Here is a 57,671-nt window from a genome sequence, read left to right as displayed (position 1 = left end):
GGCTGATCGCCGCGGCCGAGGCCAAGCGCCAGCCAGGCCAGGCGCTGATCGCCATCAGCCACGCGCACATGGCCGGCGGTTCGGTCTCGGAAGACTCCGAGCGCAGCCTGATCATCGGCAACGCCGAAGCCCTGCCCGCCAGCCTGTTCGGCCCGAGCATCAGCTACGTCGCCCTGGGCCATTTGCACAAACCCCAGAAGGTCAATGGCGAGGAGCGCATTCGCTACAGCGGCTCGCCCATCCCCTTGTCGTTTTCCGAAATCAACTATCAGCACCAGATCCTCGACATCCGCCTGGACGGCGAGACCCTGGTCAGCGTCGAGCCGCGCCTGATTCCTCGGGCGGTCAACCTGCAACGCCTGGGCCCGGCGCCCCTGGTCGAGGTGCTGACTCAACTCGCTCAGTTGCCCGACATCGACCTGCTGGCCGAAACCCAGCGTCAGCCGTGGCTGGAAGTGCGGGTGTGCCTGGACGAACCCCAACCCGATTTGCGCCAGCAAGTGGAAAGCGCCCTGCAAGGCAAGGCCGTGCGCCTAGTGCGGATCGCCGCCGAATACGCCGGCCAGGGCTCGCGGGAAGGCCGCGACGACGGCGCCGAGTTGATCGAGCTGGACCAGCTCAGCCCCCAGGAGCTGTTCAGCCGCGCCTGGCGCGACAGCTACGGCAGCGAGGTCGACGAACAGACCCTCAAGGACTTCGCCCTGTTGTTGCAGGACGTGCAACTGGAAGGTGAACAGCCATGAAAATCCTCGCCATCCGCCTGAAAAACCTGGCCTCCCTGGCCGGCCCCTGCGAGATCGACTTCACCGCCGAGCCCCTGGCCAGCGCCGGCCTGTTCGCCATCACCGGGCCCACCGGCGCGGGCAAAAGCACCCTGCTCGACGCCCTGTGCCTGGCGCTGTTCGGCGCGGTGCCGCGGCTGAATAACATCGCCAAGGAAAACAAGGTTCCCGAGGTCGACAGCGATATCTCCACCGGCGACCCGCGCACCCTGCTGCGCCGTGGCACCGGCAGCGGCTTCGCCGAAGTGGATTTTGTCGGCATTGACGGGCGCCGCTACCGCGCCCGCTGGGAAGCCAACCGCGCCCGCGACAAGGCCACGGGCAAGCTGCAAGCCAGCCGCCAGAGCCTGCTGGACCTGGACAGCGAACAACTGCTGAGCAACCAGAGCAAAAGCGAATACAAGCAGCTGATCGAGGCCAAGCTGGGCCTCAACTTCGAGCAATTCACCCGCGCCGTAATGCTGGCGCAAAGCGAATTCAGCGCCTTCCTCAAGGCCGACGACAAAGAGCGCAGCGAGCTGCTGGAAAAGCTCACCAACACGGCGATCTACAGCCACCTGGGGCGCCGCGCCTACAGCAAGAGCAAGGAGGCCGAAGAGGTCCATAAGGAACTCAAGGCCCAGGCCAGCGGCATCGTGCCCCTGGAACCCGAGGCCCGGGCCGAACTGGATCAACGCTTCAACGACGCCCAGCAACAGCTCAAGACCCAGCAGGCCCAGCTCAAGCAGCTGGAGCAGCAGCACACCTGGCTCAAGGAGTTACGCCAGTGGCAGGACGCTCGCGAGGCGGCGGCGGAACAACTGCAACAGGCCCAAGCCGACGGCGACGCCCTGGCCCCTGAGCGCGGCCGCCTGGTGCTGCTGGAACAGTTGGCGCCACAGCGTCACCAGTTTGCCCGGGAGGCCGAGCTCAGGCAGTCGCTGCCGCCGCTGGCGCAGCAGATCCAGCAACAGCTGCAACAGCAGAGCGACCTGGAGCAACGCCAGCAACAGCAGCAACAGGCCCTGCTCGACGCCAGCAGTGCCCTGAGCCAGGCCCAGGCCCGACACAGCGACAGCGCCCCGCTCTTGCGGCAAGCCTTCGCCGAACAGCACAACCTGACCCGCCTGAGCCAAGCCCTGAGCCAGGCCAGCGAGCAACAACAGCAGGCCGAACAGGCGAGCCGCGACGGTCAACAGGCGATTCAAACCCTGCTCGAACACCAGCACCGAGTGGCCGATGGCCTGGCGCAGATCGCCCTGCAACTGCAACACAGCGCCGACCTCGCACCCCTGAGCGAAGCCTGGAACGCTTACCGGGAACGCTTGCAGCAACTGATGCTGATCGGCAATCGCCTGAACCAGGGCCAGACCGAATTGCCCGGCCTGGAACAGGCCGCCAACAACGCCGCCGCCCTCCTGGCGCAACAACGCAGCCAGCTGCAATTGCTCTACAGCGAAGCCGGCGCAGAACCCGAAGCGGTGGCCGAGCAGATCCAGATTCTCGGCAGCCTGCTGCAAGACAATCGCAAGCACCTGCGCGCCATCGAAGCACTCAGCCGCCTGTGGAGCCAGCAGCAAGCCCTGGACCTGCGCAGCGAAGAATTGCAACAGCGCCACCTCGCCGCCCTGCAAGAACGTGAGCGACTGACCCGCGAAGGCTCGGAAGCCAAGGCCGAGCTGACCGTCGCCGAACAGACCCTGAGCGTCACCCGCGAGCTGCTGGAACGCCAACGCCTGGCACGCAGCGCCAGCGTCGAGCAATTGCGCGAGCAGTTGCAGGACGGTCAGCCCTGCCCCGTGTGCGGCAGCGCCGAGCACCCTTATCATCAGCCCGAAGCCTTGCTGCAAAGCCTCGGGCGCCACGATGAACAGGAACAGGCGGCGGCGCAGAAAGCCGTCGACCAGTTGCATGAAAAGGTCATCGACCTGCGCGGCCAGTTCAGTGGCTTGATCGCCCAGCAAAAAGACCTCAAGCAGCAACAGGAACAACTGCAGGCACAGCAGCAGGCCCTGAGCCCGCTGCTGGATGAACACAGCCTCAGCGCCGCATTGCTGACCCAGGACGCCGCCAAGCGCGAGGCCTGGCTGGAGCAGCAAACCAGCCAGTTGAACCAGAGCATCGAGCAGGATGAGCAGCGGCAAAACGCCTTGCTCACCCTGCAACAGGACGCGGCGCGTTTGCAGCAACAACTGCGCGCGGCCGAAACCGCCAACCAGCAGGCCAGCCAGCAACTGGAGCACCAGCAACGGCAGTTGGACGCCGATCGCCAGCGTCTGGACGAAGAGCTCGCAAGCTTCAGCCAACTGCTGCCGGCCGCCGTGCTTGAGGGGTTACGCAGTGAGCCCGCTGCCACCTTTATGCAGCTCGACCAGCAGGTGCTGCAGCGCCGCGAACAACTGGAACAGCAGCACGAGCAACAGCAAGAACAGCAGCAACGCCAGCTGACCCTGGACAAGGAGCAGCACAGCCAGCTCAATCGCCAGCAACAGCTGGAGGCCGCGCAACAGCAGCTGGCCAGCCTGAGCGAGCAGCAACAGGCCAGCCAGCAGGCCCTGGCCGACTTGCTGGGTACACACCTCAGCGCCGAAGCGTGGCAGCACCAACTGGAGCAGGACGTTGAACAGGCGCGCCAGGCCGAGGCCGCGCTGGGCCAGGAACTGCAGGCACTGGGCAACCAGTTGATTAGCCTGAGCGCCGAACTCAAGGCCCAGCAGGAACGCGTGCAGGCCATGGACAGCGAACAACAGGCCCTGGGCGCCAAGATCGCCGAATGGCGCTTGCAGCATCCACAACTGGACGACCAGGGGCTGGCGCAACTGCTGGAGTACGACGAGCCCCGGGTCAGCCAATTGCGCCAGCAACTGCAAAACAACGAGAAAGCCATCGAGCAGGCCCAGGTGCGGCTGCAGGAACGCCAGGCGCACCTTGAACAGCACCAGGCCCAGCATAACGGCGACCTCGATGCCGCCGTGCTGGTGACCGCCCTCGAAGAAATCCAGCAACAGTGCAGCGCCAGCGAACAACTGAGCGCCGAACTGCGGGCGCAACAGGCCGACGACCAGCGCCGCCAGGACGCCAACCAGGCCCTGGGCCAGCGCATCAGCGACGCCTACAACGAGTGGCAACGCTGGGCACGCCTGAGCGCCCTGATCGGCTCGGCCGAAGGTGACAAGTTCCGCAAGATCGCCCAGGCCTACAACCTCGACCTGCTGGTGCACCACGCCAATGCCCAGTTGCGCCAACTGGTGCGGCGCTACCGCCTCAAGCGTGGCGGCAGCATGCTCGGCCTGCTGGTGCTGGACACCGAGATGGGTGACGAACTGCGCTCGGTGCACTCGCTGTCCGGTGGCGAAACCTTCCTGGTGTCCCTGGCCCTGGCCTTGGGGCTGGCGTCCATGGCGTCCAGCACGCTGAAGATCGAGTCGCTGTTTATCGACGAAGGTTTCGGCAGCCTTGACCCCGAGTCCCTGCAACTGGCCATGGACGCCCTGGATGGTTTGCAGGCCCAGGGGCGCAAGGTGGCGGTGATTTCCCACGTGCAAGACATGCACGAACGGATTCCGGTGCAGATCCAGGTCCGCCGCCAAGGCAACGGCCTGAGCACCCTGGAGGTGAAATGAGCGGCGCCCTGCTCTACTCCTTCCGCCGCTGCCCCTACGCCATGCGCGCACGCATGGCCCTGCGTTATGCCGGGGTGGCGCTGGAGATTGTCGAGGTCAGCCTCAAGGCTAAACCGGCAGAGATGCTCGCGCTGTCGAGCAAGGGCACGGTGCCGGTGCTCAGCGTGGACGGCCGGGTGATTGACGAAAGCCTGGAGATCATGGAATGGGCGCTGGGGTGCAACGACCCAGAGGATTGGCAACTGCGGGCCGACCCTGTGGCCCGGGAGACCATGGCGGCGCTGATCAGCGATAACGACCAGGTGTTCAAGCTGTACCTGAATCGCTACAAGTACGCCGAACGTTACCCCGAGCAGCCCATGACCTATTACCGCGATCAGGGCGAGGTGTTTCTGCGCCGCCTCGACCAGTTGCTGCAACAGCGGCCCTACTTGCTGGCCGATCACCTGAGTTTGGCCGACGTGGCCCTGGCGCCCTTTGTGCGACAGTTCGCCCATGTTGACCGGGCGTGGTTTGCGACCACGCCTTACACCGCCCTGCAGGATTGGCTGGAACGCTTTCTGGCCTCAGCACTGTTTGTCGGCATCATGGCCAAGCCCGCCGCCGAACCCAGTGTCAGCCCCTGACAGCGTCCGTTCAGGCCCCGGCGACATCGCCGTGTGGGCTGGGGGCGGCCAATGGGCCTGCGCTGCCATGCTCCGGAGCGCTGGCCGGGTAAGCCGCCTGCACCGGGGCTTCGGGCCACGAGGCGGCGCCCAGGCTTAGCAGCAGCACCACGGCCAAATAAATGGCAATGGCCAGATAGGCGCCGCGTCGAGCGCTGTGAAGAATCGAGTGAGCCATGGGGACCTCCGTGGACTGGCTGGCAAGGTCCACAGCTTCACGCAAAAAAGCGACGATAAACAGTCGCTTTTTCCCATAACCCTCATTATTTGGATTGATACCTGCTTCAGGCTTGCTGTGAGCTCAGTCCAACGGACGGCTCACGCGCCCATCTGAAGGCCTTTCATTCCTGCTGAAGGCTCCTCATTCCAGCTGAAGGCTCTGCCAACGCTCATGGGCGCGTCCGGCTCGCCTTCCGCCGGCTCGGCCGCAGAAAGAATCGGGGTGGAATATAAAAACAGGAGTACCACTGCCAGACGTATCACCATGCTGTCTATCCTCGCCGCGAACGTGTCAATAAAACCGCGTCAAATTTAAACATATGGCTATGCGCCATCACCATGGTTTTTTACGTGTCTCGTGGCACGTGTCGCAAAGACGTGATGCAGGCGCGACATCACTGCTGCCTCTTGGGGTGAACTTCACCGAGGGCAGCAATGACTTCGCGCCTGCATACGTGCTGTGTGTGGGGGATATAGCAAAGGCTCAGTGCTGGATTTTGTGGTCCAGCGCAGCGTAGAAGTTGGCGCTTTGTTGCAGGTATTTCTGGGTGTAGCTGTTGATGGAAGATTTCTTCTGGCTGATCTCGACACTGGCGCTGGCAGGCAGGACGACAGAGGCGGAAATGGCGGAAGCGGCGATTACGGAAAACAGATTGAAGTTCATGGCGTTAACCCTCGTTGCGGTTGGCTGGTTTGGCTGTGTGGGCCGTGGAGCCAAGTTACGCCCGAGGGTGTGCGCGTAGAAATTCATTGCAGGCGTAGCGAATATCAGCGTCATTGATAGAAGGAGTCAGGCCCCGGATAACGGGGCCTGCGGTCTATTGACGCACCAGGAACTTGATATCGCTGGGGGCATCGAAGTCGAGTTTTTGCACGGTCTTGCCCAGGAATCCGGTCTTGGCGTCGCGTTCGATCACCACGATCTGGTTACTTTTCTGGTTGCCGATCAGCACGTACTTGTTGCTTGGGTCGAGGGTGAATTCCCGAGGGTGATCGCCTTCGACAGAGCGGCGCTGAATCTCCTTGAGCTGGCCGTTGGCCGGGTCGATGGCGAACACTAGCAACTGGTTGGCGGTGCCGCGGTTGCTGACGTACAGGTACTGCCCGTCCTTGGACGCGTGCAGGGCCCCAGCCGCCTTCTTCTCTTTGCCACCGCTGGCGGCCAGGTCGAGGATCTGCTGCTGGGTCAGCTTGCCGTCCTGGTAGTCGAAGACCACCACTTGGGCGCTCATCTCCAAGGTCAGGTAGGCGTGCTTGCCGTCAGCACTGAACAGCAAGTGGCGCGGCCCGCTGCCCTTGGGCAGTTCGACAAAGGCCGGCTCGGCGGCGCTCAACGGCTGCTCGGCGTTGGCCTTGGGGTCGTAGCGATAGGCAAACACCTTGTCGGCACCCAGGTCGCTGGCAAACACAAAGCGCCCATCCGGGGACGGCACCGTGGAATGCACATGGGCCGAGAGCTGGCGCTCAGGGTTGATGCCGCTGGCTGGGTGGCTGCTGATCTGCACCACCGGCGACAGTTTGCCGTCCGCGCTCACCGGTACCACGGCCAGGCTGCCGGCAGGGTCGGCGGCCACGCCGTAGTTGCTGACGAACAGGTAGCGGCCATCGAGGCTGAGGCTGGAATGGGTCGGCTCGTTGCCCAGGCTCTGCACCTGGTTGATCGGCGCCAACTGGCGGGTCTTGGCGGCGATGCTGAAGCTGCTCACCCGACCAACCGTGTCGGCCTGGCCCGGGCCGTTTTCATTCACCGCGAACAGGTACTTCTGATCCTTGGACAAGGTCAACCAGGACGGGTTGGCGCTCTTCACCACTTGCAGCGGCTTGGCGGCGATCATCCCGGTCTGGCTGTTGAACTGCAGGCGGTACAAGCCCTGGCTCTGGCCTTGGGTGTAGGACCCCACCAGCAGCTCTTGGGTGGTCACCGGTGCGGCGGCCTGGACCGACATGGCGCCGACGCTGCCGGCCATCAGCAGGGGCCAGAAGTTACGCATCTTCATCGGTCGGCTCCTCGTCGTTGCGGGCGCTGAAGGCGCTCATGCACACCAGGCGGTGCTCGCCAGAGTCGCCGCTGATGGTCCAGCTTTGCAGGGTGTCGTCGAAGGTCGCGGCCTGGACCTGGGCCAGGCTGAAGGTCCAGCGCTTGGCGGCGCGGCCGTCCATACACTCGATCAGCAGTTGCTGCTCATCGAGGCTGAAATCGAAAGCGTGCAGCCCGTCGATTTCCAGCATGTCGCAGGACTCGAGGGCAGTGAGCAAGTGGGTAGCGGCAGTCATAGCGATCAATCATCACAGGGGAAAGGCGCCATGATAGCTGATTGCAGGAGGGGATCAGGGCCAGCATGCGGAAGGATTGTTCCCGCGCCGCGCGGGAACAATCTTCATCAACGGCAGGCTTAGTGGGCGAACAGCGAGTTGCCCTTCTGCCCAGCCAGTTTCTCCGGTTTGATCAGGAAGCGCGCCAGGGCCGGCAGCAGCCACAGGGCCCCGAACATGTTCCACAACAGCATGAAGGTCAGCATCAGGCCCATGTCGGCCTGGAACTTGATGGCCGAGAAAATCCAGGTGCAGACGCCAATCGCCAGGCACAGACCGGTGAACAGCACCGCCTTGCCGGTAGAACGCAAGGTCTGGTAGTAGGCCTCTTGCAACGGCAGCCCGGCCCGCAGGAAGCTTTCCAGGCGGCTGTAGATGTAGATGCCGTAGTCCACGCCGATGCCCACCCCCAGGGCCACCACCGGCAAGGTCGCGACCTTGACGCCAATCCCCATGAAGGCCATCAGGGCGTTGCCCAGCACCGAGGTCAGCACCAGCGGCAGGACGATGCACAGGGTCGCCGCCCAGGAGCGGAAGGTGATCATGCACATGCCGGCCACGCAGATGTAGACCAGGATCAGGATGGTCAGCTCCGACTCCTTGATCACTTCGTTGGTGGCCGCCTCGATCCCGGCGTTACCGGCGGCGAGGATGAATTCCAGGCCATCGCGGTTATGCTCGTTGGCGAACTCCTGCACGGCATGCACCGCCCGGTCCAGGGTTGCCGCCTTGTGGTCGTTGAGGAACACCAGCACCGGCGCCAGGGAGCAGTTGTTGTTGTACAGGCCGTCGGCCCGGGCGATGGAGTTGTTGAGCACGTCAGGGTTGCGCGACAGGGTTTCCCATTTCAGGTTGCCCTCGTTCATGCCCTTGATCATCTGCTTGGACACAGTCACCAGGGAGATCGCCGACTGCACGCCCTCGGTGTTTTGCATCTTCCACATCAACTCGTCGATGGGCGCCATGGCTTCATAGCGCGAACAGCCTTCGGAGGCAGTCTTGACCATCACCACCAGCACGTCGGAACTGGTGGAGTAATTGCTGATGATGAAGTTGTTGTCCTTGTTGTAGCGCGAGTCGGGGCGCAGCTCCGGGGCACCTTGGTCGAGGTCGCCGATCTTCAGGTTCTGGCTGTACCAAAGGCCGCCACCGAAGGCCACCAGGGCAAGGGCAATGGAAATCGGGGCGACTTTCGGGCTGGCGAAGTTGGACAGCAGCCGCCAGAAACGGTGTTCGCGGTTAGCGTCCTTCTTGCTGCGTTCGATGGCGCGCTTGCTGATGCCGACATAGGAAATCGCCACCGGCAGCAGGATCAGGTTGGTGAACACGATCACCGCCACCCCGATGGAGGCGCCGATGGCCAGCTCGCGGATCACCCCGATGTCGATGATCAGCAAGGTGATAAAGCCCACGGCGTCGGCGAGGATGGCGATCATGCCCGGCAGGAACAACTGGCGGAAGGTGCGCCGCGCCGCGGTCAAGGCGTTGTCGGCCTCGCTGGACTGCAAGGCGATGCCGTTGATCTTCTGCACCCCGTGGGAAATGCCGATGGCGAAGATCAGGAACGGCACCAGCATGGAGTACGGGTCCAGGCCGAAACCGAAGGCGTGCATCAGGCCCAGTTGCCAGACCACCGCCACCAGGGTGGTGATCAACACAGCGATGGTGCTGCGGATGCACCAGGTGAACCAATAGAGCAGCACCAGGGTGATGATGAAGGCCACGCCGAAGAACATCACCACCATGATCAGGCCGTCGATCAGGTCACCGACTTTCTTGGCGAAGCCGACAATGTGGATTTTCACATTGGGGTTCTGCGCCTCGAACTTGTCGCGGATCTTGTCTTCCAGTTCATGGGAGAACTTCTGGTAGTCCAGGGCCAGCAATTTGCCCTGGTCCTTGGGGTCCGGGTAGGACTCCAGCAGTGGGATGTCGACAATGCTCGACTTGAAGTCGTTGGCCACCAGGCGCCCGACCTGGCCGGACTTGAGCACGTTGTTGCGCAACTGGTCGAGGCTATCGGCCGAGCCGTTGTAGCTCTGGGGGATCACTTCGCCGCCGGCAAAGCCTTCCTCGGTCACCTCGGTCCAGCGCACGCTGGGGCTCCACAGGGACTTGAGGCCCGAGCGGTCGACGCCGGAGATGTAGAACACCTCGTCGTTAATCTGCCGCAGAGTCTCCATGTACTCCTTGGTGAAGATGTCGCCGTCCTTGGCTTCCACCGAGATGCGCACGGTGTTACCCAGGTTGGCCAGGTCGTTGCGATGCTCCATCATTTTTTCAATGAAGGGGTGCTTCAGCGGGATCATTTTCTCGAAGCTGGTGGACGGCCGGATCAACGTGGCCTGCCAGAACAGGAAAATGCTCACCAGCAGGCAGATCAGGATCACTGCCGGGCGGTTGTTGAAAATCAGGCGCTCGAGAAACGTCGCCTTGTCTTGGTGATGACTGCTCATGGATGTCCCCGCCTTCTTATTATGTGCCCGGCCTATTTGCCCAGGTCAGCGCCTGTCGGTGCCGTGGCGCGTACGCCGCCCTGCCCCACCAGAACCAGATTGCCGTTGCCGGCCGCCGTCACCGCCGATAAGGAGATGCGATCGGGACGGTTGAATACGCTGAAGGTCAGGCCTTGGTCGTGGCTTTGCACCACGCTGCCGCCGTTGCCGACGATCACCAGGGTGCCGTCGTCCAGCAACGTCGCACCGGACAGGCCGAATTCCAGGGCGCCACGGGTGGCCTTGAGTTCCACCGGCTCCCAGCTGTCACCAAAATCCGTGGAGCGATACAGGTTGCCGCGCAATCCGTAAGCCAGCAGCGTGGCCGGCTCGCCGGTGCCGATCACCCCGAACAACGAGCCTTCATACGGGCCTTCGAGGCGTTCCCAGGTCTGCCCCCAATCGGCGGAGCGGAACATGCTGCCCTGCTCACCGACGATAAATAGGCCGGAATCCTTCACCGCCGCAATGGCGTTGAGGTGGTACTGGTCTTCGTTGTCCAGGCGGTCGCTGACGTCTTCCCAGGCCTGGCCGCCGTCCGTGGTTTCCAGCAAGGCACCGTAGGCCCCGACGGCAAAACCGTGGCTGGCGTCCTTGAAGTACACGTCGAGCAAGGGGGCTTCGCGCTTGAGGTCTTCGAATTGCTTGGTCCAGGTCAGGCCGCCGTCGGTGCTGGCGAGGATCTGTGCATCGTGGCCCACAGCCCAGCCGTGGGTCTCATCGACGAAGTAGACGGCGGTGAGCAACTGCCGGGTCGGCACCTTGGCCTGGGTCCAGGTGCTGCCCTGGTCATCGGAATAGAGAATGTGCCCACGATCGCCGACGGCCACCAGGCGCTTGCCGGCATGGACCACATCGAGCATCAGGCTTTTCGCGGCCTTGGCCGACTCAGTGGAATAGACAGTGTCCGCTGCGCTGGCAGCGGCCTGGACGGAAGCCGAACACATGACCACGCCCACCAGCGAGAGCGCTGTAGCCAGCAACGCAAGTTTGCGCAAGGCCGGCGGGCGGCAAACAACCACACCCATGACAGGCTCACTCATAGACCTTTCCCCCATTATTATTGTTCGTTCATCCAAGCTGTCGGGGCGCTGTGGAAGGCGCTCCGAAACGTCGGCTGATATCGGTTAACTGTCCTGAAACCTGCAATCTAGAGCCACTTCGGATGCGTGGCTATCCTATCGGGCTTTCGAAAGGTCTGACAATCGACACCACGTTATCTTTTGTTAACCCGGGGTAAAGCGCGGCCACCTGAATACACGGGCATTCGGCGGCCTGATGAACAAAGCCCACCCTGGCTTACCGACGATGACGCGCTTGAGCGTAGCGCAAGACTCGAGGACGTCATCGCTGGCAAGCCAGCTCCTACAAGGTGGGATGTGTTTTTGTGTAGGAGCCCGGCTTGCCGACGATGACGGTCTTGGAATGAGCGCAAGACTTGAGGACGCCATCGCTGGCAAGCCAGCTCCTACAACGGGATGGGGTGTGTGCTTTTGTAGGAGCCCGGCTTGCCGGCGATGGCGGTCTTGGGATGAGCGCAAGGCTTGAGGACGCTATCGCTGGCAAGCCAGCTCCTACAACGGGATGGGGGGTGCGTTTTGTTGTAGGAGCCCGGCTTGCCGGCGATGGCGGTCTTGGGATGAGTGCAGGGCTTGAAGACGCTATCGCTGGCCCGCCAGCGCCTACAAGGAGCTGGCGGGCGAACGATGGGTTTAGGCGAGGCTTTTGCTGACGACTTCGTAGACGTCGCTGGACAGCTCGCCGGAAGCGCGGATGCGTTCCAGCTCACCTTTCATCAGCGCCTGGCGGGCGCTGTCGTATTTGCGCCAGCGGGTCAGCGGCGCCAGTTGCCGTGAGGCAATCTGCGGGTTGAAGGCGTTGAGCTGGATCACCAGGTCCGCGAGGAAACGGTAACCCGAACCGTCGGCGGCGTGGAAGTTGATCAGGTTCTGCCCGGCAAAGGCACCGATCAGCGCCCGCACCTTGTTCGGGTTCTTGAGGTTGAACGCTGGGTGCTGCATCAGCGCCTTGACCCGCTCCAGGGCGCCCGGCAAGCCGCTGCCGGCCTGGACGCTGAACCACTGATCCATGACCAGGGCGTTGTCCTTGAAGTTCTCGGCAAACACCGCCAGGGCCTGGGCCTTCTCGGCTTCGAACGGCGAGTTGACCAGCACCGCCAGGGCTGTCAGGCGCTCGGTCATGTTGTCGGCGCTGTCGAACTGCTCGATGGTTGCCGCCAGCACCGCCGGTTGCTCGCTGAGCATCAGGTACGACAGCGCAATGTTCTGCAGCGCACGGCGGGCGAAGTGCTCGGACTCGGCCACATAAGCAGTGATTTTCGACACCTCGCGGTTGGCCTGGTAACGGGCCCATAGCGGCTCGAACAGTTGCTCGGCCAATTGCCGGCGGGCGAACTCACGGGCACCGTGAATGGCATCGACGTCCGCCACTTCACTGATTTCCGTGAGGTAGGCTTCACCCGGCAGGGAGAGCATTTCCGCGACCATGGCCTGGTCCAGGCTGTCGTCGGCCAGCACGCTGCGCAGCGCGGTGACCAGGCGCGCATCCATCACCAGGGCCTCGCCCTTCTGGTATTGGCCGATCAGTTCCTGCAACACCTGCACCGACAATTGCTGGCCGGCTTCCCAACGGTTGAAGCCGTCGCTGTCGTGCTGCATGAGGAACATCAGTTGGTCGCGGTTGTAGGGGAAGCTCAGCTTCACCGGCGCCGAGAAACCGCGCAGCAGCGAAGGCAGCGGCTGTTCGGCGATGTCGACAAAGGTGAAGGTCTGCTCGGCTTCGGTCACCGAGATCACCCGGGATGTGCCCTGGGCAGCGCTTTCACCCGACAGGCGCAGGGCAATGCCCTGCCCTTGCGAATCCAGCAGGCCCAGTTCCACCGGAATCACAAACGGCCGTTTCTCGACCTTGTCCGGAGTGTCCGGGCAGCTCTGGCGGAAGGTCAGGCTGTAGGTCTTGGCCGCGGCGTCATAGGCCTCGCTGACCGCCAGGCGTGGGGTGCCGGCCTGGCTGTACCAGCGCTTGAACTGGGTCAGGTCGACGCCGTTGGCGTCTTCCATGGCCTTGACGAAATCGTCGCAGGTCACGGCCTGGCCGTCGTGGCGTTCAAAGTACAGGTCGCTGCCCTTGCGGAAGCCTTCGGCGCCCACCAGGGTGCGGATCATGCCCACCACTTCCGAACCCTTTTCGTACACGGTCAGGGTGTAGAAGTTGGAAATCTCGATAAAGCTTTCCGGGCGCACGGCATGGGCCATGGGGCCGGCATCTTCGGCGAACTGGTGGGTGCGCAGATAGGCCACGTCCTGGATGCGCTTGACCGTGGCCGAGTTCATGTCCGAGGAGAAGCCGGCGTCGCGGAACACCGTGAAGCCTTCCTTGAGCGATAGCTGGAACCAGTCGCGGCAGGTCACGCGGTTGCCCGACCAGTTGTGGAAGTATTCGTGGGCCACGATGGCCTCGACCCGCTGGTGTGCGGCGTCGGTGGCGGTTTCGGCCCGGGCCAGCACGGCGCTGGAGTTGAAGATATTGAGGCCCTTGTTCTCCATGGCGCCCATGTTGAAGTCGTTGACCGCAACAATCATGAAGATGTCCAGGTCGTACTCACGGCCGTAGGTTTCTTCGTCCCAGCGCATGGATTTCTTCAGGCTGTTCATGGCGTGCTGGCATTTGTCGATGTTTTCCGGCTCGACGTAGATGCGCAGCGCCACGTCGCGCTGGTTCATGGTGGTGAAGCTGTCCTCGACGCACCACAGGTCGCCGGCTACCAGGGCGAACAGGTAGGCCGGTTTCATGAACGGGTCTTCCCAGGTCGCCCAGTGCCGACCGTCTTCGCCGGGGCCGCTGGCAATCGGGTTGCCGTTGGACAGCAGCACCGGGTAGCGGTGCTGCTCGGCCACCACGGTGGTGGTGAACTTACTCATCACGTCCGGGCGGTCGAGGTAGTAGGTGATCTTGCGGAAGCCTTCGGCCTCGCACTGGGTGCAGAACATCCCGCTGGATTTGTACAGGCCTTCCAGGGCGGTGTTGCTTTCCGGGTGGATGCGCACGCTGGTGTCGACAGTGAAGCTCTGTGCCTTCGGCTGCAGGGTCAGGTGGCTGTCGTCGAGCTGGTAATCGGCGGCGCTCAGCTCGCGATCCCCCAGGCTCACCGACAAAAGTTCCAACTGCTGGCCGTCCAGCACCAGCGGCGGCAGGCCGGCACCGCGCGCCGGGTTGCGACGCATCACCAGTTGCGCGTGGACCAGGCTATGGTCCTCGAACAACTCGAAGGTCAGGTGGGTTTCGTCGATCAGGTACTCAGGCGCCTGATAGTCCTTCAGGTAGATCATCTGCGGTTGTGCGGTGCCCATGCTGGAGTCCTTCTACTGATGCACGGCGAGCTGGTAGGCCGTGTATTTACGAATGTTGATCACGCCACTGTCGAAGATCAGGTACTGGCCCTTGATCCCCAGCAGCGTGCCTTCGGCAATCGGGTTCTTGTCCAGGTTGAAGCTGACGATCTTGGCCGGGTACTGGCGCACCGGGTAACGAATCTCCAGGGGCTCGATGTCACGCACCGGCTGGATCGCTTGCAGGCCGAAACGCTCCTGCAGGGCCAGCAGGCCCTCGGCGCAGGACTCGAACAACTGCTCGCGCACCTGGGCCAGATCCACCGCCACCGCGTCGCCCTTGAGCAAGGCGCGCCAGTTGGTCTTGTCGGCCACCTGGGAACGGAACAGGTCTTCGACGAAGCCCGATTGCTGGCGGGTCGCCACGCGCATGATCGGCAGCGCCTGGCTGGCGCCCTGGTCCAGCCAGCGGGTAGGCAGTTGGGTGGCGCGGGTGATGCCGACCTTGATCCCCGAGGAGTTGGCCAGGTAGACCACGTGGTCGGTCATGCAGAACTGCTCGCCCCACGACGGCTCGCGGCAGGTGCCGGCGTCGTAGTGGCAGCGTTCCGGGCTCATGATGCAGATATCGCACTGGGCCAGCTTGGTCATGCACGGGTAGCAGTAGCCCTGGCTGAAGCTGGTCTTGGTCTTGCGCCCACAATGGGAGCAGTGGATCGCCCCCAGGTATTCCAGGCGTATCTGGGTGCCGATCAATGGATTGACCGGCACTTCGGTGTCGCCCAGGCGAAAAGCGTACTGAACGTCCGACCCGTCAAGGCGAGCCGACATTTTGCTGATGGAGCCACGGCCAATCTCGATCAATGGATGGCATCCGACTTGAACAGAATGTTCGGCACCGGGGCCGACTTCGAGGCGCACTCTTGCGGGCCCATGTAGCCGGTCCGTTCTTCCTCGGGCAGGTTCTGCAGCTCCCAGGCGATCATCGCCTGCAGGGACAGCTCACGCTGCTCGGCGGTGAGTTTGCGGCCATCGGACCATTTGCCGATCTCTACCGCCAGTTTCAGGCTCTGGTAGATCTCGGGGGTGATGTTTTCGATCATTTCGACAAAAGACGACATACAACTCTCCAGCGTATTAGAGGGCCAGTTTACGGCGGCTATAGAGGCCGCCCAACAAACCTGTGAAGCATCCGACGAGCAACCCGCCGACGTGGGCGGCGTTGGCGATTTCACCGAAGCCGATCATCGAGATCAGCCCCGACATACAGATCAGCAGCCACACCAGCATCATCACCAGCACGCCACGGGGCAGCCGATAGACCGGGTTGGGCGACAACCATTGATAGATCCAGCAATGCCCGAGCAGGCCGTACAAGACCCCGGACAAGCCGCCGAACAGGGTCGGGCCGCTGAACAGGTACTGGGCGTAGTTGGACACCAGGCTGAACAGCAGGGTCAGGCCCAGCAGGTTGATGCTGCCCTGGCGCAACTCGATGCGCCGCCCCAGTTCCCAGTACCACATGCCGTTCATGGCGATGTGCAGGAAACCGAAGTGGATCAGCATCGGCGTCACCAGGCGCCACCACTGCCCCGCCGCCAGGCTGTCTTCCAGGGGGACGAAGCGGATGTACTCGCCCACCACATGGAAGTCGAGGAAGGTCAGCCAGCGCAGGGTTTCAAGGTTTTCGCCCAGCCAGGTCACGACGCAGACGATCAGGCTCAGCACCAGCACCAACGCGGTCATCGGGCTGCGGCGCAACTGCTCGACAAACCCCGCACGGGCCTCGGGCGGTTGCGCCGGGATGTCCAGTTGCTGCTCGGGGTCGCCCGCCGGGAACTGCGCATACAGCGAACGCACCTGCTCGCTGATGTCGCCAGGCACCCAGAGCACCTGTTCGCCGGCTTCTTCGCTGACCCGATGGGGCACCTGCATGCGTTGCAGCAGCTTGACGAAACCGCTCAGGTCCACCGCCAGGGGCAGGCGTAATACCGCTACCGCGCTCATTGCACAGCCTCCGGCCGCTCGACATCGACCCAGACGAATTTATGCGGATCCAGGCGGGTTTCCTGGTCCAGGCGATAGGCCACCAACTTGCCGTAAAGCACGGCGCTGTAGTCCAGGCAGGCCAGGTTGGGGCGGATCGGCGCCGGCTTGCCGCTGCGCCAGTAATGGCCGACAAATAGCAACGGCTCGTCGCTGCCATAGCGCAGCAGGTTGTTTTTCTCGGCCACCGACAGCGGCGTGCGGGCCACCGGCTCCGGCAGCGCGTCAGGCTGGAAGACGATATCGCCGTAGGTTTGCGGGTCGTCTTCCCAGAACTTGGTGCGGAAGAAGGAACGGATCAGGCCGTCGCCGCTGGTCATGGTCTGACCATGGGGCAAGCGCATGTCGGTGCCGCGCAACAGGCGGTCGAAGGCGGTGCTGGCGAAGCTCTCGGGCAAGGCCGAGGCCTTGAGGAACGCCTCGTCGATGCAACCATTGGGGTACTGGGCGCGCAATGGCGCGATCAGCCCGGCATCCCAGCAGGCATGCACCACCCGGAAGCGCCCGGCGTCGACGAACAGCGGCAGGTCGTAGAACCAGGCCAGAAAGTCGTGCCAGTCCCCCGGGTGCTGTTCGAACTGGGCCAGGGTTTCCTTGAGCAGGCGGGCGTGGCGCGGGGTGTGCTCGCGCACGAACTGCCGGCCACTGCCGGGCGGCGCCGGAGTGCTCCAGCCCAGGGCGTTGAACTCGTGGTTGCCCATGATGCACAGGGCCTGACCGGCCTCGACCATGTCGTGGACGATGTGCAGGGCCTCGCGAATGCGCGGGCCGCGGTCGATGATATCGCCGAGGAACACCGCCATGCGCGACGGGTGCCGCCAGACGCCGCCCTGTTTGTGGTAACCGAGCCGGTCCAGCAAGTGCTCAAGGGTCTGGGCGCAACCGTGCACGTCACCGATCAGGTCGTAGCTACGCGCGGGATCGAGCATCAGTCGCCTCCACCGCCCAGCCGGCTGCCCCAGCCCAGCTTGGTCCGACAGACCTCGTAGTAGTTGTGGTCCAGGGGGTGGATCAGGCGCAGCTTCTGCGCCTTCTTGCTCACCGTGATGGTGTCGCCGGGGGCGCAGGTAAAGTGGTTCTGCCCGTCACAGGAGACTTGCGGATAGATCTGCATATCTTTGGACACGACGATTTTCAGCTCACTGTTGCCATCGACCACAATCGGCCTTCCGGACAAGGTATGGGGGTACATCGGCACAATCACAATGGCATCGAGCTTGGGATGCATGATCGGCCCGCCGGCGGACAGCGCGTAAGCCGTGGAACCGGTGGGCGTGGCGACGATCAGGCCGTCGGCCTTCTGGCTGCAGACGAACTGACCGTCGATGTAGATTTCGAACTCGATCATCCGCGTCGACTTGCCCGGGTGCAGCACCACATCGTTCAGCGCATCGCCCTGGCCGATGGCCTCGGCGTGGCGACGAACTTCGGCCTGCAGCAGGAAGCGGTTTTCCACCAGGTAGTGACCGTCGAGCACTTCGGCGACCTTGACTTCCAGTTCGTCGGGGCGGATGTCGGTAAGAAAGCCCAGGCTGCCACGGTTGATGCCCAGCACCGGGATATTGTGCCGGGCCAGGGCCCGGGCGGCGCCCAACAGGCTGCCGTCGCCGCCGACCACAATCACCATGTCGCAGACTTCACCGAGCAGTTTGCGCGACGAGGTCTGCAGGCCGTGGCCCGGCAAGACTTCGGCGATGGTGTCCTCGAGGATCACATGCAGGTGGCGGGCGAGGAGAAACTTTTTCAGTCGGCGCACTGTGTCCAGCACCTGGGAACTGCCCAGGCGACCGATAATGCCGATATTACGAAATTGCTCCATGGGGCTCCTGCGGGGTTCTGGCACAAACAAAGGGGGGATTATGGGCGAAACCCGGCGTTAGACAAAATCCTTTCAGCCACGGGCCAAGGAGCTATGCTCGCAGCATGATCCTGTTCCCCGAATTGCTCGACCTCCCCCGCCAGTTGCGCCACCCCGAAGTGCGCGACCTGGCCTGGGTCATCCTCGCGCCGCCCATGCTCGAACAGACACCCTGGCCCCAGCGCCACCCCCTGGCCGGCAGCGATTGGGTGCAGGCCCCGCAACTGCTGGGCCACTGGTTGCGCCAACTGGATCACGACAGCCGCGCCCTGCAACACTGGCTGGCCCTGGCCACCACCCGACGCCTGGGCCTCTATTACGAACGCCTGTGGCAATTCGCCGTGCGCCACGCCCCCGGCGTCGAATTGCTCGCCGCCAACCTGCCGATCCGCCGCGACGGGCACACCCTGGGCGAACTGGACATGCTGCTGCGCGACCGCGACGGCGTGCATCACCTGGAACTGGCGATCAAGCTGTACCTTGGGCCGCAGCAGGGCAACGGCGCCGACAGTGCCCAGTGGCTGGGCCCCGGCTGCCATGACCGCCTGGACCGCAAGCTGGACCACCTGCACCAACACCAATTGCCGATCTCGGCCCGCCCGGAAAGCCGCGACGCCCTGGCGGCCCTGGGCATCGAGGCATTCAATGCCCACCTGTGGCTGGGCGGCTACCTGCTCTACCCCTGGCCCGGCCACGCCCAACCGCCCTTGGGCGCGCACCCGCAACACTTGCACGGTGGCTGGCTGCACCAACACGCCTGGCCGGCGTTTTTTGCCCAGAGCCGCCCCGGCCGCTGGCAACCCCTGCCCCGCCACGCCTGGCTGGCGCCGGCTCACTACCCCGAAGAACAGACCTGGACTCCCACCCAGTTGGAACAATGGCTGGCCGAGCTGGACCCTCACGCACCGGCGCAGTTGATGGTCCGCCTGACGGAGAAAGCCTGCGGCCATTGGGAGGAAGCCGAACGGCTGTTCCTGGTGGCCGACCTGTGGCCGAACCTGCCGGGCAGCGGTTGAGGCCGCCCCGCCGCCGTTGCCCGGCAACCCAAGCCCGGCCAATGGCTACAAGGGACTAACCTCTGGCCCCGACCATTCGTCCTACTATTACCGTTAACATCAAACAGCCATCACCACCCTGTACTAGGATACGAGCGACCTCTCGTCGAACCGGTTGGGTTCGAAGGGCCAGACCACTGTTTTATAATCCAGCGCTATAAAGGCATGACGCCGCTCGCTGCACTCATGGATGACACGATGAATTCACACCTGCTTTTTCCGCAGATCGGCAAGGTCATTGCCAGCACCGGTAGCCGCAGCTTCCCGCGTATGCTCCACGAACTGATCCGCACCCAACTGGCGGTGGACGCCCTGCAGATCCGGCAACTGCAGGTGGCGTGCGAAGCGCACTTGCAGAAACGCAGCCGCAGCGCCGCCAACGACGCCATCGACGCCCTGGAACTCACCTGGCCCGGCGAGGTGCTGTACGACCAGGGTTCCCAGCAGCCGGCCACCGCCCGCCCAGCCCATGCGCCCGAACAGGCCCGGGTGGATGCCAACAGGGCGCAGATGCACCTGAGCAGCCGCCGTGACGGCTACCGTTACGTGATTTCGCTGTACCGCGCCCAGCCCTGCGCCAGCTTCAACCCCCAGGAAAACACCTTCCTCCTAGACTTCTCGTCACTGCTGTTGCCCATGGTCGAACAGCACATCAGCGCCCTGCAGCCAACCAGTGCCGCCGCCAAGGAGCCCTCGCCCGAGACGCCTATAGCCCAGGGCCTGGAGAGCCTGCACCAGCGCTTTGTCGAACGCCTGGAACAGTGCGCCCTGACCCTGTCGAACCGCGAACTGGAAGTCTGTGTCGGCCTGCTGGCCGGGCGCACCGTGCCGGAACTCGCCGAGCAGCTCCGGCTCAAGGCCAACACCGTGGAAAGCTACCTCAAGCGCGCAGCGATCAAGCTGGGCATCAGTGGCCGCCACTCGCTGCTGCGCTGGATGTACGGCAGCGACGATGCCACGGCCCCCTGCTCCCTCCTCGGCCTTGTCTAGACCGGCGCCATACCTGCCAACCTGACGCGCCACCCTGGCACGACAGCACCCGGGTGGCGCCCGGTGATCAGTCCCGGGCCAGGGCCTCGATCGGGTCCAGACGCGCCGCATTGCGCGCCGGGACAAAACCGAAAACGATGCCGATCAGGGTCGAGCAGGCAAAGGCGGTGACGATCGAGCCCAGGGAAAACACCATCTGCCACTCTTTGACGAACAGTGAAAACAGGTAGCCGATGGCGAACGACAGGCCGATGCCGATCGCCCCGCCAATCAGGCAGACCATCACCGCCTCCACCAGGAACTGCTGGCGAATGTCCGACTGGCGCGCACCCACCGCCATGCGAATACCGATTTCCCGGGTCCGTTCGGTCACCGACACCAGCATGATGTTCATCACCCCAATCCCCCCCACCAGCAGCGAAATCAGGGCAATCAGCGACAACAGCAAGGCCAGGGAGCGGCTGGTCTTATCCACGGTTTTCATGATGCTGTCGAGGTTGTTGGTGAAGAAGTCCTTGGTGCCATGGCGCTGCAACATCACCTGGGTCACGTTGTCCTCCACCACCTTGCTCGGCTGGCCGTCCTTGATCCGCACGCTGATGCTGTCCAGGTGGCGCTGGCCCAGCAGGCGCCCGGCCGCCGTCTCGTAAGGCACCCAGACGCTCAAGGTATTGCCGGCCGAGAAGATGTTCTTGCTCTCGGCCGTGACCCCGATCACCGTGCACGGCAGCGACCCCACCAGGATCACCTGGCCCAACGGGTCGACCCCGGCGCCGAACAGGCGCTGGCGGGTGTTGTGGTCGATCACCACCACCTGGGCCTGGCGCCGTGCATCGCTTTCGCTGAAGGCAATCCCCGCCTGCATTTTCAGCCCGCGAACCTGGAAGTACTTGTCGCTGACGCCGTTGACCGTGGCGTTGACGTCCACGTTGCGGTAGCGCAGCAAAAGGTTGCGCCCCACCACCGGGGTCGCGCTGTCGACGTAGTACAGCTGGTTGAGGGCCGTCGCGTCGGCGGGCATCAGGGTCTCGATGGCCGCGCCCGGCTGTCGCCGAAACTGGCCCCGGGAAACACGTCGATGGTGTTGCTGCCGATCGCCTGGATGTCCTTGAGCACGTAGCGCTTGGCCCCCTCGCCGATGGCCACGATGGACACCACCGAGGTGATGCCGATGATGATCCCGAGCATGGTCAGCAAGGTGCGCATGCGGTGGGACACCAGGGCCACCCAGGCCATGCCGAAGGCTTCCTTGAACAGCCCGAGGCTGGCCACCAGGCGCCGCGCCCCGGCCGGTTCAACCCGCACCGGCTCCTCGATACTGGCCGCGGCCCCGTCCCGTGGGTTGGCCCGGTCGCTGATGATCTGGCCGTCACGCACCTCGATGATGCGCTCGGCATTCGCCGCCACCTTGGGGTCGTGGGTCACGATGATCACCGTGTGCCCGGCGGCGTGCAGTTCCAGCAGGATGTTCATCACCTCCTTGCCGCTGGCGGTGTCGAGGGCGCCCGTGGGTTCGTCGGCCAGGATCACCTCGCCGCCGTTCATCAGCGCCCGGGCGATACTCACCCGCTGCTGCTGGCCGCCGGACAATTGGTTGGGCCGATGCTCCAGGTGCCCCGCCAGCCCCAGGCGCCCGAGCAACGCACTGGCCCGGCTGTGGCGCCGGCTTTCCGCGGTGCCGGCATAAATCGCCGGCATTTCGACGTTGTGCATGGCACTCAGGTGCGGCAACAGGTGGTAGCGCTGGAAGATAAAACCGAAGTAGTCGCGCCGCAGCTCCGCCAGCTCCTGGTTGTCCAGGTCGCGGGTTTCCCGGCCGTTGACTCGGTAGCTGCCGGCGGTGGCGTAATCCAGGCAGCCGAGGATGTTCATCAGGGTGGACTTGCCCGAGCCCGAGGCGCCGGTGATGGCCACCATCTCCCCGGCCTGGATCGTCAGGTCGATCTCGTTGAGGGCGATATAGGCCTTGTCGCCGGCCATGAAACTGCGGGTGATGCCTTTGAGTTCCAACAATGGCTGGGTCATGGTCAGGCTCCCACCACAGCGGACACCGGATCGCCGATCACCACCGTGTCACCCTCCACCAGCCCGTCCTTGATCTCGACCTTGACGTTGTTGTTGATCCCGGCCTGCACACTGCGTTGCTGGGCATGGCCCTTGGCGTCCAGTACCCGCACCGGGAAGCTGCCGTCGGCATTGCGCGGGCCCAGGGCCGCCACCGGCACCATCAGCACCGCCTCGGCGGTGTCGAGCACAATGCGCACCTGGGCGGTCATGGCGATGCGCAGCCGGTGGTCCGGGTTGGGCACGTCGAACAGCGCGTTATAGAACACCGCGCTGCTCTGTTTCGACGTGCCGGCCGCTTGGGTGTCGAGGAAGTTCTGCGGTGCCGGTTCAGTGCCGCGCAGCTTGCCGTAGTAGCGTCGGTCTTCGCCGAGGATGGTGAAATACACCGCCTGCCCCGGGGTGATGTGGATCACATCGGCCTCCGAGACCTGGGCCTTGACGGTCATGGTGTCCAGGTCCGCCAGCTTGAGCAGCACCGGCGCCAGTTGCTGGGCGATCACGGTCTGGCCTTCCTGGGTGACGATGCCCACCACGTCGCCGTCGATGGGCGCGACGATCCGGGTGTAGGCCAGGTTGACCTTGGCCGTGTCGATCTGGATATGCGCACTCTTGATTTGCGCATCGAGGGACAGCAGGTTGGCCCGCTGCACCTCATAGTTGGACTCGGCGGTCTCGAAGTCCTGCCGGGAAATCGACGCATCGGACTGCAAGTCCTGGTAGCGCTCGTAAATCGACTTGGTCTGTTTGAGTTGGGCCGCCGTGGCCCGCCGCTGGGCCTGAAGGTTTTCCTCGTCGACCTGGGCCTGGCGCAAGGTGTTCTGCAGCACCAGGGGGTCGATTTCCGCCAGCCACTGGCCCTTCTTCACCTTGTCCCCGAGCTTGACCTTGAGCGACTTCAATTGCCCCGAGACCTGGGCCCCAACGTCCACTTGCTTGATGCCTTCCAGCAGCCCGGTGGCCAGCACGGCGTTTTCGATATCGCCGCGCTCGACCTTGGCCACCAGGTACTGCGGCGCCTCGGCCGGCGCCTGCACCGTGTAGACCACCAGCCCGACCGCCAGCAGCAGCGCCAGCCCCAGGCCTGCCTTGCGAAATTTCGACTTTTCCATAAATGCCCACACATGTATTGAGAGCGGACCCGGCCGCAGCCGGACCCTTGTGTAAGGAGCACCCTATTGCCGTCATGAGTGATGCTCCCGATCGATAAAACCGCGTTCAGTGCCTTTCCGCACAGCGCCTTACGACACCCCCTCGCCCACCGCCAGGGCCAGCCCTTCGTGCCACCAGGCCGCAAGGCTGAAGACGTCGGGTGCCTTGAGGATGCTGAAGTGGTTGCCGGGGCCATGCCACACCTGCAACGGGTCGGCGAACTGGCGCCAGCCATGGAGCATCGCCTCTTGCTCGCGCAGGTTGCCGGCGGCGTCCAGGGTCGGGTCTTCGGCCAGCACCAGGCGCACCGGCCCGCGGTACAACTGGCGTGGCTGATAGACCGTGCGCAACGCCGCGCCAAAGGTGCGCACCGTGCCGTAGATCGCCTCGGGGGTTGAGCGCGGCGACAACTGGCCGACCCGCACCATGCCCCCATGCAGCAAGCGCAGCTGGCTCACATCGTCGGCCGCGGCAAAGGCCACGGGGTCGATCCCCAGGGACTTGCCCGAGGCCAGTTGCAAGGCCTCGATCAAGCGTTCCATGACCGCCGTTGCCGTGTAGGGCCTGGCCACGCCACCGTTGCCCCCCGGCGCCTCGCTGTCGATCAGGGTCAGGGACGCCACCTGGCGCCCCCGGGCCTGCAGGCTCGCCGCCAAGGCATAGGCCACCCAGCCGCCAAAGGAATGGCCGACCAGGTGCACCGGCCCCTCCGGGCACACCTGCTGCAACGCCGACAAGGCATGCTCGGCGGCGCTTTCCACTTGGCTGTGGGGCGGCCATTGCCCGTCCAGGCCCCGGGGTTGCAAGCCGAACAGCGGCCAGTCAGGCCCCAGGGCATCGGTCAGGCCGATAAACCCGGTGACGCTGTCACCGGCCCCCGGCACACAGAAAATCGGGGTCTGCCCGGCACGCCCGGTCTGGATGTTCAACAACGGCTGGTGCGGCGCCATGGGTTCGGGCGCTGCAGCGGCCATGGCCGACGCAATGGCCTGGCCAAGGGCCTGGACGTGGGGCGCCTGCATCATGCTCAGGTGGTCCCCCGGCACATTCACAATCTGCAAGCGCGCGCCCAATACCTCGGCCCAGCCGAGGGACTCGCTGCGCCGCGCCAGTTCGGTGGGCCGCTCCTCGGCACAGAACAGGTGCACCGGCAACCCAATCGGATGCAGGGTGTAGTGGGCCATGGCGTGCCCGTGGGCCACTTCCCGTCCGAGGAAGCGTTCCAGGTCGCCGGCCGGCGTCTCCAGCAACGACGGGTTGAGCACCTGGCGTTCACGGCAGGCCTGGAGCAGCCCGGCAAAGTCGTGCAGCTCCAGCTCCTGTTCCAACTGGCGAACCCCGGCCAGGGCCGCCTCGCCGTCACGGCCCTGGAGCGTCCAGTAGCTCTCGCATTGCAGCAGCAAATGGCGCTTCTTGGCGTGAGGACCATTCCAGCGCGCCTTGCCCTGGTCGGTCAGGCGCGGCATGTAGCTGTCGATCAGGCCGAGGAACTGCACCACCTGGTCCTGCCCCTGCAATTGCAGGGCGATTTCATAGGCCAGCACCCCGCCAAACGACCACCCGGCGAGGCGGTACGGGCCCTCGGGCTGGACCGAGCGCATCAACCGCACCAAGCGTGCGGCCAGGCCTTCCATGGTCTGCAATTGCCCATGCTGCAAGGCCATCCCCGGCAAGCCGTAGATCGGGAAGTCCCCCGGGATATGCCGGCCCAGCACCGGAAAGTACAGGTCCATGCCGCTGAACTCGTGCACCAGGAACAACGGCGGCTGGCGGCCAGTGCCGCGCACTTCGATCAGGCTCTGCTGGTCCTCCAATGGCTGGGTGCGCTGGCCCAGCAAGGTCGCCAGCGACTCGATGCTGGCGTGCTGGAACAGCTCGGCCAGGGTCACTTTCAACCCGTCCTGCTGCATGCGATTCAGCAGGCGAATGGCCAACAGCGAGTGCCCGCCCAGCTCGAAAAAGCTGTCGTGGCGACCCACCTGTTCCACCTGCAAGACTTCGGCCCAGATCCGCGCCAGGGTCTGTTCCAGGGCCGTGGCCGGCGCCTCGTAGACGCGCCCGGCCAAGGCCTGCAGCTCCGGCGCCGGCAAGGCCTTACGGTCCAGCTTGCCGTTGGCGGTCAGCGGCAGGCGTTCGAGGCACACATAGGCCGCGGGCACCATGTAGTCCGGCAACTGGCTTTGCAGCTCAGCACGCAAGCGCTCGCTGTCCGGCGCCTCGGCCGTGGCCTGGCGGGTGTAGTACGCCACCAGGCGCTTGTCCCCCGGGCCGATCTCGCGCACCAGCACCGCAGCATCGCGCACTCCCGGGCACGCGGCCAGGCAGGTTTCGATTTCCCCCAGCTCAATGCGGAAACCGCGCAGTTTCACCTGGTCGTCGGTGCGGCCGATGCAGTCCAGTTGCCCCTCGCCCAACCAGCGACCCAGGTCGCCAGTGCGGTACATCAGGCGCCCCGGTTCCTCATCGAAGGGGTCGTGGACAAACTTCTCGGCAGTCAGCTCAGGGCGGTTCAGGTAGCCCAGGGCCACGCCTTCGCCGCCGATGTAGATCTCGCCCACGGCACCCACCGGCACCGGTTGCTGGCGCCGGTCCAACACGTAAATCCGCGTATTGCCAATCGGCCCGCCCACCACCACGCTCTCGGCGTCCGCCGCCAGCGTCCGGATTTCACCGGTGGTGGCAAAGGTGGTGGTTTCGGTCGGGCCGTAGCAATGCACCAGACGCAGCGCCGGGGCCTGTTCCAACAAGCGGCGGAACGCCCCCGGGTCGGCCCGTTCACCACCGCACAACAGCAGGCGCAAGCCCTTGAGGGCCTCGGGAATCAGCTGCACGTACTGGTTGAACAGCGAGGTGGTGAGAAACAGCACGGTCGCCCCCGAGTCCAACAGGGCCCGGCCAAACACCTCGGGTTCAAGCAAGGTGTGGTGGTCGATCACCAGCACTTGGCCGCCGTTGAGCAAGGCGCCCCAGACATCCATGGTGCTGGCGTCGAACGCCGGGTTGGAAACAAACGCCAGGCGGTCCTGGGGGTTGAAATCGGCGTAGCCGTTGTTGCGCACCAGCCGCACGATGGCCCGGTGCGGCACCAACACGCCTTTGGGGGTCCCGGTGGAACCGGAGGTGTACATGATGTAGGCCGCGGTTTCGGACGACTGCGGCAGTTGCGGATCATGGCTCGGCCCGGCATCCAGGCCAGCGTGCATCAGGCTCGACTGCGCCAGGTCCAGGCGCGGCACCGGGTGCTCCAGCGTCGGCTCGCCCTGGGTCAGCAACAGCACCGCCTGGCAATCGTCGAGCATAAAGCCCAGGCGCTCAGCCGGGGCGTTGATGTCCAGCGGCACATAGACCGCCGCGCACTTGCTGATCGCCAGTTGGCCGAGCAACAGCTCGAAGGAGCGCGGCAACAGCAACGCCACGTTGTCCCCCGGCTGCACACCCAGGTCGAGCAGGTGGTGCGCCAGTCGGTTGGCCCGCTGGTTGAGCTCGGCGTAACTCAGGGACTCGCTGCCGTGCACCGCCGCCACGGCTTGCGGGCGCAACTGCGCCTGGGCCTCAAACAGCCGGTGCACGGTCTGCTCCCGGGGGAAGTCGCGCGTGCTGGCGTTGAATTGCACCAACAGTTGCCGGCGCTCAGCCGTCGAGAGGATCGACAGGTGGCTGATGGCCCGCTCCGGCGCCTGCTCCAGGGCCTGCACCAGGTTCTCCAGCGCCGCGTGCATGTAGTCCGCCACCCGTTGCGCGCCGATGCCGCAGCCGGCCATCACGCTGAGCATGAAGTCATGGCCCAGGTCGTCCACGCTCAGGGTCAGCAGGTAGTTGCTGCGTTCCTCGGCCTTGAGTAAATGCATGCCCTGCCAGGCACCACTGGCCTCGGTCGAAGGCGCGCTACCGACGGCGCTGTGACGGTAGTTGAGCAAGGCGCTGAACAGCGGCGTCGGCGGTGCCACCCCGCTGCAGCGCTGGGCCAGGGCCAACGGCGCGTGCTCGTGGGCCAGCAGGCGGGCCAGCCGCGCATGGGTGGCCAGCAACGCGGTACGCACCCCTTGATCGCCGAGGTCGACCCGCAGCGGCAAGGTATTGATAAACACCCCCAGGGCCCGTTCGGCGCCCTCGCCGCCTTGCATCCGGCCAAACAGCACGGTGCCGAACACCGCATGGTCCTGGCCCGACACGGCACCCAATACCTGGGCCCAGGCCAAGTGCACCAGGCTCGCGGCACTCACCCCCAACTGCCGGGCCTGGGTGCGCAAGCGCTGGTTCAACGGTTCGCCCAACGCCTGCTGGGCCTCTTCGATGTCCCGACCGTCGCCCTGGACCTGGGCCAGGCCGAACGGCAGGGTCGGCTCGTCGATGTCGCCGAGCATCTCGCCAAAGAACGCCTCGTGTTCCTGCTCGCCCATTCCCAGGCGGGTCTGGGCCACGTAGTTACGGTAAGGCACTGCCGCGGCCAACTGGTCGGCCCGGTCCAGCAGGCAGGCCTGGACCTCCTGCTGCAACACCTCCAGGCCGACATGGTCCATGACCAGGTGATGGAACAGCAGCAAGGCCACCACCCGCTGCTGGGCCTTGTCCCAGGCGTGGTACAGGCGAATCAGCGGCGCCTGGGCCAGGTCCAGGCGGAAATGCCGGGGGTCGAAACGGGTCAGCAACTGCTCCAGCACATCGCCGCCACTGGCTCGCACCTGCACCGCTTCAACGTGCAGCGTGGCCTGGCGCAGCACCACTTGCACCGGTTCTTCGAGCCCGTCCCAGAACACCGCAGTGCGCAGAATGTCGTTGCGCTCGACCACCGCCTGCAAGGCTTGGGTAAAGGCCTCCAGGCGTTCAGGGCTGGCGAAGGCAAACTGCGCTTGCAGCAGGTAAGGGTCGCCCTGGGTGGACAGAATGTGGTGATAGAGGATCCCCGCCTGCAACGGCGCCAGGGGGTAGATGTCCTGCACGTTGCGCACGCCGCCGGGCACCTGGGCAACGACCTGGTCGATCGCGCCTTGCTCCAGGTCCAGCAGCGGCAAGCATTGCGGGGTAATGCGCGGGCAATCGCGGTCGATCAGGTTGGCCGGCACGTCAACCTCCTGGCCCTCGCCCACCGCAGCGGCCAGGGCCGCCAGGGTCGGTTGGCCGAACAGCACCCGCACATCCGCCGCCAGCCCGGCCCGACGCATGCGCCCGATCAGGTTGATCGCCAGCAGCGAGTGCCCGCCCAGCTCGAAGAAGTGGTCATGACGCCCGACCCGCTCCACGTTCAGCAGTTCGGCCCACAACCCCGCCAGCAGGGTTTCGGTGTCGCCGATGGGGGCTTCGTAAGGCCGCGCCTGCAGCGAACCCAGCCCCGGGGCCGGCAGGGCCTTGCGGTCGAGCTTGCCGTTGGGGCTCAGGGGCAGCGCCTCCAAATGCACAAACAGCGCCGGCACCATGTACTCCGGCAGGTGTTGCAGCAGGTGGCTGCGCAGTTGCTCGATGTCCAGCCCCTGGCCGCTGCCGTCGCCGGTGTAATAGGCCACCAGGCGTTTGTCTCCCGGCACGTCTTCACGGGCCAGCACCACCGCCTCCTTGATCCCGGGAAGCTGGGTCAGGCGCGCCTGGATTTCCCCCAGTTCGATGCGCAGGCCACGGATCTTCACCTGGTCATCGTTGCGCCCCAGGTACTCCAGGTTGCCATCGGCCAGGTAGCGCCCAACGTCGCCGGTGCGGTACATCCGCGCACCGGGTTCGGCACTGAACGGGTTGCGCACAAAGCGCTCGGCGTTCAGCTCTGGCCGGTTCAGGTAACCCCGCGCCACTTGCACCCCGGCGATATACAGCTCGCCGGTCACGCCCAGCGGCACCGGCTGCAGCTGCTCGTCGAGCAGGTACATGCCCGTGTTGGCGATGGGCTTGCCGATCGGCGTGTTGTCCGGGGTCGCATCCAGCGGCCCGCCACAGTGCCAGGCGGTGACGTCCACTGCGGCCTCGGTCGGGCCATAGAGGTTGTGCAGCTCGCAGCTCGGCAATTGCTGCTTGAAACGCCGCACCAGGCTGCCCGGCAGCGCCTCGCCACTGCAGACCACCCGCACCAGCGAGTGGCCGTCGGCGGCCTCGCCCTGGGCCAGGAACACATCGAGCATCGACGGCACAAAATGCACGGTGCTGATGCCTTCGGCCTGGATCACCCGACTCAGGTAGCTCGGGTCCTTGTGCCCGTCCGGGCGCGCCATCACCAGGCGCGCACCGGTCATCAGCGGCCAGAAGAATTCCCACACCGAGACGTCGAAGCTGAACGGGGTTTTCTGCAACACCGCGTCCGCCGCAGTCAGTCCGTAAGCCTGCTGCATCCACAGCAGGCGGTTGACCAGCGCCCGGTGCTCGTTCATCACGCCTTTGGGCTGCCCGGTGGAACCGGAGGTGTAGATCACGTACGCCAGGTGCTGCGGGCTGAGCCCGGCAACCGGCAGGTCGCTGGATGGCTGCGCGTCCCAGACCGGCTGGTCGAGGTCGATCAAAGGCGCGGCCACCGCACCCAGCAAGTGCCGGGTGGCGCCATGCAGCAGCACCGCCACCGGCGCGCTGTCGTCAAGCATGTAGGCGATGCGTTCCGCCGGGTAGCTCGGGTCGATCGGCACGTAACCGCCGCCGGCCTTGAGGATCGCCAGCAAGCCGATGACCATCTCCAGGCTGCGCTCGACGCAGATCGCTACGCGGGCATCCGGGCCCACGCCCTGCTCGCCCAGGTGACGAGCCAACTGGTTGGCCCGGGCATTGAGCTGGCGGTAGGTCAGGGCCTCGCCCTCCGACACCAGCGCCACGGCGTCTGGGCTGCGCTGCACCTGGGCTTCGAACAAGCCGTGAATGCTTTGCTCCAGGTCGAAGGCCTCGTGGGTCGCGTTGAACTGCACCAACAGTTGTTCGCGCTCCTGCCCATCCAGCAGCGGCACCTGCTCCAGCAGCCCCTGGTCATCGGCGACCATGGCCCGCAGCAGGCGCTCGAAATAGCCGGCGTAGCGCTGGACGGTGGCGGCGTCGAACAAGGCCGAGGCGTACACCAGGGAGCCGGCAATCTGCCCCTGGACCTCACCCAGGTTCAACGCCAGGTCGAACTTGGCGAAGGTCTCGCCACCGCCAAGCACTTCCAGTTGCAACTCATCCAGGGCCAGGGCCGTGCCCGGTTGCGCGTCCCAGGACAGCATGCTCTGGAACAGCGGGCTGTGGGCCAGGCTGCGCTGCGGCCGGGTGATTTCCACCACCTGCTCGAACGGCAGGTCCTGGTGATCCTGGGCTTCCAGCACCCGGGCCTTGACCTGGGCCAGCAGCCCGGCGACGTCCAGCCCCGCCGACACCTCGATGCGCAGGGCCAGGGTGTTGACGAACAGGCCGATCAGCCCTTCGACCTCGGCGCGCATGCGGTTGGCCACCGGCGAGCCGATCACCACGTCGGTTTGCCCGGCCAGGCGACTGAGCAAGGCGCCCCAGGCGGCCAGCAAGGTCATGTACAAGGTGGTGCCGTGACGTCGGCTCAGGGCCTTGAGCTCCAGGCTCAAGTCTGCATCCAGCCGCAGCTCGACGCTGCCCCCCGTGTAATCCTGCTGCGCCGGGCGTGGCCGGTCGCTGGGCACGCTGAGCAAGGCCGGGGCACCGGCCAGGGCCTGCTGCCAGTAGGCGCTTTGCTGTTGCAGGCGTTCACCGCTGAGCCAGCGTCGCTGCCACAGGGCAAAGTCGCTGTACTGCACCGCCAGCGGCGGCAACGGGTCGGCCTGGCCCTGGCTGAAGGCGGCATACAGCGCCATCAACTCACGGGTCAGCACGCCCATCGACCAACCATCGGCGACGCTGTGGTGCAGGGTCAGCAACAGCACATGGTGCTCGCGGCCCAGTTGCGCCAAGTGCCCGCGAATCAGCGGCCCGCGTGCCAGGTCGAACGGCTCGCTGGCCTCCTGTTGCACCAGGGCCTGCAAGGCTTCGGGTGCGGCCGTCAGGTCGTGGCGAGCGAGGTTCAACAGGCCCTCGGCCGCCGCCATCAGCACCTGGGGTTCATCGTCGATCTGCACAAAGCGGCTGCGCAACACCTGATGACGTTCAACGATGCGCTCCAGGGCCTGGATCAGCGCTGTCACGTGCAACGGCCCGCGCAACCCCAGGCCCAAGGGGATGTTGTAGGCACTGCCGACGCCCTCTATCTGCGCCAGGAACCACAGCCGCTGCTGGGCAAACGACAGCGGCCGTTTCTGCTCCCCGGTCGTCGCCAGAATCGGCGGCAGGCTGTCCGCCTGGGCCTGCTCCAGGGCCCGGGCCACGGCGGCCAGTTCCGGGTTGGCGAATAGCTCACCCAGGGCCAGTTCCAGGCCCAGTTGCGCCCGCACCTGGGACACCATGCGCATGGCCAGCAGCGAGTGGCCGCCGAGGTCAAAGAAGTGGTCGTGACGCCCCACCCGCTCCACCTGCAGCAGCGGTGCCCAGATCTGCGCCAGGCGGATTTCGACGGGGCCTTGGGGCGCTTCATAGTCGCGGCTGAGCAACGCCGTCAGGTCCGGTTTGGGCAAGGCCCGGCGGTCGAGCTTGCCGTTGGCGGTCAAGGGCAACGCGTCCATCCGTACATACGCCACCGGCACCATGTAGTCCGGCAACTGGGTCAGCAGGTGGGCGCGCAACTCGGCGGCCGCCACCTCGACGCCCGCCTCGGCCAGGGTGAAATAAGCCACCAGCCGGGTCTGCCCCGGTTCGTCCTCACGGGCCAGCAGCACCGCCTCCTGGACCCCGGGGTAACCGTTGAGGCGGGTTTCGATCTCGCCCAGCTCGATGCGCACGCCGCGGATTTTCACCTGGTCGTCATTGCGTCCCAGGTAGTCGATACGGCCGTCGGCCAGCCAGCGGGCCAGGTCGCCGCTGCGGTACATACGGGCGCCCGGCGTCTCGACGAAGGGGTCGTCGAGGAAGCGTTCGGCAGTCAGGTCCGGGCGGTGCAGATAACCCCGCGCCACCCCGGCACCGCCGATGTACAGCTCACCGGCCACACCGATCGGCACCGGCCGCAGCTGTTCGTCCAGCAGGTAGATACGGGTGTTGGCGATGGGCGTACCGATGTGCAGGGCCTGCCCGGCCTCGATACGACCCGAGGTCGCCACGACGGCGGCTTCGGTCGGCCCGTAGTTGTTGACCACGCTGAAGCGCTGTTCCTCGGCGAACTGCCGTAGGCGGTCACCGCCGATCAACAGGGTGCGCAAGGTCGGGTGACCCAACTGCTGGGCAAAGGCGTATTCGGCCACCGGGGTCGGCAGGAAGCTCAGGTCCAGGGGTTGCGCGCGCCACCAGTCCAGCAACGCATCGAGGTTGGCACTGCCCACGCCGGCCGGCGGCAGGTGCACCGTGGCGCCGACGCACAAGGCCGGCCAGATTTCCCAGGCCATGGCGTCAAAGCCGAAACCGGCAACGCTGCTGGTCTGGCTGCCCGGCCCTTGGGCGAAGGCCTGGTTATGCCAATCCACCAGATTGAGCAGGTTGTGGTGCTCCAGCATCACCCCTTTGGGCAGGCCGGTGGAGCCGGAGGTGTAGACCACATACACCAGGTGCTGGGCGTTCAACTCCGGCACGTCGGGGTTGTTCGACGGTTGCAGCCAGCGCTGGTCAACACTGATCAGCGGCGTCTCCACAGCGCCGAGCAGGCCGCGGGTGGCGTCCTCGACCAGCACCGCCACCGGCGCGCAATCCTCCAGCAGCCAGGCCAGACGCTGCGCTGGGTGATTCGGGTCCAGGGGCACATAGGCGCCACCGGCCTTGAGGATCGCCAGCAGGCCGATGACCATGCCCGGCCCGCGTTCAACGCAGATAGCCACCCGCGAATCCACCCCCACGCCCTGCTCGCGCAGGTGATGGGCCAGTTGGTTGGCCCGCTCGTTGAGTTCGCGATAACTCAGGCGCTGGTCGCCGGCTTGCACGGCCAGGGCATGGGGGGTGAGCCGCGCCTGGGCCTCGAAGCGCCCATGCAGGGTCTGCCCCCGGGGGAAGTCCACCGGCGCCGGGTTGAAGCCGTGCAACACCTGTTCCCGGGCCTGCGGGTCAAGCAGGCTGATGTGCTCCGGGGCCTGCTGGTCATTGGCGACCATGGCCTGCAACACCGCCTCGAAATACCCCAGGTAACGCTCGACCGTGGCGTGATCGAACAAGGCCGTGGCGTACACCAGAGACCCGCCGATCCGCCCTTCGCTCTGGCCCAGGGTCAGGCTCAGGTCGAACTTGGCGAAATGCTCGCCACCACTGACCGCCTCCAGTTGCAGGTCGCCCAGCACCAGGGCCGATCCCGAGCCGCTGTCCCAGGCCAGCATGTGCTGGAACAACGGGCTGTGGGACAGGCTGCGCTGGGGCCGGGTGACTTCCACCACTTGCTCGAACGGCAGGTCCTGATGGGCCTGGGCTTGCAGGGTCACGGCCTTGACCTGGGCCAGCAGGGCTTCGACGGTGTGCGCCGCCGAAACATCGATGCGCAGGGCCAGGGTATTGACGAACAGGCCGATCAAGCCTTCAACCTCGGCCCGGGTGCGGTTGGCCACCGGCGAGCCGATCACCAGGTCAGGCTGGCCGCTGAGCTTGCTCAGCAGCAGGCTCCAGCCCGCCAGCAGGGTCATGAACACGGTGCTGCCATGGCGCTGGCTCAGGGCTTGGAGCCCGGCACTCAGGCGTTCATCCAGGCACAGCTCGACACAGCCACCGGCGTAATCCTGCTGGGCCGGGCGTGGCCGGTCGCTGGGCAGCGACAACACGGCCGGGGCGCCGGCCAGGGCTTGTTGCCAGTAGGCACTTTGCTTGAGCAGCAACTCGCCGCTGAGCCAGCGCCGTTGCCACACGGCAAAGTCGCCGTACTGCAAGGCCAGCGCCGGCAGCGGGTCGTCCTGGCCCTGGCTGAAGGCCTGGTACAGCGCCACCAGTTCCCGGGTCAGCACGCCCATCGACCAGCCGTCGGCAACGATATGGTGCAAGGCCAGTAGCAGCACATGGTGCTCATCCGCCAGGCGCAGCAGTTGCCCTCGAATCAGCGGCCCCTGTTGCAGGTCAAAGGCCTGGGCGCTGTGGGCCCGCACCTGTTCCTGCAGCAGGTCCAGGGGCTGGCCGGCCAAGTCCTGGCACGGCAATGGGAAGCCGGCCTCGGTCGGGGTGATCTGCACCCAAGGCTCGTCGTTCTCCAGGGTGAAGCGGCTGCGCAGGCTGTCATGGCGTTCGACGATCCGCGCCAGGGCCCGTTGCAGGGCCACGGTATCCAGGCGACCCCGCAGGCCGAGCGCGATGGGAATGTTGTAGGCGCTTTCCACCCCTTTCAACTGGGCGATAAACCACAGCCGTTGCTGGGCAAACGACAGGGGCAACGGCTCGTCCCGCGGCACCGCCAGGATCGGTGGCAAGGCGCTGCGCCCCGCCTGGGCCAGCACCTGGGCCACGGCGGCCAGTTCGGGGTTGGCAAACAGCTCGCCCAGGGCCAGCTCCACCCCCAACTGCAGGCGCACCTGGGAGACCATGCGCATCGCCAGCAGGGAATGCCCGCCCAGCTCGAAAAAGTGATCGCCACGCCCCACGCGCTCGACCTGCAGCACCTCGGCCCAGATCTGCGCCAGGGTGGTTTCGAGTTCGCCCAGAGGCGCCTCGTAGGCGCGGCTGAAGGTCGCCGCCCGGTCGGGTTTTGGCAGGGCGCGCTGGTCCAGCTTGCCGTTGGCAGTCAGCGGCAAGCCGTCGAGTTTCACGTAGGCCACCGGCACCATGTAGTCCGGCAGGTGGGCCAGCAGTTGCTGGCGCAGCTCGGCCGGGGCCAAGGGTTCGACCTCTGCCTGTTCGGTGAAATAGGCCACCAGCCGGGGCTGGCCCGGTTCATCCTCACGGGCCACCACCACGGCTTCGCGAATGCCGGCCAGTTGGTTGAGGCGGTTTTCGATTTCCCCCAATTCAATGCGCAGGCCACGGATTTTCACCTGGTCGTCGTTGCGCCCCAGGTATTCCAGACTGCCGTCGGCGAGCCAGCGCGCCAGGTCGCCGCTGCGGTACATGCGCGCCTGGAGCTGATCGCTGAACGGGTCGTGCAGAAAACGCTCGGCGGTCAAATCGGCACGGTTGAGGTAGCCCCGAGCCACCCCGGCGCCGCCCACGTACAGCTCCCCCGCCACCCCCAGGGGCACCGGGCGTTGCTGCTCGTCCAGCAGGTAGACACGGGCATTGGCCATCGGCTTGCCGATGTGCAGCACCTGCCCGGCCTCGACCCGGCCCGAGGTCGCCACCACCGTGGCCTCGGTGGGGCCGTAGTTGTTGATCACCTCGAATGCCTGGGCCCTGGAGAAGTGCCGCAGGCGATCACCGCCGATCAACAGGGTGCGCAGGGTCGGGTGCTCAAGGTGCTGGCTGAAGGCGTACTCGGCCACCGGGGTCGGCAAAAAACTCACGTCCAGGGGCTGGGCGCGCCACCAGGCCAGCAGCGCGTCGAGGTCTTCAGTGCCGTCCTGGACAGGCGGCAAATGCAGGGTCGCCCCGGCACACAGCGCCGGCCAGATTTCCCAGGCCATGGCATCAAACCCGAAACCGGCCAGGCTCGAGGTATGGCGCCCCGGCCCCAGGTCAAAGGCCTGGTTGTGCCAGTCCACCAGGTTGCCCAGGGTCTGGTGCTCGACCATCACCCCCTTGGGCAGGCCGGTGGAACCGGAGGTGTAAATCACATAGGCCAAATGCTGCGCGGTCAGTTGCGGCAATTGCGGATCATCGCAGGCTGCGTCGCTCCCGGCGCCCTCCTCCAGCTCGATCAGCGGCCCCGAAAACGCCGGCAGGCGGCCGCGCAGGTCGGCCTGGGTCAGCAGCGCCACCGGGGCGCTGTCGGCCAGCAGGTAGTTCAGGCGTTCAAGGGGATGGGCCGGGTCAATCGGCACATAACAGGCACCGGCCTTGAGCACCGCCAGCAGGCCGGCCAGGGTGTCGAGGCCGCGACGGGCGATCACCGCCACCCGGTCATCGGGCTGTACCCCCAGGTCCAGCAGGCGCCGGGCCAGGCCGTTGGCCCGGCGATTGAGCTCGGCGTAGGTCAGTTGCTGCCCTTCATGAATCGCCGCCACGGCGTCCGGTTGGGTCGCCGCCCGGGCCGCCACGCGCTGGCCGATGGTCAGCCCTTGCGGGTAGTCGACCCGGGGCGGGTTAAGGGCCAGCAGCTGCTCGCGCTCGGCAAGCGGCAGCACCGACACTTGCTCCAGGGCCTGCTGCGGTGCCTGTTCCAGGGCGTGCACGAGGTTTTCCAGGGCACAGCGCAGGTAGTCGCAAACCCGCTGCGGGTCACCTCGCGGCAGGCCAGCAAGGTCAGGACAAAGCCCTGGCCCAGGTCATCCACGCTCATGGTCAGCGGGTAGTTGGTGCGTTCTTCGGAGTTCAGGCTGGAGATGCCCTGCCAGGCCGTGATCAAGTTGCCGCTGGCCGGCGCGCTGTGCCGGTAGTTGAGCAAGCTGCTGAACAGCGGTGCCGGTGCGGAGACACCGCTGCAGCGCTGGGCCAGGGCCAGCGGTGCGTGTTCATGGCGCAGCAAGGTGGTGAGCCGGGCGTGGGCCGCCTTGACCCCGTCCTGCACCGTGCAGCCGTCGAGGTCGACCCGAAACGGCAAGGTATTGATAAACATGCCCAGGGCCCGGTCGTTGTCACCGCCGCCCTGCATGCGCCCCATCAGCACCGTGCCGAACACCACCTTGCGCTTGCCCGACAGCGCGCCCAGCACCTGGGCCCAGGCGCTGTGGAACAGGCTCGCGGCGCTCACCCCCAGTTGTCGCGCCTGGGCCCGCAGGCCCTGGCACAGCTGTGGGTCCAGGGGCAGGCTGAATTCGTCGATGGCGCTGCCGTCGCCCTGCACGTCATGCAGGCCGAACGGCAGGGTCGGCTCGTCGATGTCGCCAAGCATCTGGCGGAAAAACGCCTCGTGCTCCTCCTCGCCCATGCCCAACCGGGCCTGGGCCACGTAGTTGCGGAACGGTACGGCCGGGCCCAGCAGATGGCCCTGGCCCAGGAGCAAGGCGCACATTTCCTGGCGCACCACGTCCAGGGCGCTGTGGTCCAGGGCCATGTGGTGAAACAGCAGCACGGCGACGAGGCGCTGGTTGGCCGGGTCCTCGGCATAGGCCAGGCGGATCAGCGGCGCCTGGGTCACGTCCAGGCGGTAGTGGCGGGCGTCGAAACGCTGGTGCAACTGCTCAAGAATATCGCCGTCGGCCGGCGCCAGCGGCACCTCCTGCAACGCCAGAGTGGCCTGGCGCCAGACCACTTGCAGCGGTGTCTCCAGGCCTTCCCAGAGCACTGCGGTGCGCAGGATGTCATGGCGTTCGATCACCGCCTGCAAGGCCTGGGCAAAGGCCTCCAGGCGGGGCCGATGGTCAAAGGCGAAATGCGCCTGCATCACATAGGGGTCGCCCTGCCCGGCACTGGCGTGGTGGTAGAGAATGCCCTCCTGCAACGGCGCCAGGGGGTAGATGTCCTGCACGTTGGCGGCGCCCCCCGGGACGCTGGCGACGAGGCGGTCGATGGCCTCCTGGTCCAGTTGCACCAGGGTCAGCATCGACGGCGTGATCCGGGTGCAGCCGGGCAGGATGCCGTTGACCGGCACCGCCACCTGGCCGGACTTGGGCGCCGAGTACTGCCCCGAGCGGATCATCTCGATCAGCACCGGCTTGTACTCGCGCAACTGGGCGATCACCGCAGGCTCGGTCAGGGCCTGGCGGTTGCCCTGGACAATCAGTTGCTCATCGCGCAACGCCAGTTGGATGTCTTTTGCCTTCAGGGTTGCCAACAGTTCAATCACGCTCACAGGACGATCTCCATTCTTTCTGTAATTGCCGCGTACCCGGCCAGGGTCGGTTGTTCGAACAAGGCCCTGACATCGGCTTCCATGCCTTCCTGATGCAGCCGGCCGATCAGGCTCACGGCCAATAGCGAGTGCCCGCCCAACTCGAAGAAGTTGTCGTGGCGCCCAACGCGTTCCACGTTGAGCAGTTCGGCCCAGAGTCGGGCCAGGAGGATTTCCGTCTCCCCTTGCGGCGCTTCGTATTCACGCACGATGGCCGCCTCCAGCCCCGGGGCCGGCAGGGCCTTGCGGTCCAGCTTGCCGTTGGGGCTCAGGGGCAGCGCCTCCAAGTGCACAAACAGCGCCGGCACCATGTACTCCGGCAAGTGCTGCAGCAGGTGCCCGCGCAGGGCCTCCACCGCCAGGCGCTGGCCGGCCTCCCGGGTGCTGTAGTAAGCCACCAGGCGCATGTCCCCCGGCACGTCTTCACGGGCGAGGACCACCGCTTCCTTGACCTCCGGCAACTGGGTCAGGCGTGCCTGGATTTCCCCCAACTCGATGCGCAGGCCGCGCAGCTTGACCTGGTCATCGTTGCGCCCCAGGTACTCGATATGGCCGTCGGCGCGGTAGCGGGCAACGTCGCCGGTGCGGTACATCCGCGCGTTGGCCAGAGGGCTGAACGGGTCCACCAGGAAGCGTTCGGCGTTCAGTTGCGCGCGGTTCAGGTAACCCCGCGCCACCTGCACACCACCGATGTACAGCTCACCCACCACGCCCTGGGGCACCGGCTGCAGCTGCTCGTCGAGCAGGTACATGCGGGTGTTGGCGATGGGCTTGCCGATCGGCGTGTTGTCCGGGGTCTGCTCCACCGGCCCGGCGCAGTTCCAGGCCGTGACATCCACTGCGGCCTCGGTCGGGCCATAGAGGTTGTGCAGCTCGCTGCCCGGCAATTGCTGCTTGAAGCGCCGTACCAGGCTCCCCGGCAGCGCTTCGCCACTGCAGATCACCCGCACCAAGGCGCCGCAGGCCGCATCGGCGCCGTGGGCCAGGAACACATCGAGCATCGACGGCACAAAATGCACGGTGCTGATGCCCTCGGCCTGGATCACCTGGCTCAGGTAGGCCGGGTCCTTGTGCCCTTCTGGACGCGCCATCACCAGGCGCGCACCGGTCATCAGCGGCCAAAAGAACTCCCACACCGAGACGTCGAAGCTGAACGGGGTCTTCTGCAACACCGCGTCCGCAGCCGTCAGGCCATAGGCGTCCTGCATCCACAGCAGGCGGTTGACCACCGCGCCGTGCTCGTTCATCACGCCCTTGGGCTGCCCGGTGGAACCCGAGGTGTAGATCACGTAGGCCAGGTGCCCGGCGTGCAACTCGGGCCACTGCGGATTGTCCAGCGGCTCGGCCGGCCACAGCGGCGCGTCGAGGCTGATCAGCGGGGCCAGCCCGAGGTCCACCAAGTGCTGCGTCGCGCCCTGCACCAGCACCGCTACCGGCGCGCTGTCTTCAAGCATGTAGGCGATGCGCTCTGCCGGGTAGCTCGGGTCGATCGGCACATAACCGCCGCCGGCCTTGAGGATCGCCAGCAGGCCGACGACCATCTCCAGCCCGCGCTCGACACAGATCGCCACCCGGCTGTCGGCACTCACGCCCTGGAGCCGCAGGTGGTGGGCCAACTGATTGGCCCGCTGGTTGAGCTGGCGGTAGCTCAGTTGCTGCCCACCGGCCAGCAGTGCCGGCGCCTCTGGCGTACGCTCCACCTGGGCCTCGAACAGGCCATGCAAGGTCTGCTCGAGGTCATAGCCGACTGCGGTGGCGTTGAGGTCCAGCAGCAGGTGCTGGCGCTCGGCGCCGGGGAGGATCGGCAAGCGATTCAGGGCCATGTCCGGCGCCCGTTCCAGGGCGTCCACCAGGGACTCCAGGGCGGTCTGCATGTAGCCGCAGATGCGCTGCGCGCCGATCCGTGCCGGGGTCATGGCGGTCAGGCTGAAGCCTTCGCCGCGATCGTCCACGTTCAAGCTCAACGGGTAGTTGGTGCGCTCCTCGCCGGCCAGGGTCTGGATGCCATGGGCCGAGGCGTGCACCGCTTCCGGCTGCTGCGTGTCCTGACTGTGGCGGTAGTTGAGCATGGCACTGAACAGCGGCAACGGCGCCGCCACCCCGCTGCAACGCTGGGCCAGGGCCAGGGACGCATGTTCATGGCCGAGCAAGGCACTGAGCCGCCCGTGGGTGGCCCGCAGCCCCTCGCGCACCGAAACCTGGTCGACGTTGACCCGCAACGGCAAGGTATTGATAAACATACCCAGGGCCCGATCCGCGCCCTCGCCGCCCTGCATCCGCCCCAGCAGTACCGTGCCGAAGACCACCGCCGGCTTGCCGGACGTGCCGGCCAGCACCCGGGCCCAGGCCAGGTGGAACAGGCTCGCGGCACTCACTCCCTGCAAGCGAGCCTGATGGCGCAAACGGGCGCTCAGGGTACTCGGCAAGGCCTGGCTGCGTTCCTCGATATCCCCGCCGTCGCCCTGCACGTCTTGCAGGTCGAACGGCAGCGTCGGTTCGTCAATGTCGCCGAGCATGTCGCGGAAAAACGCCTCATGCTCCTGCTCGCTGACACCCAGGCGCGCCTGGGCCACGTAATTGCGGTACGGCACCGGCGCCCCCAGGTTGCCCCCCTCGCCGAGGAGGAACGCCCGCAGCTCGTGGCCGACCACGTCCATGGCGGTGTGGTCCAGGGCCAGGTGATGGAACAGCACCACGGCGACGATCCGCGCATTGGCCGGGTCATGGGCGAAATGCACGCGCATCAGTGGCGCCTGGCTGATATCCAGGTGGTGATGACGGGCGTCGTACAGGGCATGAAGCTGGCCGAGAATGTCCCCGGCCGCCGGGTCCAGCAGTTCCTCGCGCACCACCAGCGGAGCGTTGCGCAACACCACTTGCAGCGGTTGCTGCAAGCCTTCCCAGAGCACGCCGGTGCGCAGGATGTCGTGCCGCGCGATGACCTGTTGCAAGGCCTCGGTGAAGGCCGCGAACACCGAACGGTCGGCAAAGGCCATGTGGGATTGCAGCAGGTACGGGTCGCCCTGCCGCGCGGTGATGTGGTGATAGAGGATGCCCTCCTGCAGCGGCGCCAGGGGGTAGATGTCCTGCACATTGGCCGCACCACCGGGAACCCGCGCCAGTACCGCGTCGAGGGTCACCTGGTCGAGTTGCACCAGGGGCAGCATGTCCGGGGTGATGCGCTGGCAATCGGCCGGAATGCGGTTGTCCGGCACCTTCACTTCACGCCCGCTGCCCACGGCCGCCGCCAGGGCGGCCAGGGTCGGCTGGCTGAACAGGATGCGCACATCCGCGCTCAGGCCCGCCTGGCGCATGCGTTCGATCAGGTTGACGGCCAACAGCGAATGCCCGCCCAGCTCGAAGAAGTGGTCATGACGCCCCACCTGCTCGACTTTGAGCACCTCCTGCCAGATCTGCGCCAAGGCGACTTCCACCGCCCCCTGGGGGGCCTGGTATTCGCGGCTGATCAGGTCCTCGGCCGCCGGTTCCGGCAAGGCCTTGCGGTCCAGCTTGCCGTTGGCCGTCAGCGGCAGCGCCGGCAATTGCACATAGGCCGACGGCACCATATGCCCGGGCAGGCTGGCCTGCAGCTCGGCCCGCAGCGCCTCAATCTGCACGTGCTCGGCAGCGGTGAAATACGCCACCAGGCGCGTGTGCCCCGCGCCGTCCTCGCGGGCCAAAACCACGGCCTCGCTCAAGCCGGGGAAGCGCGCCAGGGCGGTTTCGATTTCCCCCAGTTCGATGCGCATGCCGCGGATTTTCACCTGGTCGTCGTTACGCCCCAGGTACTCGATAGAGCCATCGGCCAGCCAGCGCGCCAGGTCACCACTGCGGTACATGCGCGCCTCGGGGTCCTGGCTGAACGGGTCGGCGAGGAACCGTTCGGCGGTCATTTGCGAGCGGTTCAGGTAACCCCGGGCGACCCCGGCGCCGCCCACGTACAACTCACCCGTCACGCCCACCGGCACCGGACGCATCTGCCGATCCAGCAGGTAGACCCGGGCATTGGCCATCGGCGTACCGATGTGCAGCACCTGCCCCACCTGCACCGCGCCCGAGGTGGCGACCACCGTGGCTTCGGTCGGCCCGTAGTTGTTGATCACCGCAAAGCCCTGGGCCCGGGTGAACTGGCGCAGGCGATCGCCGCCAATCAGCAGGGTCTTCAGGGTCGGGTGCTGCAACTGCTGGTGGAAAGCGTATTCGGCCACCGGTGTCGGCAAGAAGCTCACCTCCAGCGGCTGGGCCTGCCACCAGGCCAGCAACTGCTCGATGTTTTCATTGCCGATGTCCCGTGGCGGTAGGTGCAGGGTCGCCCCCCCACACAAGGCCGGCCAGACTTCCCAGGCCATGGCGTCGAAGCCAAAGCCGGCAACGCTGGAGACCTGGCTGCCGGCCTGCTGGGCAAACGCCTGGTTATGCCAGTGCACCAGGTTCTCCAGGGTCCGGTGCTCGACCATCACCCCTTTGGGCAAACCGGTGGAGCCCGAGGTGTAGATCACGTAGGCCAAGTGCGCCGGGGTCAGCCCGGCACATGACGGGTTGGCCAGCGCAGCGTTATGCCAGGCCGTAGCGTCCAGATCGATGACCGGCAGTGCCAGGGCCGGCAGTTGCCCGAGCAGGTGCCCTTGGCTCAAAAGCGCCAGGGGCGCGCTGTCTTCCAGCAAGTAACGCAAGCGCTCGTTCGGCAGCGCCGGGTCCACCGGCACATAGGCGGCGCCGGCCTTGAGGATCCCCAACAGGCCCACCAGCATCGCCGGACCGCGCTGCACGCAGATGGCGATCCGCTCGTCCGGCTGCACCCCCAATGCCAGCAGGTGCTGCGCCAGTTGGTTGGCCTGGGCGTTGAGTTCGCCATAGCTCAAGCGCTGCGAGCCCTGGACCATTGCCAGCGCGTCGGGGCTCTCGGCGGCCCGGGCTTCGAACAGGCCATGAATGGTCTGCCCGCGCGGGTAGTGCCGGGTGCTGGCGTTGAAGCTTTCCAGCAGGTGCTGGCGTTCGGCCTCGGGCAGGATCGGCAGGCGGTTCAACGCCACGCCCGGGCTCTGCTCCAGGGCCTGGACCAAGTGCTCCAGGGCGGTGTGCATGTAACCGCAGATGCGCTGGGCACCCAGGTGCGCCACGGCCAACACGCTCAAGGCAAACCCCTGGCCCAGGTCATCGACGCTCAGGCTCAGCGGGTAGTTGCTGCGTTCCTCGCCCCCCAGCAGTTCGATGCCGGCCCACGGTGTTTGCTCGTCATGCAGCCCTTCGTGGGCGCTGTGGCGATAGTTGAGCAAGGCACTGAACAGAGGCGCACTGACCGCCACCTGGCTGCAACGCTGGGCCAACGCCAGGGACGCGTGCTCGTGACCGAGCAGCGCACTCAAGCGCCGGTGCACCGCCCGCACGCCTTCGCGCACGCCGGTTTCACCCAGCGCCACGCGCAGCGGCAAGGTGTTGATAAACACCCCCAGGGCACGGTCGGCACCCTCGCCGCCTTGCATCCGCCCCATCAGCACGGTGCCAAACACCACGTCCTCACGGTCGGACACCTGGCCCAGTACCTGGGCCCAGGCCAAGTGCATCAGGCTCGCGGCACTCACCCCCAGTTGACGCGACTGCTCCCGCAGACGCTGGCTCAGGGCCGGCGGCAACGGCAAGTGCGCCTCGTCGATGTTCTGCCCATCGCCCTGCACGTCCTGCAGGCCAAAGGGCAAGGTCGGCTCCTCGACATCCCCGAGCATGTCGCGGAAGAACGTCTCGTGTTCTTCTTCGCTCGCCCCCAACAGGGCCTGGGCCACGTAATTGCGGTACGGCACCGGTGTCCCCAACGGGCCGGGCTGTTTCAGCAGCAGCGCACGCATCTCGGCGCCCACCACTTCCATCGCTGTATGGTCCAGGGCCAGGTGGTGGAACAACAGCAGGCTGACCACTCGCCCGTGTTGCGGGTCTGGGGCATGGATCAGGCGCATCAGCGGTGCCTGGGTCAGTTCCACACGGTGGTGACGGGCGTCGAAACGCGCCTGCAATTGCTCGACGATGTCCCCCGCCGCCGGGTCCAGTTGCAGCCCTTGTACCTGCAGTTCGGCGTGACGCCAAACCACCTGCACCGGCTGTTCCAGGCCTTGCCAATGCACACTGGTGCGCAAAATATCGTGGCGCGCAATCACCTGCTGCAAGGCCTCGGCAAAGGCCTGCAGGCGCTCCAGGCTGTCGAAGCTCAGGCGCGATTGCAGCAGGTACGGGTCGCCCTGGGTAGCGCTGATGTGGTGGTAGAAAATCCCCGCCTGCAACGGCGCCAGGGGGTAGATGTCCTGCACGTTGGCCGCGCCGCCCGGGACTTGGGCGACGATCAGATCGATGGCCTCCTGGCTCAGGTCCAGCAACGGCAGCAGCGCTGGCGTGATGTGCCGGCAATCGGCGCCGATCCGGTTGGCCGGGACTTCGATCTCACGCCCGCTGCCCACCGCCGCCGCCAGGGCGGCCAGGGTCGGCTGGTTGAACAGCACGCGCACGTCGGCGCTGAGGCCAACCTGGCGCATGCGCTCGATCAGGCTCACCGCCAGCAGGGAGTGCCCGCCCAGTTCGAAGAAGTGGTCGTGACGCCCCACTTGCTCGACCTTGAGCACCCCGGCCCAGATCCGCGCCAGGGTGATTTCCACCTCACCCAGGGGCGCTTCGTACGCACGACTGAGCAGCGCCGAGGCGTCCGGTGCTGGCAGGGCCTTGCGGTCGAGCTTGCCGTTGGCGGTCAGCGGCAGCACCGGCAACTGCACGTAGGCCGCCGGCACCATGTAATCCGGCAACTGGCCTTGCAAGGTGCTGTGCAGCCCTTCGATGTCCAGGGTTTCGCCGGCCACCAGCGGGGTGCAGTACGCCACCAGGCGCTTGTCCCCCGGGGCATCTTCGCGTACCAGCACGGCCACATCCTTGACCCCGGCGCAAGCCGCGACCCGGGTTTCAATCTCCCCCAGCTCGATGCGGAAGCCGCGCAATTTGACCTGCTGGTCATTGCGCCCCTGGTACAACAGCACGCCGTCTTCACGCCAGCAGGCCAGGTCACCGGTGCGGTACATCAAGCCTTGCGCATCATCGCCAGAGCCCTCGGTGATAAACGGATCGGCGATAAACATTGCCGCCGTCAGTTGAGGCTGGTTGAGGTAACCCAGGGCCACCCCGGCGCCGCCGATGTACAACTCGCCGACCACACCCACGGCCACCGGCTGTTGCCGGGCATCGAGCACATAGGCCCGGCTGTTGCCGATTGGCCGGCCGATGGGAATGCTCCCGGCCCCCACGGCCTTGATCTCGAACGTGGTGGAAAAGGTCGTGGCTTCGGTCGGGCCGTAGCCATTGAGCAGGTGCTTGGGCGCGCCGTGTGCCAGCACTCGACCGATCACGGCCGGGTCCAGCACATCGCCGCCGACCATCAGGTAACGCAGTTGGCGGAACGCCGGCAACAAGCCGTCGGCATGCTGCTGGAACAACCCGGCGGTCATCCACAGCACGCTGACTTCCTGGGCGAGCAACAGCGCCCCCAGGGCCTGGCTGGACAGCACCACGTCCTGGTCGACCACCACCACGCGCCCGCCATTGAGCAGCGGCGCCCAGACTTCCAGGGTGCTGGCGTCGAACGCCGGGTTGGAGGCAAAGGCCACCCGGTCCCGGGCCGTGAAATCGGCGTAGCCGTTGTTCAGCACCAGGCGGCTGACCGCACGGTGCGGCACCCGCACACCTTTCGGCGTGCCGGTGGAACCGGAGGTGTACATGATGTACGCCACGCTTTCGGACGACGGCGCCAGGTCAGGGTTGCGGGTGGGCTGCGGGTCGAGGTCCAGGCGGTCCAATTCGATGCGTTGGCTCGGGCACGCCAGCAGTTCACCGCTGTGGGTCAGCAGCAGCCGTGCCTGGCTGTCGGCCAGCATGAACAACTGGCGCTCCGCCGGGGCGTTGATGTCCAGCGGCACATAGGCCGCCGCGCACTTGCTGATCGCCAGTTGGCTGGTCAGCAAGTCCAGGGAACGGGGCAACAGAGTCGCGACGCTGTCCCCCGGCTGCACGCCCAGGCCCAGCAAGGCATGGGCCAGGCGGTTGGCACGCTGGTTCAGCTGTTCATAGCTGAGCAGGTGCTCGCCATGCACCGCCGCCACCGCATGGGGGTTGGCCTGCACCTGGGCTTCGAACAGCCGATGCAGCGCCTGCTGGTCCGGGTAGGCCCGGGCCGTGGCGTTGAAGCCGTGCAGCACCCGCTCGCGTTCGGCCGGTGCCAGGATCGACAACTGCTGCAACGGCGTGTTCGGTGCCTCCTCCAGGGCGCGCACCAGGTTGTCCAAGGCACAGCGCATGTACTCGCCGACCCGTGCCCCGTCCACCTCGGCCAGGGCCTGGACCGTCAGTTCAAAGGCCTGCCCCAGGTCATTGACGTTGAGCACCAGCGGATAGTTGCTGCGCTCGCGGGCGTTGAGCACTTCGATCCCGTCCCACACCGACGCCGGGTTACCGGCCTCGGCGTCCGGCGCATTGTGGCGATAGTTGAGCAAGCTGCTGAACAGCGGCGTGGCCGCCGGCACCCCACTGCAACGCTGGGCCAGCGACAGCGGCGCGTGTTCATGGCCAAGCAATTGCGCCAGCCGCGCATGGGTCGCACGCACCCCGTCGAGCACGGTCATGGCGCCGACTGCTACCCGCAGCGGCAAGGTATTGATAAACATGCCCAGGGCCCGATCGGCACCCTCGCCGCCCTGCATCCGCCCCAGCAACACAGTGCCGAACACCACGTCATCCTGGCCCGAAACCTGGCCCAGCACTTGCGCCCAGGCCAGGTGCATCAGGCTCGCGGCGCTGACCCCAAGCTGCCGTGCCTGCTCACGCACGGCCCGGCACAGGGCCGGGTCCAGCGCCAGGTGCGACTCCTGGATGCCACTGCCATCGCCCTGCACGTCGTGCAGGCCGAACGGCAAGGTCGGCTCCTCGACATCACCGAGCATCTCGCGGAAGAACCCTTCATGGGCCTCTTCGCTGATCCCCAGGCGCGCCTGGGCCACGTAGTTGCGGTATTGCACCGGCGCGGCCAGGCCCTCGGCAAGGCCACCGAGGCTGGCGCTCATTTCCTCCACCAGCACGGCCAGGGAGGTGTGGTCCAGCAGGATGTGGTGCAGCAGCAACACGCCCAGCCAGCGGTCATTGGCTTCGTCACGGGTGTAGGCAAAGCGCATGATCGAGGCCTGGCCCAGGTCCAGACGATAGTGCCGCGGGTCGAAACGCTGTTGCATCTGTTCCAGCACGTCACCGTCCAGCAGGTCGTCATCGACCCGCTCCAGGGCCAGCGGTGCCTCGCGCCAGACCACTTGCACCGGCTCGTCGAGGCTGTCCCAGACCAGGCTGGTGCGCAGGATGTCGTGGCGCGCAATCACCCCTTGCAGGGCGCTGACAAAGGCTTTCACCTGGGCCAGGCCGCTAAAGCCCAGGTGCATCTGCAACAGGTACGGGTCGCCCGCCGGGCTACTCAAGTGGTGATAGAGAATCCCCGCCTGCAACGGCGCCAGACCGTAGATGTCCTGCACATTGCCGGCGCCTCCCGGCACCGTGGCCACAACCCGGTCGATGGCGGCCTGGTCGAGTTTGACCAGGGGCAGCATGTTCGGGGTGATCGCCGTGCACCGGGCACCGATCAGATTGGCCGGCACCCGTACTTCGTCGGTGCCGCCCACTGCAGCGGCCAGGGCCGCCAGGGTCGGCTGGCCGAACAGCACCCGCACATCCGCCCGCAGATCCAGCTGACGCATGCGCTCCATCAGCTTGACCGCCAGCAGCGAATGCCCGCCCAGCTCGAAGAAGTTGTCATGGCGCCCGACCTGCTCGACCTTCAGCAGCGCTTGCCACAAGGTGGCGATCCGCTGTTCGACCTCGCCCACCGGGGCGACATAGCCGCCCCGGGCCAGCGCAGCACCGTCGGGGACCGGCAAGGCTTTGCGATCCAGCTTGCCGTTGCCGGTCAGGGGCAACGCTTGCAGCAACACAAAGGCGCTGGGCAGCATGTACTCGGCCAGGGACACGAGCATCTGCTCACGCAACTCGGCGGCGCTTGGTTGCTGGCCGTCCTCGGCCACCAGGTAGGCCACCAGGCGCTGGTCACCGGGCTCGTCTTCGCGGGCAATCACCACGGCTTCGCGCACCCCATCGCACGCGGCCAGGCGGGCCTGGACTTCGCCGAGCTCGATACGGAAACCACGGATTTTCACCTGGTCGTCGTTGCGCCCCAGGTATTCCAGGTTGCCCGCCGCCAACCAGCGACCCAGGTCGCCGGTCTTGTACAGCCGGCCTGCGGCCTGGGTGCTGAACGGGTCGGCAATAAAGCGCTCGGCGTTCAAGGCGTCACGGTTCAGGTAACCCCGGGCCACCCCGGCGCCGCCGACGTAGAGTTCACCCACCACCCCCACCGGCACCGGTTCGTGCTGCGGGTCCAGCAGGTACAGCTGCAGGTCGGGAATCGGCCCGCCAATCGGGCTGACACCCGGCACTCGGGCATCGGCCGCCTCCAGGGCGCGGTAGGTCACATGCACCGTGGTTTCGGTGATGCCATACATGTTCACCAGCCGCGTGCCGGCGTTGCCGACGCGCTCGTACCAGGGCTTGAGGATGCCCGGGTCCAGGGCTTCGCCGCCGAATATCACCTGGCGCAGGGAGTGCTTGAGGTCGCTGCGGCCCTGGGCCGCGATCAACTGGCGGAACGCGCTCGGGGTCTGGTTGAGGATGCTCACCCCGGCCCGGCATAACAGCGCATAACACTCGTCCGGCGAACGGCTGACCAGTTGCGGCACCACCAGCAACTGGCCGCCGTGCAGCAGCGCGCCCCAGATTTCCCAGACCGAGAAGTCGAAGGCGAAGGAGTGGAACAGCGCCCACACATCGCGACGGTTGAAGTCGAACCAGCCCTGGGTCGCCGAGAACAACCGGGTGACCTGGCGATGTTCGACCATCACCCCTTTGGGCAGCCCGGTGGAACCCGAGGTGTAGATCACGTAGGCCAAGTGCGAGACCTTGAGCCCCGGCACCTGGGGGTTGTCCATTGCTTCATCGGCCAAGGCCGGGCTGTCGAGGTCGATCTGCGCCAGCGGCCATTCAGCCGCCAGTTGCAGGGTCTCTGTGTGCAGCAGCAGGGCCACCGGGGCGCTGTCTTCCAGGGTGAACGCAATGCGTTCAGCGGGGTAGCTCGGGTCGATGGGCACGTAACCGGCACCGGCCTTGAGGATGCCCAGCAGGCCCACCAGCATCGACAAGCCACGCTCGACGCAGATCGCCACCCGATCATCCGGGCGCACGCCCAGGGCCAGCAGGCGATGGGCCACTTGGTTGGCCTGAGCATTGAGCTGGGCATAGCTCAGGAACTGATCGTCGATGAGCACGGCCACGGCCTCCGGCGTGCGTTGCACCTGGGCCTCGAACAGGCCATGCAGGGTCTGCTCGACCGCGTAGGCCTCGCCGGTGCCCTGGCCGTCACCGAGCAACTGCTGGCGCTCGGCCGCGGGCAGGATCGCCAGGCGCTCCAGGGCGCTGTGCGGGGCTGTTTCCAGGGCCTGCACCAGGCTTTCGAGGGCCGTGCGCATGTAGCCGCACACCCGCTCGGCACCAATCCGCGCCGGGGTCATGACGTTCAGGCGGAAGTCTTCACCCAGGTCATCCACGTTGAGGCTCAGCGGGTAGTTGCTGCGCTCCTCGCTGGCCAGGGTCTGGATGCCCTGCCACAGCGCCTGGGTAGCCGGCTGCACCTGCGCCTGGGCACTGTGGCGATAGTTGAGCATGGCGCTGAACAACGGCAGCGGCGCCGCCACCTGGCTGCAGCGCTGGGCCAGGGCCAGGGAGGCGTGTTCGTGACCGAGCAACGCTGTAAGCCGGGCATGGGTCGCCCGCACCCCGTCGCGCACCGAGGTGGCGTCGATATCCACCCGCAACGGCAAGGTATTGATAAACATCCCCAGGGCCCGGTCGGCCCCCTCGCCGCCCTGCATGCGGCCCATCAGCACGGTGCCGAACACCGTGTTGGGCTGGCCGCTGGTGGCGCTCAGGACCCGAGCCCAGGCCAGGTGGAACAGGCTTGCGGCGCTGACTCCCAGGCCACGGGCCTGACGGCGGATACGCCCGCTGAGTTCGCCCGCCAGGGCCTGGCTGACCTCCTCGATGTCGCGACCGTCGCCCTGCACGTCCTGCAAGCCGAACGCCAGGGTCGGCTGTTCGATATCGCCGAGCATGTCGCGAAAGAACACCTCGTGTTCCTGCTCGCTGGCCCCCAGCAACGCCTGGGCCACGTAGTTGCGATACGGCACCGGCGCCCCCAGGCTCGCGCCCTGGCCGCCGAGGAAGGCACTCAGTTCATGGCCCACCACTTCCAGCGCGGTGTGGTCCATGGCCAGGTGATGGAACAACAGGATCGCGACCACCCGCTGCTGCACCGGGTCCTTGGCGTGCAACAGCTGGATCAGCGGCGCACGGGTCATGTCCAGGCGGTAATGCCGGGCGTCGTAGCGCTGCTGCAACTGACCCAGGACATCGCCGTCGGCGGCGTCCAGCACCACCTCCTGCACCTGCAGTTCGGCGTGGCGCCAGACCACCTGCACCGGTTGCTCCAGGCCTTGCCACAGCACGCTGGTGCGCAGGATGTCGTGACGCTCGATGACCTGCTGCAAGGCGTCGGTAAACACCTGCAAACGCTGCCGGCTGTCAAAGGCCATCTGCGACTGCAACAGGTAGGGGTCGCCCTGCTCCGCCATCAAGTGGTGATAGAGAATGCCTTCCTGGAGCGGCGCCAGGGGGTAGATGTCCTGCACGTTGGCCGCGCCGCCCGGGACGCTGGCAACGATCAGGTCGATGGCCGCCTGGCTCAGGTCCAGCAACGGCAGCAACTCTGGCGTGATGTGCCGGCAATCGGCGCCGATCCGGTTGGCCGGCACCTCGATTTCACGCCCGCTGCCCACGGCCGCCGCCAGCGCAGCCAGGGTCGGCTGGCTGAACAGCACGCGTACATCGGCGCTGAGGCCGACCTGGCGCATGCGCTCGATCAGGCTCACCGCCAGCAGCGAATGCCCGCCCAGTTCGAAGAAGTGGTCATGACGCCCCACTTGCTCGACCTTGAGCACCTCGGCCCAGATCCGCGCTAGGGTGGTTTCGACCTCGCCCACCGGGGCGGCATAGGCCCGCTGCAACAGTGCCGATTGATCCGGGGCCGGCAGGGCCTTGCGGTCGAGTTTGCCGTTGGGGGTCAGGGGCAACGCCGGCAACGCCACGAACAGCGCCGGCACCATGTACTCCGGCAAGTGCTGCAACAGGTGCTCGCGCAAGGCCTCGGCCTCGGGCACGGGGCTGTCGGCGCGGGTGCTGTAGTAGGCCACCAGGCGCGGGTCGCCCGGCACGTCTTCGCGCACCAGCACCACCGCCTCGGAAATCCCCGGGAAGTGCTCCAGGTGTTGCTGGATGTCCCCCGGTTCGATGCGCAGGCCATACAGCTTGACCTGCAAGTCGTTGCGCCCGAGGAACTGCAGGTTGCCGTCGGCCTGGTAACGCACCAGGTCGCCGCTGCGGTACAGGCGGTCACCGGCCACGAACGGGCTGTCGATAAAGCTCTCGGCCATCAGTTTGGGCAGGCCCAGATAACCCCGGGCCACGCCCGCGCCACCGATATGCAGGTGGCCACTGGCGCCCACCGGCACCGGCTCACCCTCGGCGTCCAGGACATACAGCCGGGTGTTGGCAATCGGTCGGCCGATCGGCAGTTGCACCTCGGGCACCGGCGCCCCGGGTTCCAGGGTCCAGACTGTGCTGTCCACCGTGGCCTCGGTCGGGCCATAGACGTTGTGCAAGCGCGCCTGGGGCAGCAGCGCCTGGAAGCGCCGAGCCAGGCCCGCACTCAGTTCGCCCCCGCCGCAGAACACCTCCTTGAGGCTGGTGCACTGGCGAACCTCATCCAGCTCCAGGAACAACTGCAACATGGCCGGCACGAACTGAATCACCGTGATCTGTTGCTCGCGGATCAACTGCGCCAGGTAGCGCGGTTCACGATGCCCATCGGGGCGGGCCAGCACCAGGCGCAGGCCCGCCGTCAGTGGCCAGAACAGCTCCCAGACCGAGGCATCGAAGCTCAGCGGGGTTTTCTGCAACAGGCTGTCGCCCGCCGCTGCCGGGCACAACTGGGCACTCCAGTGCAGCAGGTTGACCAGCCCCCGTTGCTCGACCATCACCCCCTTGGGCGTGCCGGTGGAACCTGAGGTGTAGATCACATAGGCCAAATGCCGCGCCGTCAGGCCCGGCACCTGGGGGTTGTCCGTCGAGTACGGGTGGCCGTCGAAAAGGTCGAGGTCAATCAGCGGCCCCGGGGCCCGGCCCGGCAGGTCACGGGTGGCGCCGTGCACCAGCAATGCGGCCGGCGCGCTGTCCTCCAGCATGTAAGCCAGGCGCTCCGGCGGGTAGGCCGGGTCCAGCGGCACGTAGGCGCCGCCGGCCTTGAGAATGGCCAGCAGGCCGATCACCAGTTCCAGGCTGCGCTCGATGCAGATCGCCACCCGCACATCCGGGCCGACCCCTTGCTCGCGCAGGTGATGGGCCAACTGGTTGGCCCGGGCATTGAGCTGGGCATAGCTCAGGGACTGTTGCTCGAATTGCAGCGCCACGGCGTCCGGGGTGCGTTCGACCTGGGCCTGGAAGCGTTGCGCCAGGGTCGGCTGCAGGTCGCCTTCAAGGCCGCCGTCGAGGTCGCTGCTAGTCAGCGCCTGCAGCAAGCGCTCACGCTCGCTCGGCGCCAGGATCGGCAGGCGATTGAGGGCCAGCGGCGAGCGCTGTTCCAGAGCCTGGACCAGGGATTCCAGGGCGGTCTGCATGTAACCGCACACCCGTTGCGCGCCGATCTGCTGCAGGGTCATGGCGGTCAGTTTGAAGCCGTCGCCGAGGTCGTCGACGTTCAGGCTCAACGGGTAGTTGGTGCGCCCGTCGTGGGCCAGGGTCTGCATGCCTTGCCAGGCCGGGTGCGCCTCGGGCTGGGCCGCGCCGGCAGCACTGTGGCGATAGTTGAGCATGGCGCTGAACAGCGGCAGCGGCGCCGCCACCCCGCTGCAACGCTGGGCCAGGGCCAGGGACGCGTGCTCATGGCCGAGCAAGGCGCTCAGCCGCTGGTGCAGCGCCCGCACACCGGCACGGGCGTCGAGCACGCCGACATCGACCCGCAACGGCAAGGTGTTGATAAAGATCCCCAGCGCCCGGTCGGCGCCCTCGCCGCCCTGCATGCGCCCGACCAGCACGGTGCCGAACACCACTTGGTCGGTGCCGGTGGCCACCGCCAGCACCCGGGCCCAGGCCAGGTGCACCAGGCTGGCGACGCTGACGCCCAACAGCCGCGCCTGATCGCGCAGGTCCTGGCTCAGGCCGGCAGGCAGCAACTGCCGGGCCTCTTCAATGGCATGGCCGTCGCCCTGCACATCCTGCAAGCCGAACGGCAGCGTCGGCTGGTCAATGTCACCGAGCATGTCGCGGAAGAACGCCTCGTGCTCCTCCTCGCTGACACCCAGGCGCGCCTGGGCCACGTAGTTGCGATAGGGCATGGCCGGGCCCAGGTCCCGGGCCTGGCCCATAAGGCAGGCCTGCATGTCCTGGCGCACCACCTCGAACGCGGTGTGGTCGAGGACGATGTGGTGGAACATCAACAGCACCACCACCCGTTGCTGCACCGGGTCCTGGGCATAGGCCAGGCGGATCAGCGGGGCACGGGTCAGGTCCAGGCGGTAATGGCGGGCGTCGAAACGCGCCCCCAGTTGCGCCAGTACATCCCCGGCCGCAGGGTCGAGCAGCACCTCTTGCACCACCAGGTCGGCCTCACGCAAGACCACCTGCACCGGTGCGTCCAGGCCTTCCCAGAGCACGGCGCTGCGCAGAATGTCGTGGCGCTCCACCACCTGTTGCAGGGCCCCGGCAAACGCCTGCAGACGCGCCAGGCTGTCGAAGGCCAGGCGCGTCTGCAGCAGGTAGGGGTCACCCTGCTCCGCGGTGATGTGGTGGTAGAGAATGCCTTCCTGCAACGGCGCCAAGGGGTAGATGTCTTGCACATTGGCCACGCCCCCGGGGACGCTGGCGACAATCCGTTCGATGGCCGCCTGGTCCAGCGCCACCAAGGGCAGCAGGTCCGGGGTGATGCGCTGGCAACCGGCAGGAATGCGGTTGGCCGGCACCTCGACCTCGCGCCCGCTGCCCACGGCGGCGGCCAGGTCGGCCAGGGTCGGCCGGCTGAACAGGATGCGCACGTCGGCGCTCATACCCGCCTGGCGCATGCGCTCGATCAGGCTCACCGCCAGCAGCGAATGCCCGCCCAGTTCAAAGAAGTGGTCGTGGCGCCCGACCTGTTCGACCTTGAGCACTTCGGCCCAGATCTGCGCCAGGGCGATTTCCACCGCGCCCATCGGCGCCTCATAGCCACGGCTGAGCACCGCGTCCGCCCCCGGCTCCGGCAGGGCCTGGCGGTCGAGCTTGCCGTTGGCCGTCAGTGGCAGCGCCTCGAGCCGCACGTAGGCCGCCGGCACCATGGCGTCGGGCAGGCTGCCCTGCACCTGTGTGCGCAACGACTCGATGTCGAGAGGGCCCGCCTGCTCGGTGAAATACGCCACCAGACGCCCCTCGCGCACCAGCACCACGGCGTCCTTGACCCCGGCATGGGCGGCCAGGGCGGTCTCGATTTCCCCCAGTTCGATGCGCACTCCGCGCACTTTGACCTGGTCGTCGTTGCGGCCCAGGTACTCAAGGCTGCCGTCGGCCAGCCAGCGCGCCAGGTCGCCGCTGCGGTACATGCGCGCCTCGGGCTCGGGGCTGAAAGGGTCGGCCAGGAAGCGCTCGGCACTCATTTGCGGGCGGTTCAGGTAACCCCGCGCCACCCCGGCGCCCGCCACGTACAGCTCGCCGGCGACCCCCATCGGCACCAGCCGCTGCTGTTCATCCAGCAAGTAGATGCGCGCATTGCCCATCGGCTTGCCGATGTGCAGCACCTGCCCCACCGCCACCGGCCCCGAGGTGGCAACCACCGTGGCCTCGGTCGGGCCGTAGTTGTTGACCACGGCAAAGGTCTGGGCCTGGTTGAACTGCCGCAGGCGATCACCGCCGATCAACAGGGTTTTCAGGGTGGGGTGTTGCAGCTGGCGGCCAAAGGCGTATTCGGCCACCGGGGTCGGCAGGAAGCTCACCTCCAGCGGCTGCGCCTGCCACCAGGCCAGCAGTTGTTCGAGGTTGTCGTTGCCGACCTCGGCCGGCGGCAGGTGCAGGGTCGCCCCCGCGCACAGGGTCGGCCAGACCTCCCAGGCCATGGCGTCGAAACCGAAGCCGGCGACGCTGGACACCTGGCTGCCCGGGTGTTGGTCGAAGGTCTGGTTGTGCCAGTGCACCAGGTTTTCCAGGGTCCGGTGCTCGACCATCACGCCCTTGGGCAAGCCAGTGGAACCCGAGGTGTAGATCACATAGGCCAAGTGCGCCGGGGTCAGCCCGGTACCGCTCGGATTGCTCGTCGGCTGCGCCAGCCAGTCGCGCTGATCCAGGTCGATCAATGGCAACTCTGCGCTGGCCCACTGCTGCAGCAGCTCACCCTGGCTCAGCAACGCCACCGGAGTACTGTCTTGCAGCAAGTAGCGCAGGCGCTCGGCCGGCAGCGCCGGGTCGATTGGCACATAGGCCGCGCCAGCCTTGAGGATCGCCAGCAGACCCAAGAGCATGTCCGGGCCACGGCGCACACTGATCGCCACCCGATCATCGGGCTGTACCCCCAGGGCTAACAGGTGATGGGCCAACTGGTTGGCCTGCTGGTTGAGCTGGCCGTAGCTCAGGCGTTGCCCGCCCTGGATCACCGCGACCGCGTCCGGGGCCTCGGCGGCCCGGGCTTCGAACAGGCCATGCACGGTGTGCCCCTGGGGGTAGTCCACAGGGTTGGGGTTGAACTGTTGCAACAGCTGTTGGCGCTCATCGACCGGCAGAATCGACAGCTGCTCAAGGTGCACGCTGGAGCCGTGTTCCAGCGCCTGCACCAGTTGTTCCAGCGCGGCCTGCATGTAGCCGCCGATGCGCGCGGCGCCAATCGACGCCAGGCTCAAGACACTGAGGACAAAGCCGTCGCCACGGTCGTCGACGCTCAGGGTCAGCGGGTAGTTGCTGCGTTCTTCGGCGCCCAGCACCTCGATCCCGTCCCACAGTTGCGGCCCGGCCTGAGGCTGGGCGCTGGCATTGCTGTGGCGGTAGTTGAGCAAGGCACTGAACAGCGGCCCGGACGCGGCCACGCCGCTGCAACGCTGGGCCAGGGCCAGGGAGGCGTGTTCATGGCCGAGCAAGGCGCTCAAGCGGGCGTGGGTCGCCTTGACCGCGGCCCGCGGGGCCACGGCGCCGACATCGACCCGCAGCGGCAAGGTGTTGATGTACATGCCCAGCGCCCGGTCGGCGCCCTCGCCGCCTTGCAGGCGGCCCAGGAGCACGGTGCCGAACACCACGTCCCGGCGGTTGCTGAGTTGCCCCACCACCTGAGCCCAGGCCAGGTGCATCAGGCTTGCGGCACTGACCCCCAGGACCCGCGCCTGTTCCCGCAGACGGCGGTTCAGCACCGGGTCAAGGGGCCGCGCCGCCTCTTCGATATCGCGGCCGTCACCCTGCACATCCTGCAAACCGAACGGCAGGGTCGGCTCGTCAATGTCGCCAAGCATCTCGCGGAAGAACACCTCGTGCTCGGCCTGGCTGACACCCAGGCGCGCCTGGGCCACGTAGTTGCGGTACGGCGCCGCGGCCCCCAGGCTCGCGCCCTGGCCGGCGATCAGCGCCTGCATTTCCTGGCTCACCACCTCCAGCGCGGTGTGGTCCATGGCCAGGTGATGAAACAGCAAAATCGCCAGCACCCGTTGCTGTGCCGGGTCCCAGGCGTGCACCAGGCGAATCAGCGGTGCGCGGGTGATGTCCAGGCGGTAATGACGGGCGTCGAAGCCTTGCTGCAACTGGGCCATGACGTCGCCGGCAGCCGGGTCCGGGGTCAGCTCTTGGAGCACCAGTTCGGCGTGGCGCCAGACCACTTGCAGGGGCTGTTCCAGGCCTTCCCAGAGCACGCTGGTGCGCAAGATATCGTGGCGCGCAATGACCTGTTGCAAGACCCCGGCAAACACCTGCAAGCGCTCGCGGCTGTCGAACGCCAGGCGGGTTTGCAACAGGTACGGGTCGCCCTGCTCGGCGGCGATGTGGTGATAGAGAATGCCTTCCTGCAGCGGCGCCAGGGGGTAGATGTCCTGCACATTG

The 57,671-nt window shown here is 66.3% G+C and carries 21 protein-coding genes and 2 pseudogenes (1 of these 23 running past the window's edge); 5 read left to right on the top strand and 18 right to left on the bottom strand.

Features of this window, described 5'->3' with window-relative positions:
* The 3 genes in view from M1B35_RS16750 to M1B35_RS16740 are tightly spaced (each overlapping or abutting the next) and all read left to right on the top strand, a layout consistent with a single transcriptional unit that may run on beyond the window.
* Positions 1–743: the 3' portion of an exonuclease SbcCD subunit D C-terminal domain-containing protein gene (locus M1B35_RS16750; RefSeq protein WP_268262549.1), read on the top strand. Its footprint begins 502 nt before the window's first position; 743 of the gene's 1,245 nt are visible here — the last part of the coding sequence; the start codon falls outside the window, past its left edge; the stop codon is at positions 741–743.
* Positions 740–4,384 (top strand): AAA family ATPase, encoded by a 3,645-nt coding sequence (locus M1B35_RS16745; protein ID WP_268262548.1) that lies wholly within the window; start codon positions 740–742, stop codon positions 4,382–4,384. The genes M1B35_RS16750 and M1B35_RS16745 overlap by 4 nt, the downstream gene beginning before the upstream one ends.
* The gene (locus tag M1B35_RS16740; RefSeq protein ID WP_268262547.1) at positions 4,381–5,010 is read left to right on the top strand and encodes a glutathione S-transferase; all 630 of its coding nucleotides are present in this window, start codon (positions 4,381–4,383) and stop codon (positions 5,008–5,010) included. The genes M1B35_RS16745 and M1B35_RS16740 overlap by 4 nt, the downstream gene beginning before the upstream one ends.
* 10 nt (positions 5,011–5,020) lie before the next feature.
* Here the strand turns inward: M1B35_RS16740 and M1B35_RS16735 are convergent, their stop codons facing one another.
* The 13 genes from M1B35_RS16735 to M1B35_RS16675 all read right to left on the bottom strand — a co-directional run bounded on the left by M1B35_RS16735 (position 5,021) and on the right by M1B35_RS16675 (position 18,290).
* Positions 5,021–5,227, bottom strand: coding sequence for a hypothetical protein (locus M1B35_RS16735; protein WP_123332447.1), 207 nt, complete (start codon positions 5,225–5,227; stop codon positions 5,021–5,023).
* A gap of 140 nt (positions 5,228–5,367) precedes the next feature.
* Positions 5,368–5,535 (bottom strand): hypothetical protein, encoded by a 168-nt coding sequence (locus M1B35_RS16730; RefSeq protein ID WP_268262579.1) that lies wholly within the window; start codon positions 5,533–5,535, stop codon positions 5,368–5,370.
* 217 nt (positions 5,536–5,752) lie between these two features.
* Positions 5,753–5,932, bottom strand: a complete 180-nt coding sequence (locus tag M1B35_RS16725; RefSeq protein ID WP_123332445.1) for a hypothetical protein — start codon at positions 5,930–5,932, stop codon at positions 5,753–5,755.
* Between the two features lie 154 nt (positions 5,933–6,086).
* Complete coding sequence (locus M1B35_RS16720; protein WP_123332443.1) at positions 6,087–7,265, bottom strand: lactonase family protein; 1,179 nt, start codon at positions 7,263–7,265, stop codon at positions 6,087–6,089.
* Positions 7,252–7,542, bottom strand: a complete 291-nt coding sequence (locus M1B35_RS16715) for a DUF5629 family protein (protein WP_123332441.1) — start codon at positions 7,540–7,542, stop codon at positions 7,252–7,254. Before M1B35_RS16715 ends, M1B35_RS16720 begins: the two co-directional genes overlap by 14 nt.
* A gap of 119 nt (positions 7,543–7,661) precedes the next feature.
* Positions 7,662–10,037: an efflux RND transporter permease subunit gene (locus M1B35_RS16710; protein ID WP_123332440.1), complete on the bottom strand. Its 2,376-nt coding sequence runs from the start codon at positions 10,035–10,037 to the stop codon at positions 7,662–7,664.
* 32 nt (positions 10,038–10,069) lie between these two features.
* On the bottom strand, positions 10,070–11,119 hold the full coding sequence (locus tag M1B35_RS16705; protein ID WP_123332438.1) for a WD40/YVTN/BNR-like repeat-containing protein: 1,050 nt from the start codon (positions 11,117–11,119) through the stop codon (positions 10,070–10,072).
* A gap of 669 nt (positions 11,120–11,788) precedes the next feature.
* Positions 11,789–14,446: an aminopeptidase N gene (gene pepN, locus M1B35_RS16700; RefSeq protein WP_268262546.1), complete on the bottom strand. Its 2,658-nt coding sequence runs from the start codon at positions 14,444–14,446 to the stop codon at positions 11,789–11,791.
* A 12-nt stretch (positions 14,447–14,458) separates the two neighbouring features.
* On the bottom strand, positions 14,459–15,289 hold the full coding sequence (locus M1B35_RS16695; protein WP_268262545.1) for a DUF2797 domain-containing protein: 831 nt from the start codon (positions 15,287–15,289) through the stop codon (positions 14,459–14,461).
* Positions 15,286–15,546 (bottom strand): YeaC family protein, encoded by a 261-nt coding sequence (locus tag M1B35_RS16690; RefSeq protein ID WP_123332430.1) that lies wholly within the window; start codon positions 15,544–15,546, stop codon positions 15,286–15,288. Before M1B35_RS16690 ends, M1B35_RS16695 begins: the two co-directional genes overlap by 4 nt.
* Positions 15,547–15,562: 16 nt before the next feature.
* Positions 15,563–16,432: a rhomboid family intramembrane serine protease gene (locus M1B35_RS16685; RefSeq protein ID WP_268262544.1), complete on the bottom strand. Its 870-nt coding sequence runs from the start codon at positions 16,430–16,432 to the stop codon at positions 15,563–15,565.
* Positions 16,429–17,403: a metallophosphoesterase gene (locus M1B35_RS16680; RefSeq protein ID WP_268262577.1), complete on the bottom strand. Its 975-nt coding sequence runs from the start codon at positions 17,401–17,403 to the stop codon at positions 16,429–16,431. Before M1B35_RS16680 ends, M1B35_RS16685 begins: the two co-directional genes overlap by 4 nt.
* Positions 17,400–18,290: an NAD(+) kinase gene (locus M1B35_RS16675; protein WP_007920913.1), complete on the bottom strand. Its 891-nt coding sequence runs from the start codon at positions 18,288–18,290 to the stop codon at positions 17,400–17,402. Before M1B35_RS16675 ends, M1B35_RS16680 begins: the two co-directional genes overlap by 4 nt.
* A gap of 104 nt (positions 18,291–18,394) precedes the next feature.
* Between M1B35_RS16675 and M1B35_RS16670 the strand changes: the two genes are divergently transcribed.
* Together M1B35_RS16670 and M1B35_RS16665 are read left to right on the top strand one after the other, a co-directional pair.
* Positions 18,395–19,345, top strand: a complete 951-nt coding sequence (locus M1B35_RS16670) for a DUF1853 family protein (protein WP_123332424.1) — start codon at positions 18,395–18,397, stop codon at positions 19,343–19,345.
* A 237-nt stretch (positions 19,346–19,582) separates the two neighbouring features.
* Positions 19,583–20,374, top strand: a complete 792-nt coding sequence (locus M1B35_RS16665; RefSeq protein WP_268262543.1) for a helix-turn-helix transcriptional regulator — start codon at positions 19,583–19,585, stop codon at positions 20,372–20,374.
* Between the two features lie 67 nt (positions 20,375–20,441).
* Here M1B35_RS16665 and M1B35_RS32050 read toward each other — a convergent pair whose 3' ends face one another.
* The 5 genes and pseudogenes from M1B35_RS32050 to M1B35_RS16640 form a co-directional block, all read right to left on the bottom strand.
* Entirely contained in the window at positions 20,442–20,759 is a 318-nt protein-coding gene (locus M1B35_RS32050) for an FtsX-like permease family protein (RefSeq protein WP_341870149.1), read from the bottom strand.
* 216 nt (positions 20,760–20,975) lie between these two features.
* Positions 20,976–22,291 (bottom strand): annotated as a pseudogene (locus M1B35_RS16660) (ABC transporter permease); the annotation flags it as partial.
* Between the two features lie 110 nt (positions 22,292–22,401).
* Positions 22,402–23,550, bottom strand: a complete 1,149-nt coding sequence (gene macA / locus M1B35_RS16655; RefSeq protein ID WP_268262542.1) for a macrolide transporter subunit MacA — start codon at positions 23,548–23,550, stop codon at positions 22,402–22,404.
* A 129-nt stretch (positions 23,551–23,679) separates the two neighbouring features.
* Positions 23,680–38,366 (bottom strand): annotated as a pseudogene (locus tag M1B35_RS16650) (amino acid adenylation domain-containing protein).
* Positions 38,363–57,671, bottom strand: a 19,309-nt coding sequence (locus tag M1B35_RS16640) for a non-ribosomal peptide synthetase (protein ID WP_268262540.1), incomplete at its 5' end; no start/stop codon positions are given. The pseudogene M1B35_RS16650 and the gene M1B35_RS16640, both read right to left, overlap by 4 nt.

The organism is Pseudomonas morbosilactucae (assembly GCF_023241665.1).
Classification (GTDB): domain Bacteria; phylum Pseudomonadota; class Gammaproteobacteria; order Pseudomonadales; family Pseudomonadaceae; genus Aquipseudomonas; species Aquipseudomonas morbosilactucae.
Note: the sequence above shows the minus strand (reverse complement) of the source record. Positions and strands in the feature narration are given on the sequence as shown.

Coding starts and splice junctions, on each gene's coding strand:
- M1B35_RS16735 (WP_123332447.1), bottom strand. CDS start 5,227: ATGGCTCACTCGATTCTTCACAGCGCTCGACGCGGCGCCTATCTGGCC.
- M1B35_RS16725 (WP_123332445.1), bottom strand. CDS start 5,932: ATGAACTTCAATCTGTTTTCCGTAATCGCCGCTTCCGCCATTTCCGCC.
- M1B35_RS16715 (WP_123332441.1), bottom strand. CDS start 7,542: ATGACTGCCGCTACCCACTTGCTCACTGCCCTCGAGTCCTGCGACATG.
- M1B35_RS16710 (WP_123332440.1), bottom strand. CDS start 10,037: ATGAGCAGTCATCACCAAGACAAGGCGACGTTTCTCGAGCGCCTGATT.
- M1B35_RS32050 (WP_341870149.1), bottom strand. CDS start 20,759: ATGCTGGTGTCGGTGACCGAACGGACCCGGGAAATCGGTATTCGCATG.
- macA (WP_268262542.1), bottom strand. CDS start 23,550: ATGGAAAAGTCGAAATTTCGCAAGGCAGGCCTGGGGCTGGCGCTGCTG.
- M1B35_RS16665 (WP_268262543.1), top strand. CDS start 19,583: ATGAATTCACACCTGCTTTTTCCGCAGATCGGCAAGGTCATTGCCAGC.
- M1B35_RS16720 (WP_123332443.1), bottom strand. CDS start 7,265: ATGAAGATGCGTAACTTCTGGCCCCTGCTGATGGCCGGCAGCGTCGGC.
- M1B35_RS16730 (WP_268262579.1), bottom strand. CDS start 5,535: ATGGTGATACGTCTGGCAGTGGTACTCCTGTTTTTATATTCCACCCCG.
- M1B35_RS16705 (WP_123332438.1), bottom strand. CDS start 11,119: ATGAGTGAGCCTGTCATGGGTGTGGTTGTTTGCCGCCCGCCGGCCTTG.
- pepN (WP_268262546.1), bottom strand. CDS start 14,446: ATGGGCACCGCACAACCGCAGATGATCTACCTGAAGGACTATCAGGCG.
- M1B35_RS16675 (WP_007920913.1), bottom strand. CDS start 18,290: ATGGAGCAATTTCGTAATATCGGCATTATCGGTCGCCTGGGCAGTTCC.
- M1B35_RS16740 (WP_268262547.1), top strand. CDS start 4,381: ATGAGCGGCGCCCTGCTCTACTCCTTCCGCCGCTGCCCCTACGCCATG.
- M1B35_RS16690 (WP_123332430.1), bottom strand. CDS start 15,546: ATGTCGTCTTTTGTCGAAATGATCGAAAACATCACCCCCGAGATCTAC.
- M1B35_RS16670 (WP_123332424.1), top strand. CDS start 18,395: ATGATCCTGTTCCCCGAATTGCTCGACCTCCCCCGCCAGTTGCGCCAC.
- M1B35_RS16745 (WP_268262548.1), top strand. CDS start 740: ATGAAAATCCTCGCCATCCGCCTGAAAAACCTGGCCTCCCTGGCCGGC.
- M1B35_RS16685 (WP_268262544.1), bottom strand. CDS start 16,432: ATGAGCGCGGTAGCGGTATTACGCCTGCCCCTGGCGGTGGACCTGAGC.